We start from the raw sequence: 47,352 nt of genomic DNA on the forward strand, positions 1-47,352 counted from the left end.
TAAGGATCTACAGATTTTGTGCAACCCTTTTCGACATTTTCTTTCAATTTATTTTAAATAAAAGCGTATTCGTTCATAAAACCATCAAAAACGGCTCATTTTGGTTGTTAAACAACCAAAAGCACATAAAGACAAACCCATTAATCCAATAAATTAGGCATAACCACAGGAACCGAGCACACGATTTTCATCTCTTGGGAATCGATCGCCACTTGATAGGCAATCACTTCTACCCCTTTCTCTACTACTTCAACAAAAGCCTGCGCATACTTTTTATCTATATGAGCCGCTGGAGTCACTGAATTTATTCCAGTATGGCTCACGCAAAAAAACATTACTGCTCGATGACCCTCTTCGACCATTTTTGCTAACTCATACAGATGCTTGCGTCCTCGATCTGTCACCGCATCAGGAAAGTATCCCAATCCGTCTTCTTCTAATAAGGTGACGTTTTTTACTTCCACATAGCACTTATGACCATCATGGCCTGTGAGCAACCAATCAATACGACTTTTCTCGCCATACTTCACTTCTGCTTTCTGTTCTGCATACCCAACAAGCTCAGTCACAACACCATTAGCAATAGCTTCGCCTACCAATTTATTTGGGTAACCTGTATTGATACAAGCCAAATACTGCTCATCGACTTCCACCAGCTCCCACGTATAAGCCAGCTTACGCTTTGGGTTATCACTTTTAGAAAGCCAAACGCGTGCATGCTCTTGTTGGCAGCGCTTCATGGATCCTGTATTTGGGCAATGCGCCACCACAACTTCACCATTCGGCAATTCAATGTCAGACAAAAAACGCTTATAGCGCTTTATCAATCTTCCTTCTATTAAAGGGGTTGGAAACTTCACAACAGAACTCCAGAATTTCTTATGAGAATCACCAAAATCTACCCCAACCGCTCTCATATAAAGATAGGTGGCTTGGTCTACGATTATTATAGCTCATACACCCTCATTTATAGTTGTCAGCCGCTGCTATCGCCTTTATATCCACCTTACTTCATCTATCAATCGACGACAGATCCGTATAACATATAAGAATAGCAACAGCCTAATTCCCACTGCTCCCAACATAAAATTTTAGGATCCTTTTTTAAATCAACACTGATCATGAGCCAATAAAAAAAACCGCTTCAAATGAAGCGGGTTTCTAGTACTATGTTCAGCACTTTGTTTCGCCTTTTCTTCACAGCGACGCTTAAGCTGCAATTAGGTACTTCTCTCTCCAGCTCTTCGGTCGTTACTGAACAACTTTGCCCAACGAAGTTTTCCACAAATATCAAACCGTTAGTGTTACCTAAAGCTTCCTACATCTTTTCTGAACTATTGCCGTCAAAGGTCATAGTTTCTGTTTAAGATGTCCAACATAGCTCAATAACCGTACCACCTTGATCACTGATATAGCAGCGAGCACTGCCATTGTGGGCGTTCGCAATCGCACTTACTACCGCTAGTCCTAAGCCACTACCGTTTTGACTATTATCCTTAGCTCTTCGAAAAGCGGTGAAAACATGTGGTATCAATTCTAACGGAACACCTGGCCCAGAATCGGCTACAGACAAATAACAAACCTCATCTTTAAGTGTAAACGTGATGATTATTTCCCCAGGAAGAGCATACTTACTGGCATTTTCTAATATCGCCAACAAAGCCTGACGAATTCGAGTAGGATCACAAATAACAGGGCGTGTCGTTAAATTTAGCACCACATGCTGACCTGCCTCTTTGAGCATATTAGCCGATAAATCTGTAAGCAGTTTAATTTCATCCGATAACTGTGTTTCTTCTAAGTTAATCCTTAACTCGCCACGGTTCATTAAGCTAATAACACGAAGATCTTCGATTAAACGCGACAACCCTTCCACTTGAACCAAAAGCCTAACAAATTGGGCTTTATCCGGCGAAAACACCCCTTCTGCCAAACCTTGTAATCGTCCCCGTAAAATGGTGACTGGGGTTCTTAGTTCGTGAGCAATGGCCGCGTTCCAGAAAGCCTGCTCTTCAGTCATACGCTGCAGTTTTTCTGCTAACAAATTTAGGTCATCAACCAATAGAGCAGCTTCACCAAGGGAGCGATCTCCGACATGGGCGCGATAATTGAGATCCCCTTCAGCAATTCTTCGAATACCTTCGGCAACGGAATTTAATGGCTCCAATATGCGCTGGGATAACCTAATAGCGACATTTACAGCCAATAAAATAACAATCACTAGGGTTAATAAAATCCACAACCACTCGGGTCCTGTTGGGGCGAAGTTTTCCTCATTTGGAAGGACGTTAGGCCAGTATTCTTCCCATAGATAATAAAAAACAAACGACCCTATGGTGACTAATAAAGCGGATCCAATGGCTATTTTTATCATTGAAAAAGCAATTTGACGACTCAAACCACTTAATTTCATGAGTCACCTTTCAAGCGGTAACCAACACCACGAACTCCAGCGGGCACCCCATGAATCCCAAAGGCATCGAGTTTTTTACGAATCTTACTAATATGACTATCCACTGTGCGCTCTAGCGCATCCCCTTCTGGTAGGCAAGAAACCAATAGCTCCTCTCGGGTAAACACGCGTTTCGGTGAACGAATGAAATGGGTTAAGAGCTTAAATTCGGTTAATGTCAACGCAAGTGTATGCGCTGCGCCATTAACATAAACGGTTATGTCATGGCTTTCCAAATTCACTTCAAAGGGATCTGCACGCAATGTCTTACTCTTGGTAGAGGAGTTAACCTCTAAAGTACGTCGTAAAACAGCTTGCACTCTCGCCACCACTTCCGCTGGATTAAAGGGCTTCACAACATAATCATCTGCCCCAATTCGGAGGGCCATCAATTTATCCAAATCTTGATCCATCGCCGTAAGCATAATGACGGGGGTGTTACTGTTTTGTCGTAACTGCGACAGCACTTCCCAACCATCCTTTTTCGGCATCTGGATATCCAGCAAAATCAGATCTGGCTGAATAGAAGCATGAAGTTCAAGCGCCTGTTGTCCATCACCTGCATGAAGGACACGCATGTTATTACGCGTCAGATAAGCCGATAAAATATCAACTATTTCCAACTCATCCTCCACGATCAGAACCAATGCTTGGCGATGATCAAGGCCTTCTTGATCAGACTTAGGCATACCCTTGTGATTTTCAGACAACAAATGCCCCTCCATCAAACCTCCACATTCACTCAGCGGAACCTCCACACACAAATATTAAACTCACGAATAATTGTGATTACTTAAACGCTTTTACGTTCATTTCCCCAAAGGATAACGCAGTGAAAAAGATAAATACATGTGTATGTAGTGGCTTACATATCTTGATAATTAGCTTGTTGGTCGGTTGCCATCCGTCGAATCAAGAAGGCAACAATGAGATCGAATCAAAAATACCCTCGCCCTTAGTGTCAACAATTAAAGTAGTGCCAACACCGCTTGAGATATACGAAACGCTTCCAGGCCGAGTCATGGCCGTCCGTACGGCTGAAATTCGGCCACAGGTAACGGGGATCGTACAACAAAGGCTATTCAAACAAGGGACAGAAGTAAAAGCAGGTCAATCACTGTTTCAGATCAATCCAGCCCCTTTTGTAGCAGAAGCCGATACAGCCAAAGCTAACTTATTGAGAGCACAGGTTACATTCAAATTAGCGGAAGACAAAGTAACGCGCCTAAAACCACTGCTAGCCGTTGATGCCATCAGTCGTCAGGATTATGACGATGCCGTGTTACTCCGTGACCAAGCGGGGGCAGATATTGCTGTTGCAAAAGCAACCCTAGCACGTCGTCAGCTTGATGTGACCTTTGCCAACGTGACAGCCCCCATATCAGGCCGCATTGAGCAAGCTTTAGTAAGTGAAGGGACATTAGTCAGTAGCACAGATACAAGCCCCATGGCTCGTATCCAGCAGATTGATCAAGTATTTGTGGATATTCGTCGCCCCGCCACCTCGTTTCAAGCAACACGTGAAGCCTTAGCCGCAAACTCGGCGGATGAATCGAATGCATCGGGTGCAACAATCGAAATCTTGCACAGTAATGGCCAGCCCTATCCTGTTAAAGGCCAAGCTTTATTTTCCGGCATTAATATTGATGTAAGCACGGGCGATGTTTTGCTACGCGTACTGGTTGATAACCCTCAACGCCTGCTGTTACCAGGTATGTTCATCAGAGCAAAAGTCCTGCATTCAAGTTACCAAAATGCGCTGATGGTTCCACAGCAAGCCATTATGCATCTGGCGGGTGTACCTCATGTTTGGCGTATTGATGAGAAAAACTTTGCTCATTTTCAGCCGATAACACTGGGCGAACTCACCCAGGGGCAATATCACATACAAGATGGGATAGAAGCCGGAGATATCATCGTCGTAGAAGGAATGGATAGGCTTCAGGACGGAATGCTCGTCAATCAACACCCATGGAAAGAGCTCGACGCTCCTTCCGCACCTGTGACCCACTGATTAAGATTATTAGAGAGTCTAAAATTTATGTCCCAATTTTTTATACAGCGTCCAGTGTTTGCTTGGGTTATTGCGCTTTTCATTATTTTGTTTGGCTGTATTGCGATTCCGAAGTTGCCAATATCTCGCTACCCTTCTATTGCGCCTCCTACCGTGAATATTATGGCGACCTACCCAGGTGCCAGCCCACAAGCAATGAATGATGGTGTGCTTAGTCTGCTGGAAGGAGAGCTCTCCAGCGTCAAAAACTTGCTGTATTTCGAGTCCTCTGCCGACAGCTCTGGCTCAGCCTCAATCACGGTCACATTTAAGCCAGGAACAAACCCTGATTTAGCACAAATTGACGTACAAAACCAAATGAAAGCGGTGGAGTCTCGCCTACCAAAGACAGTACGCCAAGATGGCTTAACCATAGAGTCGGCTACCTCCAACTTTCTTATGATTGTGGGCTTAAAATCCGACAACAACCGCTATGATGAAATCGCCCTAAACGACTACTTAGCTCGTAATCTGGTAAAAGAATTACGCCTTATAGAGGGTGTCGGACGCGTCCAGTCTTTTGGAGCAGAAAAAGCGCTGCGCATTTGGGTAGACCCGAGCAAGCTCTATTCGTTAGGCTTAACCATGAATGACATTAGCCAAGCGGTGACGGAGCAAAATACACAAATCACTCCTGGAAGCATCGGCACAGCACCAACAGTAAAGGGCCAACGAGTCACTCTTCCCCTAACGGCACAAGGCCAGTTAACCAACATACAGGATTTTGCCGATATTATTCTGCGCGCTAACAGTAACGGCTCGAAAGTCTTACTCAGAGATGTTGCCAAGGTCGAGATAGGCTCTCAGTCCTACGGTTTTTTGAATCGAGAAAATGGCAAAACCGCAACCGCAGCGGCCATACAACTCACACCGGGAGCAAATGCGGTCAAAACAGCCGAAGCGGTAGAGAAACGTTTGGCGGAGCTGAGTCAAACGTTACCAGTAGGCATGTCCTATTCGATCCCATTTAACACCGCTCCTTTCGTGAAGGTTTCCATCAATAAGGTGATCACCACGCTCCTCGAAGCCATGGTGTTAGTCTTTTTGGTCATGTATCTGTTTTTGCAGAGTATTCGCTATACCTTAATTCCCGCCATTGTGGCCCCCATCGCTTTGCTGGGCACCTTCACAGTCATGCTGTTAACAGGCTTCTCTATCAACGTGTTAACCATGTTTGGTATGGTGTTAGCCATCGGCATCATTGTCGACGATGCCATTGTGGTGGTGGAAAATGTGGAACGCATAATGGCCGAAGAAGGCTTATCACCGAAAGAAGCGACCAACAAAGCCATGAAAGAAATCACGGGAGCCATTATCGGCATCACACTGGTGCTCACCGCAGTATTCATCCCCATGGCGTTTGCTAGTGACTCGGTGGGAGCGATCTATAAACAGTTCACCCTATCTATGGCCGTATCTATTCTGTTCTCCGCCTTTTTGGCTCTGACACTCACGCCTGCCTTATGCGCGACTTTACTCAAACCAGTCAAAGCTCATCATCAGCAAACACGTTTTGCCCAGTGGTTTAACCGCAGTTTTAGTCGCATGAATAACCGCTATGAGACACAAGTTGGTAACTTGGTGAGTCGTAAAGGCTTCATGATGCTGATCTTTGTGGTCTTATGCACCATTTTGATCCTTATCTACCGACAGCTACCATCTTCTTTCTTACCAGAAGAAGACCAAGGCTACTTTATGACCAGCATCCAACTACCGGCCGACGCCACCACAGAGCGTACATTAGCCGTGGTGAAAAAGTTTGAAGAACATGCACTCAGTCGCCCTGCAATTGAATCAACAATGACAGTCATTGGATTTGGTTTTTCCGGCTCAGGAACGAATGCCGCACAAAGTTTTACCATGTTAAAAGACTGGGATCTTCGCTCCGGCACCTCAACACAAAATGAGCTACAACTCGCGGAACAAGCCATGGCTGATGTTAAAGAAGGCTCTGTCATGCAGATGTTACCGCCGTCTATTGAAGAATTAGGCACCAACTCTGACATCAGCTTTTTCTTACAAGACCGCGCTAACCAAGGTTACGAGCAGTTAAAAAATGCTGAGTCCCGAATGATAGATCTTGCTCAAAAGAGCGCATTGTTAAAGGATTTTTATACCGATGGCTTACCAGCCGGAACCAGCATTCACTTGGAGATTGATCGTCAGAAAGCCGAGGTGTCAGGAGTGTCGTTTACTAATATTAGTGAAACCTTGTCTTCAGCAGCAGGCTCGACCTACATTAATGACTTTCCAAATCAAGGCAAAATGCAACAAGTCATTATGCAAACGGAGCCCTCAGCGAGAATGCAAATTGATGACATTCTGAGTCTGCACGTACGCAACAGTAGTGGTGGCATGGTGCCACTATCCGAGTTGGTCACACCGTCTTGGTCAGAGTCCATCCCGCAATTGCTTCGTTTTCAAGGCTATCCAGCCATCCGCATTGCAGGTAGCGCCGCGACAGGCGTATCAAGCGGTCAAGCCATGGCAGAGATAGAGCAACTCGCTAAGCAATTACCACAAGGCTATGCCATTGCTTGGACAGGACAGGCATTGCAAGAACGCCAATCAGCCCAACAAGCTCCCATGCTGATGGCGCTATCTATGTTGGTGGTGTTCTTAGTGCTAGCGGCACTGTACGAGAGCTGGTCGATTCCTTTGTCCGTCATGCTCGTCGTGCCATTAGGATTGCTTGGTGCTGTGATGGCGATTGTTTTACGAGATATGCCTAACGATGTGTTCTTCAAAGTGGGCATGATCACCGTCATTGGTCTGTCTGCAAAAAATGCGATCCTAATTGTGGAATACGCCAAGCAATTACGCGAGCAAGGTTTCAGCTTGACGGAATCTGCGATTAAAGCGGCTAAATTACGTCTGCGTCCCATCTTAATGACTTCCCTTGCCTTTACTCTAGGGGTTTTGCCTTTGATGCTTGCAAGCGGTGCCAGTGCAGAAACACAACGCGCTATCGGTACAGGTGTATTTGGTGGCATGGTTAGCGCCACCCTGCTTGCTATTTATTTTGTACCAGCTTTCTTCGTATTCGTAATGAGCATTCAAGAGCGTTTAGCATCTTGGACAAACTCAAATAAGACACCTCCAACAGACTTTAAAGGTTAATACTATGCGTTCTCTTGTTATTGTGATGACGGTATTGCTGGCGGGATGCTCTTTAACCCCAGAGTTAACCAAGCCAGCCGCGCCAATACCAGAAAACTTTGCCAACCAAAATAGTGTTGGCACACCTTCATCCTACAATATTACCGATCTAGGATGGCGTGACATGTTCCGTGATAAGCGCTTACAGGCGCTTATCGAATTGGCATTAGCCAACAACCGAGATTTACGTATTGCCACGTTAAATGTGGAAGCTGTCAAAGCCCAATACGGCATAGCACGAGCGGAACGGTTGCCCAATATTGGCGTTACATTGGATAGTACCAAACAGCGTTCAGTCACCACGGACGGCGGTGAGAATAAATCCCAAAGGCAAAAACAGAGTAGTCTCAGCCTTGGTATCAGCGCCTTCGAAATCGATTTATTCGGACGCGCTCACTCCATGTCAAAGGCGGCTTTTGCCCGCTACTTAGCAAGTGGCTATGGGCATCAAGCTGCACAAATGTCGTTGATCAGCTCCATCAGTGAAGCCTACTTCGCGGAGCAAATCGCCTATGAGCAACTAACATTGGCAGAAAACACCCTCACGGATTGGCAGCAGTCACTCAAGATAACCTTGCAATTACGCAAAGCGAACCAAGGCAGCGAACTGGATGTGGCTCAAGCGGAGGGACAAGTAGCAAGCGCTGAAGCGACTCTCATCGCCAATCAAAGGAGCTTATCCCAGGCAAAGAACTTACTACGCCTACTAGTAGGAGCTGACATTCCCACAAACCTACCGGCATCAGACTTATTCTCTGATCAAGCAGTAACCAACTCGTTGTCACCGGGTCTGCCCTCCGACTTGCTGTTACATCGTCCCGATATTTTGCAAGCAGAGCAAAACTTGATTGCCGCAAACGAAGACATTGGTGTAGCACGAGCCGCATATTTCCCGCGTATCTCACTGACCAGCTCCATCGGCTATGCCAGCCAAGATATGAAAAAGTTAATTAGCTCGGATAGTGCCACTTGGTCATTTACACCGCAAATTAGCCTCCCCTTGTTTCAAGGTGGGAAGCTCGACGCCGAGCTGGCCCTAGCGAAAGTGCGCAAATCAACAACGATTGCCGAATATGAAAAAGCCATTCAGACAGCGTTTAAAGAAGTAGCTGACGGACTGGTTGGTAGCGAAACGTATCAGCAACAAACGACAGCACAAAAAAAAGTCGTCTCTGCCGCAGAACGCAGAGCCAGACTATCCAACTTACGTTATCAAGCAGGCATAGAAAGACGCTTGGAATTGTTAGATGCCCAGCGACAACTGTATGTAGCCAAACAAACCTTATTAGACCTTAAACAGCAAGAATTGAATAACGCCGTTTTCTTATACAAAGCCTTAGGCGGTAGATTGGAACTATGAATAAGACAAAAATACATTTATTACCCGTAAGTCGAGACGAGCTCAGAACCTTTAAAACCGAGCTACAAGAAACCTTTACCGCTGCGTTGGTCGATCAATTTAGTCAGTTTGGCAGTGAACTCATTCCCTCTGACGACGATATAAACGAATCTTTTAACGCCCACGGTGCAGTAATACGACACATTTTTTACGGACAAGAAAAGGTAGGAGGCGTAGTACTGAAGATTAATGAAGACACCCAGCACAACAGCTTGGATCTATTCTTTATCTACCCCAAACACCATGACAAAGGCTTCGGTCTAGCGACCTGGAAAACCATTGAAGCGACTTATCCTGGCACTAAGATATGGAGCACAATTACGCCCTATTTCGAGAAGCGAAACATTCACTTCTATGTCAATAAGTGTGGTTTTCAGATTGTAGAATTCTTCAACAAGAACCACTTAGAAAAGAATGAAAAAGCCCGTAGCAGCGCCCCCCATGATACCAGTGACTCGAGTGAAGAAGAGTTTTTCAAATTTGAGAAGGTCATGGTACAAAAAGCATAGCGAACCTTATTGATAACACTAGAAAGCTTACTGATCGAATCCAGTAAGCTTTCATTAAAACTTGAGAAAATATTACTATATGGTTTTCTAGGACTGCGGTCTTTATCAATTGTCCTAGCTCTAAAATTCAATTCAGCATGAATAACCCCATCACGACAACAAGTTCAAATTGTTTCAGGAAGTGTAATGGTCAAGTAAAACTGACCACCGCTTTGGTTTATCCAGCCTTCTTAGCCGCCGAGGGAGCCACTTCAAAGTTGGCATTTTTTATATTCCTTAAACAATCTGAAGTGACGGAAGAAACAACATAAAAGCCATTTAATATCAGCAATATAGATTACTGCCTTCGCAGGAATGACGGTTTTCACCTATTTTCCCCAGCCAATAAAAAAACCCACATCAAATGAAGCGGGTTTTAGGTATTTCTGTTTATTCAGTTAAGGTGTACTTAGCGGAATTATTCCCACTCGATAGTAGCAGGTGGCTTAGACGATACGTCGTACGTCACGCGGGAGATGTGTTCGATTTCGTTGATGATACGACCAGACACTTTCTCTAGCAGTTCGTATGGTAGGTGCGCCCAACGAGCCGTCATGAAGTCGATGGTTTCAACAGCACGAAGTGCTACCACGTATTCGTAACGGCGGCCATCGCCTACTACGCCAACAGATTTCACTGGAAGGAATACCGCGAACGCTTGGCTTGTTTTTTCGTACCAGCCCGCGTTACGTAGCTCTTCGATAAAGATAACGCCCGCACGACGAAGGATGTCGGCACGCAAACTTATGACCAAAAGACAGCTGCGATTACGGCTGTATTCAGTCCTCGACGAAACTCCGCTGCCCACGTAGGTAGTCGATGAATGCTGTGCTGAGCCCTTCCTGTCGTAAGTACTCTGGCGAAACCGGCAATGCGGGTGAGGTATAGCGAGCCTCCTTCCTTATGCATTCGGGAAGGTCATGGACAAGTATACCCGCCTTGCCAATTGCCACGTAATCTGCACCCTCGGACAGAGCCCATTCTCCGCGCGCTGCAGTCATGATTCCACCGGCAACCCCGAGCGCACAGTCACCTCGAGGCAGATCAGCAAACAGCGACATAAGGGTTCTGCCCTTATATGCTTTTTCTTCAGGCTCCTTAGTGATATCCCACAAAGACAGGTCGAGGTAGTCCATACCTCCGTCCGCGAAGAGCCGAGACGCGAGGTCGACCATTTCAGATAGGACCAGCCCGAAGCGCTCGGTCGATATGCGGATGCCAATCTGAAAATCTGGTCGGCAGGCAGCGCGAATGCGATGCAGAATCTCGAAGAGGAAGCGGGCTCGGTTCTCGGGGGAGCCGCCCCAACGGTCGCTACGTCGGTTCAACTCGGGCGACAGGAACTGAGCAATGAGGTAACCGTGCCCGCCGTGGATTTGTACGCCATCAAACCCGGCCCGCTCGGCGCGTCGAGCAGCGGCGACGAACTCTGCGATAATGTTTTCAATTTCGGCCTCGCTCAGCGCCCTTGCACCGGTTTCGGAATGGGCAGAGGGGCCAGCTAGCTCACTTCCGTCTGAAAGTGATCGGATGCCTCCGTGCTGGAGCTGCAAAGACGAAACCGCACCCTGTGCTCGCAACCCCGCAGCAAGGCGTTCAAGGCCGGGCAGATGGCGGTCATCGAAACAGCCCAGCTGACCCAAGAAAGCCTTGCCCGCGGACGAAACGTGGCTGGCACAGGTTGTCACTAGGCCGAAACCACCCTCTGCGCGCATCGTGAGCCAGCGGTATTCATCGTCGGACAGCGTTCCGTCCTCGCTGCTTTGGGTATTGGTCAACGGGGCGAGAACAAAACGGTTCTTTATCTTCGGGCCGCGCGGCAAGCTGAGCGGGGCGAACAGGTTAGAGTGTGATTTGGTATCAATGGTCATGAAAGTGTCCTTCTATTTAGTATGTTAGTCAGCTGTTCGCTTGGAAGCGCGCCGCGGCAGAACCAGAGTGATGGCGAGAGCGATGAGAAAGAGGCCTGCCGAGACCCCGAACGCAGCGCGATAGCCTTCTATAGATTGCAGGCTAGTATCTGCGCTTGCTGTCGTGGCCATTAGGAAGACTGAGTTGAGCAGCGCCGGTCCTATAGAGCCGCCAACCAGCTGTGCTACGTTGACGAAAGCCGATGCCACACCGGATTCTTCTCTCACACCGTTCAGTGCCGAGCTGGATGCGGGCACGAAGTAGACGCCGAGGCCAAAGATCATGATACATAAGGTCGTGGCGCGGTTCCGATCCGAGGTCGATGCATCTGTCATTTCAAGGATCTCCGGTTTGCTTAGCTCAGCCGCTGCAGGAAGAGAACGTTGTCAGTCACTGTTGCGGTTTGTCCTTCCGGCCCTGTAGCCGTTCGGGCAATGGAACAGAGGCAATGGTGCGCCCATTCCTCGGGGGCGAGCTGCATCGTCGTGAACGTTTCGTGTGCCGAGGGAAAACGGGTATTCTCGGGGAACCAAGACCAGGGCGCACGCGAAGCGTGCTCTACTATCAGAATATGCCCCCCGGGAGCCACGGCCCTGGCAGCTCGTCCCAAAACATCGCCTCGCGGCCATTCCTGAGGCGAATGTAGGAAGCTGGCGGTGACCAGATCGAAGCTCCCCTCCGGAAAAGATAGGGCGAGATTATGCTCCTCGAACCGAATGTGCTCCATGAGGCCAGCCGCTTCGGCGTTGCGGGAGGCGATTCCAAGCGCGACCGACGAGACATCGACCGCCGTCACGTGCCAACCCTTCTGAGCCAGCCAGACAGCATCGTCGCCTCTGGCGCATCCAAGCTCCAGCGCCCTGCCGGGACGAAGCGGTCCCGCGAACTGAGACAGTGCCAGACCGGGCATGCCTGACGAGGTCTGCGAGCCCTTAGCATAAAGGTCGTTCCAAATAGATTCAGCCTGCATTCTGCTCTCTCATTCAGATAGTTTCGATAAATTTGGGATCAAAAATCAGTGACCGGTGCGAAGACATTGCATACCGACTACGAGGGGCTGGAAGCCGAAAGACCTACAAAGTTCGTCCCAATAATGATGGCATCGTAGTTCACAACCAATGGCCCCTTAAAAGCCATAATGTAATATCAAATGTTACTTGAAAGAGCGGCACACTTCAATACATGTAACTTTAAATGTTTCAAAAATAAATTGGTATGTTACTTAAGCGGTGATAGGGTGCTCGTAGCTAATATGAAGGATCTCACTCCATGCCTCGCGGCCTGCGTATGCTTGCTTTCTGGCGCTGTTCTCTAAGGTAAAGATAGAAGACCTGGCGCAAGGCTTCGAGAGTCAGTTGGCGAAAAAACGGCAAGACGTTCGCGATACATGTGACGCCGCAAAACAGCATATTTGAAGCCGCTAGACGGTACCAAATGATGTGGCCATTACATTAGATAATAAAAAGCCCGCTAGAAAGCGGGCTTTAGAGTGTTTCTATTTATTCAGTTAAGGCGTACCTAGCTGAATCATTCCCACTCGATAGTAGCAGGTGGCTTAGACGATACGTCGTAAGTCACGCGAGAGATGTGTTCGATCTCATTGATGATTCGACCAGACACTTTTTCTAAAAGTTCGTATGGTAGGTGAGCCCAACGAGCTGTCATGAAGTCGATGGTTTCAACAGCACGAAGTGCTACCACGTATTCGTAACGACGACCATCGCCTACTACACCAACAGATTTAACTGGAAGGAATACCGCGAAAGCTTGGCTTGTTTTGTCGTACCAACCTGAGCGACGCAATTCTTCGATGAAGATAGCGTCCGCACGACGTAGGATGTCAGCGTATTCTTTTTTCACTTCACCAAGGATACGAACACCTAGACCTGGTCCTGGGAACGGGTGACGGTAAACCATGTCATAAGGAAGACCTAGTTCAAGACCTAGCTTACGCACTTCGTCTTTGAACAGTTCACGAAGCGGTTCAACCAAGGCCATCTTCATATCGTCAGGCAAACCACCCACGTTATGGTGAGACTTGATAACATGTGCCTTACCTGTTTTAGAGGCAGCAGACTCAATCACGTCAGGGTAAATAGTGCCCTGCGCAAGGAAATCAATGCCATCCAATTTAGATGACTCTTCGTCAAAAATCTCAATAAAGGTATTACCAATGATCTTACGTTTTTTCTCTGGATCCGCTTCACCAGCGAGTTTACCAAGGAACAAATCTTCTGCGTCAACACGGATGACTTTAACACCCATGTTGTCGGCGAACATTTTCATCACTTGATCGCCTTCGTTCAAACGAAGCAAACCATTGTCTACGAACACACAAGTCAATTGGTCGCCAATGGCTTTATGAAGCAATGCCGCCACAACAGAAGAGTCCACACCACCAGAAAGGGCTAAGAGCACTTTTTTGTCGCCCACTTGCTCTTGCATGCGTTCAATCGCATCTTGTGCGATGTTGGCAGGGGTCCACAAAGTATCACAGCCACAAATATCGACGATAAAACGAGATAAGATACGGCCACCTTGTAACGTATGGGTTACTTCTGGGTGAAATTGAACACCATAAAACTTCTTCGCTTCGTTCGCCATCGCCGCAATCGGGCAGCTATCCGTTGATGCCATCAGAGTAAAGTCTTGTGGCATGGTAATCACTTTATCACCATGACTCATCCAAACATCAAGTAACGCAACACCATTGTTTGCGATATGATCTTGAATGCCATCAAACAAGGCAGGACCTTCATGCTTACGGATTTGCGCGTAACCAAACTCACGAATTTCTGAGCCTTGGACTTTTCCGCCCAATTGCTCAGCCATGGTTTGCATACCATAACAAATACCAAATACCGGCACGCCCATTGTAAACACTACTTCTGGTGCACGTGGAGAACCGGGTTCTGGAACGGATTCAGGACCACCAGCTAAGATGATACCTTTTGGATCGAAGTCGATAACGTCTTGATCTTCCATGTCAAAAGCACGAACTTCACAGTACACACCGATTTCACGAACACGACGCGCAATCAGCTGGGTGTACTGCGAACCGAAATCAAGAATAAGAATTTTATGAGCGTGGATATCTTGCGACATTGTTAGCCATTCCTTTCACTCTACCAAACAGAAGCAAATGCTTTACGGCAGACGTAATTAATAAATAATTGGAGCAATAAATAAAGATGGGGCGTGTTGTACGCCCCATCTCAGTGTCAAATTATCTCGCGATTAACCCACGTGATAATTTGGCGCTTCTTTTGTAATCGTCACATCATGAACATGACTTTCACGAATACCAGCGCCTGTAATTTTTGAGAACTGCGCTTTGGTACGCATTGTCTCAATATCTGGTGAGCCAGTGTAACCCATTGAAGAGCGAACGCCTCCCATCAACTGATGAACGACAGCGGCCATGGGGCCTTTCGATGGAACACGACCTTCAATACCTTCCGGCACAAGCTTTTCAACACTGCTTGAATCTTGGAAGTAACGGTCACTTGAACCCTGAGATTGAGACATCGCGCCAAGCGAGCCCATGCCACGGTACGCCTTAAAAGAACGACCTTGGAACAAAACAACCTCACCTGGAGCCTCGTCCGTACCAGCAAGAATACCACCAACCATGATAACGCTGGCGCCTGCTGCAATGGCTTTACTAATGTCGCCAGAAAAACGCACACCGCCATCGGCGATAACAGGAATACCACGTGGGTTCATCACCTCAGCCACATTCGCTACCGCGCTGATTTGCGGAACACCAACACCTGTAACAATACGCGTTGTACAGATAGAACCAGGGCCGATACCAACTTTTACGCCATCCGCACCCGCATCAGCAAGGGCGATTGCCGCTTCAGCGGTCGCGATGTTGCCACCGATCACTTGAATATGAGGGAAGTTTTCTTTTACCCAACGAACACGGTCGATTACACCTTTAGAATGACCGTGCGCCGTATCAACCACAATGATATCAACACCCGCGTCAGACAAGGCTTTTACGCGATCTGCAGTATCTGCGCCAGTGCCCACAGCAGCACCCACACGCAAACGACCTTGATCATCTTTACAAGCGTTCGGGAAGGTAGTGGCTTTGTTGAAATCCGTTACCGTCACCATGCCGCGTAATTCAAACTGTTCATTCACAATCAACACTTTCTCAATGCGATTTTCATGCAACAGCTTACGGATAGAACCAGAAGATGCCCCTTCCAGCGCCGTCACTAAGCGATCTTTTGGTGTCATAATATCAGAGACTTTTTTGTCAAAGTCTTTAACAAAGCGCACATCACGGCTTGTTACGATACCAACTAGGTCAGTACCTTGAACAACTGGTACACTTGAGATGCTGTTCGCTGCTGTCAATTCCATTAGCTCTTTAACGCTCGCTTCTGGATTGATGGTAACAAGATCACGGACGATGCCACTTTCGAATTTTTTCACACGACGCACTTCACGAGCTTGCTCTTCAATGGTCAAGTTTTTGTGCACAATGCCTATGCCACCTTCTTGAGCCAGAGCAATCGCCATGCGATGTTCAGTAACGGTGTCCATCGCCGAAGAAATAAGCGGAATATTCAACTCAATGTCTTTAGTGATTTTCGTTTTGAGGCTAACATCCTTAGGAAGAACTTCGGAATAGCCGGGGATAAGCAATACGTCGTCAAACGTTAAAGCTTCTTGCACGATTCGTAACATAATGGGGAGTTTCCAATGCCAACAAGGGTGTTAAGATGGCAAGTAATTCTACTCCAATAGTTCCACTCGGTAAATCAAAACCACGAGAGATTGATGAAAAATTTTACAACTTCGACGTCACAAGAAACGGCTTTTACCGTCTCACAGCTAAATAGACAGATACAACAGTTACTTGAGGCAAGCTTGCCGTGGATTCTTGTCGAAGGAGAAATTTCCAATCTCGCCAAACCCAGCTCGGGTCATTGGTACTTTTCTCTGAAAGATGACAAAGCACAAATTCGCTGCGCTATGTTCAAAGGCAAAAATGCTGCCGTACGTTTCAAGCCGAAGGATGGCGACATGGTTCGCTTACGTGCTCGCGTCACTTTTTATGGCCCAAGAGGCGACTGCCAGCTCAGCGTCGAAGGCATGGAGTCCGCAGGTGAAGGCGCATTACAACAAGCGTTTGAGCGATTAAAAAACAGCTTACAAGCCGAAGGCCTGTTCGCACCTGAACACAAAAAACCACTGCCCACCAAGCCTGAGCGTGTTGCCATCATCACGTCACCGGTTGGCGCTGCGGTTCGCGATATGATTATTGCCTTTCGTCGACGCTTCCCATTAACCGAACTGACGATTCTACCCTCTTTGGTACAGGGCCAAGATGCGGCAAAAAACATCCTAAGACAATTGCAACGAGCGGATGGTAGCGGGCACTTTGACGCGATTATCCTCGGTCGCGGTGGCGGTTCATTGGAAGATTTATGGAGTTTTAACGACGAAATGCTGGCACGGGCAATTTTTGCGGCTCAAACCCCTATTGTATCTGCCGTAGGCCATGAAACCGACTTTACCATTGCCGACTTTGTCGCCGATGTTCGTGCCGCCACGCCCACCGCCGCCGCGGAGCTTTTAAGCCCAGACCGCACTCAATTAATTAGACAGATCGAGCAACAAGAGAAACAACTGGTTCGACGCATGTCACGCATTCTCGAACAAAGCCAACAACAGCTCGACTTCATGACCAAGCGTATTCGTCACCCCAAAGAACGCATCGAGCAACAGCAAAATCAACTGGAGCAACTCAAACGTCGTTTGCAGCAGAGCATGCAACGCAAAGTATTGGAGCAACAAACACAAACCGCCAATCTGTCTCATCGACTGGAAAGAAACAGCCCGACTCGCCGTATCGATCAGAGCAGACAAAAGCTCAAAGACATCGACGCTCGACTTGCTCGCGCACTGAATAGCACGCTGGCCAACAAGCAAACCGCCTTTGCGCGCATCATTGACAAGCTCAACCTCGTCAGCCCATTGAATACCCTAGCAAGAGGCTACGCCATTGCCTCCAAGGACGACCAAGTGATTCGTTCAGTTAACGAGGTAGAAAAAGGCGACTTAATAAAGATCAGAGTTCAAGATGGGGAAATTAACTGCACAGTTAAAACCACTAAAGCGATTAGTTAATCGGTTACCTCAAAAGATACGAAACACGCTTGCTCCACGCACAAGTACGTAAAGTCGCTCGCAGTGTTTTTTATTTCTTTTGCCCTTCCCAAATTTAACACCACCAAGAATGTTGCGTACATATATAAGTACAAGTACAATAATTAGTACTTACTTTAAGGAGTACTTTATGGATACGTTAAGTTATTCAGCATTCAGAACGAACCTTGCTAGTACACTCGACAAGGTAAACGACGATCACAAGCCCGTGATCATCACTCGGCAAGGCGGAAAACCCGCAGTATTGATAAGCTTAGAAGACTTTCAAGCGTATGAAGAAACCGCTTACCTGATGGCAAGCCCCAAGAATGCATCACGTTTAAATGACGCTATTGCAGAGGTGGAAGCCGGTAAAACACAGGTAAGAGGATTGATTGAGGAATGATTTTATCTTGGGCTGAGAACGCATGGAGCGACTATTTATACTGGCAACAGAAAGATAAAAAAACACTGAAACGAATTAACACACTTATCAAAGACATAACCCGCCAACCCTTTGAAGGACTAGGCGACCCAGAACCGTTAAAGTATAACTGGTCAGGCTATTGGTCTAGACGAATAGATAGAGAACATCGATTGGTTTATAGCATTGAAGGCAACACTCTTTACATTGTTCAATGTCGCTATCATTACTGAGTGACAGCCAACATGAGAAGGTACCATTTACAGGATTGAAGCAGTGAAATTATACAAATACACAACACTTGATGCTGCAGTTAAAATCATTGAAGGTAAATCAATTCACTTTGCTCGAATGTCTGATTTTAACGACCCATTTGAGGGACCATTTCCAGAAGCACCAGAAGGATTAGAGAATTCCGAAAAATCGTTTCACTCTTAGAACCTTAGACAAGACATAGATGAAAATTTTGTCATTTTGTCGTTAACACGAACTCCATTAAATCTACTTATGTGGTCCCATTATGGTAACGCCCATTCTGGCTGTGTTGTTGAAATAGACACAGAAAAAGCTGGAAAACACTGATTTATTCCAATAATAAAATACCCTACAACTCATAACGCTCAATTTTTTTAATCAGCCCCTGTCGTGAAATACCCAGTTGTTTGGCGGCTTGAGTGCGGTTGCCTTGGTTTTTTTCTAGGGCTTGGGTAATCAGTCGAATTTCAAGGTCACGAACTTGTTCGTCTAATGAGGCGTCGCTCGTTGGTACGTCTGCCATAGAGTGACGAACAGGTTCGCCACTGGGATATAACAGCTGGATATCGTCCATGGTAATTTGCCCTTGTGAACAAATCGACGCAACGCTTTCTAGGGTGTTTTTCAACTCTCGAACGTTTCCTGGCCATGATTGATCGCGAAACCATTGCACGGCTTCTGGGCTAAGTTGTAGTTGTTTCGTTTGCTGACGTTGTAAACGCTGTAAAAATGCCTGTAACAATACAGGGACATCCTCTAAGCGCTGTGCAAGTGCTTGGGTTTCAATGTTGACCCCCTTTATTCGGTAATACAGATCTTCTCGAAAACTACCTTCTCGGACTTTTTCAAGCAAATCGGCATTGGTCGCGGAAATCACACGGATATCGATGTATTTCTGCTCCCGTCCACCCACAGGAAAGAAGGTGCCTTCTTGCAGCACTCGCAGCAACTTGACCTGCATCGCCAGCGGCATTTCACCAATTTCATCCAAGAACAAGGTACCACCATCCGCCAAACTCAATAAACCGACTTTGTCTTTTTCTGCTCCTGTGAACGCGCCTTTCACATAACCAAACAACTCGCTTTCCAATAATTCCGCTGGAATCGCACCGCAATGCACAGAAACAAACGGCTTGCCAACGCGATGACTCAAATCATGCAAGGTACGAGAAATGACTTCTTTGCCCGTCCCCGATGGCCCCGTAACCAAGACGCGCACATCCGTCGGGGCAATTCTCTCCATCAGCGCCCTCACCTTTTGCGAACTAACCGAATGACCAATGTAGGCCGACGCCCCTTGAGCGGATCCACTCACTTGTTTTAACTGAGTTAATTCACGTTCTAAGGTGGTTTTGGTGATGGCTCGACGCACCACTACCGCCAACATATCAGGGTCAATCGGCTTGGCAATAAAATCCCAAGCCCCCAACTCAATGGCTTTAAGCGCCAAGTCTCGATCTGCATGGCCCGTAATAATAATCACCGGACGACCAGCAAAATCGTCCATGGCATCCAAGGTGACCTGCGGATCAAAATGCGGTGGCATAGACAAATCCAGTAACACCAAATCGGCATCAAACGACACCAAAGTGCTTCGCGCTTCGTCTAAACTACCGGCGGTTTTCACATGATAATCTTGCTTCGCCAACCAACGGCTCGCCAGTTCACGGAACGCGGGCTCGTCATCGACCAGTAATATTGTATTTTGTGTCATGGAATGCTCTGTTTGAAATATCTGCGCCCGAAAAGTGACGGGGTAAAATAAGCTCGAAAGTGACCGGCCAGGTTGAATCAGTACGGTGTCTAATCTTCCCACCGTGAGCATCAACAATGCGACGCACGATCGCCAAACCAAGACCACTGCCACCCGCTCGCTTGGTCACAAAGGGTTGAAATAAAACCTCGCCTTGTAGGCTCGGATCAATGGTTGGCCCGTTATTATGCACTTGAATAATGATCTGCTGCTCCCGCTCCTCGGCTTGAATAGATAACTTGCCCTCTGGCCTATTACGCAAAAAAGACACGGCATTATCAATAAGGTTAATAAATACCTGCTGCAGTCGTTGCGGGTCGGCATCTAGTTCAATCGTTTCATCAATTTCCAACTCAAATACCACACCTTCGGACGGAGCTTGTGCCAGCACACTGGCGACTAAAGATCGCAACGGCGTGGTGGCAATTTGCAATGACAAGCCACCGGAATACACCAACATATCACTCACTAAACGATCCGCGCGCTTAAGCTGAGTTTGAATATGCTGTCGTGTCTCAGCTGGCGCGTCATAAGCCGCCATGGCAATAATATTCAACGGGTTGCGCAGCTCATGTGCCATGGCCGCAGACAAACTGCCCAGTTCCACCAAGTGCTTTTCATCCATGCGTTTTCGCTCGGCCACGGCCAACGCTAACGACCGTTCAAGCAAACCGCAACTGGTCGAAAACAAGGAGGCAAACACTTCCGCCGTCAAACGCATTCCTGGGCTAGCATCTTCCCAGCCGATCAAAACAAAGTGCCAATCCGTGTCTGATCGAGAGACTCGTATCGCTAAAGCGTCATTTTGTTCTTGAACAGGATAAGCGGCACTTTGCAGATGAATCGCCACATTACGCCTTATCTGCAGGGAAAGTAAACGCTCACCAATGGCAATTAATTGCGGCCAGTCTGGGGCGTCTTTTAGTTGTGTTGACCAAGTATCCAACACGGCTTCATTCAAAGATGCACCGGGATAAATCAGCCGAGAAATTAAGCGACTCAGGGGTTGATAGATCAGTGCCGCCACCACCAAAATCAACAAGGAATACAGCCACAACTGCCAACTGGGCACACTCGCTAACGCCTGTAAACCAAGGCGTCCAGACACCACACTAATCACCGCGATGACACAGAGAATCACCAGCATCATAGCGACCCAAAGCAAGGCTCGGTTGGCAAAGGCGTTGACTGACAAAATCTGATAACGCACCACGGCGTAAACCAGCAGCAATAAATAGGTTGGTAGCAATAACATAGGGTAAGGAAACCAGCTAATACCAAAAGAAGGAAAAACAAAACTGGTCGCCAACAACAAGCCCCACGCTCCCACGCCAAACATGGCGAGAATCGAGCGTTTCTTGTTGCCAGAATGTCGATACCAACCAAATAGTAAAACCCCATGAGCCAGCATGCCGATCAACACGGTATAAGCGAGATTCCAAGCCCCCGCTTCGGTAAACACAAAAAACGAACGCGTATCAAGCGTACTGATCGCATCACCGGCCCCTATCCACCAGCTCTGTAATACTACAGCAAGGCTGGTTAGGTAAAACCAAGGCACCGCTTGATATAAGCGCTCAAGCATCGGCTCTTTGACTGAGCCCGCGTTCACAAAACGAATCGCAAAATGTAAGAAGAAGGTCGGCATCAGTGGATTGGCAAGAATGATGTGAATGCCAATTTGCTCGTAACCTTGGAACAAAGCCACATGCCCAAAACACCAAATCGCCATCATAATAGCAAAGCCAGCCAAGGCCTGAAGATCGCTTTGCTTACGCGCTCGCCACAGTAACCAAGCTGCGACCAATACACCGCACACACTGGTCACCAGCATGGCCACTTCAAACATCAAGGAAAGCGTCAAATTCGTAAACCTCGTTTACACCAAAAAGTGAGAAAATCGTAAACCTTTTTTACACTGCAAGCAAAGCAATATAATTTATCCTTTAAAATCATAAGGATAAAAATTATTAATAATTGGCCTACCCTTTGCTCTACTCTCCACCATCACGCAAGAAACTCTTGATCTATATCAAACGAACATCAAATTATAGGAGCAACATTATGGATACTGGCTTTTTAATGACCGAGATCATCGCCCTTTTTAGCATTGTAGGCTTAGCACTGCTACCTCTGGCTTTACAGCAAATGCGTACTCAACGCATTAAGAACAATTCCTAAGTCCATCATTTTTTAAACGGGAGTTGCCATGGACCTCGACGTCGCTATCTTATCTCGCATACAGTTTGCTTTTACTGTGAGCTTTCATATCATTTTCCCCAGCATCACCATTGGTCTGGCGACGTTAATTGCCATCTGGGAAGGTATGTGGCTGAAAACGCACAACCCTTATTATTTACAGCTGGCCAAATTTTGGATCAAGCCCTTTGCGATTACTTTTGGCATGGGGGTGGTGTCTGGCATCGTTTTATCCTATGAATTTGGCACCAACTTCTCCAAGTTTTCGGAGATGACAGGGGCTGTTCTTGGTCCTCTCATGGCTTATGAAGTCCTCACGGCTTTTTTCTTAGAAGCCGGCTTCCTCGGAGTCATGCTATTTGGTTGGCAACGCGTCGGCCGTAAACTGCATTTCTTTTCTACTCTTGTTGTTATGATAGGTACTTGGATTTCCGCATTTTGGATCATTGTGGCCAACTCGTGGATGCAAACGCCCACTGGCCACAAAATCGTAGATGGCAAATTTGAAGTCGAAAGCTGGATGGCGGTGATTTTCAATCCATCTATGCCATACCGTTTCACTCATATGGTGGTGGCGTCATTCATTACCGCGACCTTTGTGGTCGCAGGAATCTGTGCTTACTACTTGCTGAAAAAGAAAAATATACCGTTTGCGAAAAAAGGCCTGTCTATGTGCATGTGGTTTGCCTTGGTACTGACACCGCTACAAGCCTGGATTGGCGATATGCACGGTTTAAACGTCAAAGAACATCAACCCACTAAATTAGCAGCGATGGAAGGTATTTGGCCTGCACAGGAAGAAAATGTTCCGCTTCTCCTGTTTGCGATGCCAAACATGCAAACCGAGTCGAACGATTATGAACTCGGTATTCCAAACTTGGGTAGCTTGATCCTGACTCACTCTTGGGATGGCGCTGTGCAAGGCTTGAAAGCCGTACCTCCAGAAGACAGACCCAACGTGCCGTTAGTGTTTTGGTCTTTCCGTGTCATGGTGGGTATTGGCTTTGGCATGATGGGTATCGCTGCGCTCGCGCTATTATTACGCCGTAAGGGCCGTTTATATGAAAACAAAGCGTTTTTGTCTCTCGTGACATTCTTTACACCTATGGGCGTCATTGCGGTACTGGCAGGTTGGTACGTGGTCGAAATTGGTCGTCAACCTTGGATTGTCTATAACTTAGTGAGAACGTCTGAGATCGTATCGCCACTGCCTGCAGAACGCGTACTCTTTACCTTGACCATGTTTGTCATCATTTACAGTTTGTTAATTGGCGTTTATCTCTACTTCATGGGCAAGCTGATTAAGAAAGGCCCTCCGTCTATGGCAATACTCGAGCAGCAACTGATTGGTATGAAGGCGCCGGGCTATGCCTTGGCTTGGGTAAAATCACTCACCCCACATGAACAACCAACAAGAGCTCAATCAACAACCGTTCAATCAACAATAGAGCAAGGAGATAAATGATGGATTTAGCACTTTTTTACTTCCTTGTCTTAGGCTTTGCTATCTTTATGTACGTGTTACTCGATGGTTTCGATCTAGGGATTGGTATTCTCTACCCTTGGTTTGACCAAGAAGGCGAGCGAGATCATTTAATGCGCTCTATTTCACACGTGTGGGATGGCAACGAAACCTGGCTAGTGTTTGGTGGCGTGGTGTTGTTCGCTGCGTTTCCCGCCGCTTACGCAGGTATTGCTTCGACCTTTTATTTGCCCATCATGATCATGCTATTTGCGTTGATCTTTCGTGGTGTGGCGTTCGAATACCGGTTTAAATCCGATACCTCTCGACCTTATTGGGATTTTGCCTTTAGTGCGGGTTCTGCCATCGCGGCGTTTTGTCAAGGCATGTTACTCGGCTCCATCGTTCAAGGCGTACCAGTCGGTGTCGATAGCTTATCCAGCCTACATTGGTTAACGCCTTTTTCTATCCTAACAGGCTTTTCTGTTATGGCAGGTTATGCGCTATTAGCCGCTTGTTATTTGTTTATGAAAAGTCGTGGACGTATTCAAGCGCACGCAGCCAAGTTAGGCAAACGACTCTTGCTGATCACCATTTTAGCCATGGTAATGGTAAGTTTATGGACAGTGGCAAGCCAAGTAGACATTCGTCAACGTTGGTTTTCTGGCTTGAATTTTTTGTGGCTATCGCCCTTACCAATAATCACCTTGGTGGTCGCGGTTTTAGCTTGGAGAGATTTAAACAGCCATTCGTCTGGCGTCATTCGTCATGAAGGTCGACCTTTTTGGTACGCCGCAACGCTCTTCTTGCTGGGCTTTGCCGGTCTTGTGGTTGGTTTGTTTCCCTATCTCATTCCAAGACAGCTCACCTTTATGGAAGCCGCCTCACCAGACAGCAGCTTGCTTTTCTTACTGCCGGGTATATGCATCTTCGTGCCCTTGATTTGTACCTATACTTTATGGGGCTATCGCGTCTTCGCAGGCAAGGTGGAAGATTATCAGGAGGGTTACTAATGTCATTGAAAAGCCTCAAAGACAAAGCCGCTAGACTCAAAACATGGCAATGGTTTTTACTTCTCTATGGCATTGGCTTTATCGCCATATTAACAACATCCTATGGCATTAAACTGCTTATGACAGGTTTGCCTTAACGATTTTGTGCAGCAAAAAAAACCGCACTTTAACGCTTTAAAGTGCGGTTTTTTTGCATTGAACAATCAGTAACTGCGGTAATAAATAATTTACGCTTTCGCGGTTTTCAACGTATCTGCCTTCGCCCCTAAACGCGCTTTGACCAGCAACACGGCAAATACCAGCACACCTAATACACGTGCACTGACCACAAATAAAGACGTATCCGTTGCCGCGGCAGGCCAAGCAATTAACACAGCGGCAACCACATACAATAAACGAGTCAGCCAGGATAAAGGCTCACGTAACCAACCAGAAAAGCCAATGCTCATGGACGCTGTCGCCAAAGTCGCAAAAGTAATCGCGGCAATCACACTGGTTGTTGTACCAATCAGCAACACACCCGGCATGGTCACAAACAAAAATGGCACGAGCAGTTTTACAAACCCCAAACGCATAGACTCCACCGAGGTTTCATTCGCATCAGCACCAGAGATCGTGGCCGCCGCATAGGCTGCCAAGGCGACAGGAGGCGTTATGGCCGACACCAATCCGAAGTAGAAAATAAACATATGTGCCGATAACGCTTCCATACCAAGCTGTGTCATGGCAGGAGCCACCAATACAGCCAACAAAAGGTACGCAGCGGATGTCGGTAAGCCCATTCCCAAAACAAAAGACGCCAGTGCTGTGAGCAATAGTACCGCCCACAGATTGCCGTCGCCCAGTTCAATAATCAAACCCGACAGCATCAGGCCCATGCCAGTGAGATTCAAAACCCCAATGATCACACCCGCCGCGGCAACCGCTGCCACAATTGGCAAAGTAGCAGACAAGGTTTCTTTGCACGCTGAAATAAGGTCGAACACATTGATGCGCGTTTCTTTCTTCCAAGGACAAACCACTAAACCAGCCAAAATGCCCATTACCGCGGCTTGAGTTGGCGATTTGCCAGAGATCATCAAACCAATCAACACCACCAATGGCAGCAAAAGATAACTCTTTGTTTTCAAGGTGTTGAGCAATAACTGTAAGCCTGCATCAGTGTCTCTTGCTAAATTTAGACGTCCTGCTTCAAGGCGCACAGCAATCATCAAGGCAAAAATATACAAGAGCGCTGGCACCAACGCCGCCAATGCGACTTCAGCGTAAGGAATGCCAATCATTTCCGCCATTAAAAACGCAGCGGCCCCCATTACTGGCGGCATAATTTGCCCCGCAGATGATGCCGCCGCCTCAATGGCGCCAGCCAGTTTCGCACTGTAACCGACCCGTTTCATCAATGGGATTGTAAAGGTTCCTGTGGTCACCACGTTCGCAACCGCACTGCCATTAAGGGAGCCGAGCAATGCACTCGACAAAGCCGCCGATAGGCCAGGGCCGCCTTGCACTCGCCCTGTAACGCCTCGCGCAATATCAACAAATACCTCACCTGTGCCTATCTTGGTTAAGATGGCACCAAACAAGCCGAAGAGAAAAATATACTCAACGGCAACGCCCATCGGCACACCGAAAACACCTTCGGTAGAAAGCATTAAAGTAGACGTTAGACGGCTAAGATCGTAACCACTGTGTCCATATTTGCCAGGTATAACATCCCCAAAATACGCATACAAAAACGCCAACGCCATTAATATAACGAGAGCCCTACCTACTGCGATACGGACGAAGACAAACACCACTAAAATTAACGCAATAAAGATACCTCGGTCTTGCTCAACCGACATGGCACCTCGCATGACAATATCAATGTAGTTATGCCATAAATAAGGACCGGGAATGGCGGCCAACAGAGCCAACGTATAAAACACTCCCCGGCTCAGGACATTGTTGTATCTCAGTGCATAAAGCAGCATAGCGGCCGCGGCGACAAATGAAAAAAACAACGACCTCAACAGTAATGCGGTAATGCCACCATAATAAGCACCGTAAAGCACAAGACCGGCGATTCCAGCGGCGACCACACTGAACAACAAAGAAACAATTAGACGCTCCTTGCCGCCCACAAATTTTGATTCAAGGAGCAAGCTTTGAGGGCCATTGCTGGAATCTAAGTTCAACATAATGACTCTCCTAGTTGCCGCTTACTTCGTCATAATATTTTTTCGCACCTGGATGCAAAGCAATAGGCGTGTGTTTAGCCGTTTCTAATGAAATCGATTTCGCTTGAGGATGAATCTGCCCTAGTTCTTCGAGATGCGAAAAAATCGTTTGAGTGATGTTGTACACCTTGCTCTGATCTTCTTTGCCACTCGTAAACAAAATAGCAGGGTCATTAATCATCATCACTTGTGCAGTCTGATCTGGGTAGGTTCCAGCTGGTAAAGAGTAAGCTTGGTAGAAAGGGTATTTCTGGATCAAACTATCCAATTTATTAACCTCGACGGATAACAAGGTCATGTCCGTTTGAGAATCAAGATCAATCAAAGATGAGGTCGGCGCACCCGCTAACACTACCGCGGCATCGACTTGGCCGTTCACTAATGCTTTTACCCCCTCAGTGTAAGAAAGGAATCGTGGCGTAACGTCTTCAAACACACCGTACTCTTGCAACAATCGTGTCGCTAATACCGCTGCATTACTGCCTGGAGGCCCCATACTGACACGTTTGCCTTTTAACGCTTCAAATGAATCCACTCCGGTTCCAGAGATGGTCGCAACTTGCAGTACCGCCGGATACAAATAAGCAATACCAGCCACATCCAAGGGTCCACTCACTTTAAATGGGCCTTCGCCATTTTTAGCTTCAAACAGTGTTGAGGAAGAGGAAAGCCCCATTGTCATCTGGCCCGCGGCAACACGATGATTGTTCTCTACAGACGCCCCTGTCACTTCAGCCCTTGCTGTCGTGTTGTCCATGTGTTTGTTAAGAGTCTCAGAAATGCCTGCGCCAATCACATAAAACAGGCCACCGGTTCCGCCAGTACCAATGGATACTCGCTCTGCCGCTTGCACAGGACTGTTTACTAAAGTCGCACAGAAAGCGCTCGCTATAAGCAGTTTTTTAAACATAGTATTCTCCAATTTATTTTTGTTTTGGGACTATTTTTCAAAGTACATAGAGCACTCTAGCGAGGAAACCTTTCATGAACCTTTCATGGTGGGTGAATAACCGATAAAAGTTATGGCAATGACACGGATGAAGCATTATGCGGAACAGGCTGCATGGCATTGTCCCATTCTTGGTAAATCAGCTGTTTTTTAGCATCATCCGTTTGAATAAGCAGTTCAAGCCCAAGTGGAATCGGTCGGAAAATACCGTGCGGCAACTTACTGAGTTCCTCTCGACTATAAGGGCCTATCGCCTTGGTACTGATTGGTGTGATAGCGGATTGATTCGCCAATATATGCTGTCCCTCTGGAGACAGTAAAAGATCAATAAAACGCTTTGCCAATGTTGGCTGTCGTGCGTCACGGGGAATAAAGGCGGTACGCATAATAATCGATGTATAGTCCGTTGGCATGATGGTTTTAATCCACGGGTATTGCTGACTCCATTGATAGGCATAAGCACCGACAAGATTATAAGCAATAAAAATCTGCCCTTTTAATAAAGCCGTCAGCATCGCTGACGTATCCGTATAAAGTCGAGCCTGATGAGTGCCAAAGGCTTCCAGTAGCCGTCCATAACTACGAGACTGCTGTCCATCATAAGCCCAAGCTAAATAGCCCAAGCCCGATTGTTGAATATCAAATAGTCCTATTTTATCGTCTAACAAATGATTCTTACTGCGGATCAAATTCAATAACTGCTCACGACTCTGAGGCAAGGCTTCTCCCGCTAAAATATCCGTATTGATCGCCGTCACGATAGGCTCGTAAGTAAAACCAAACAGCTCATTTCTCCAATGTGAATCCTTGGGGACATTGCTCAGCTCAGGGGAATCATAAGCCAATGCATAGCCATCATTGGCCAATTTAAACTGCAGATCCATCGCAGGACTCAGCATGACATCAGGACGTGAATTTGGCCGAGAAAGAAACTGCTCGTAAAGATAGCGTGTATTGGCTTCTGTGTAGTGGATGGTGACCTCTGGGTATCTGTCTTGATAAGCCTTAAATAAAGGGGCGATAGCCTGATGATTTATCGCGCCATACACAGACAAGACAGCCCCTTGCGATTTGGTATGGGAATTCACACTGGGAAAAATGGATTGCGTACTTTGAGGTGTATCAAGCGCCAACACCATGCGGCTCACCAACCACAAAACAAGCCCCAATACGACCTTAGTGCTCATAAGAAAGTCCTTTTCGTTGCGGAAAAATCACTTCTACAATCAATCCTGTTGGTTGGTTGTCTTTTAAATGAAATCTAGCATCATGATGTTCAGCTACCTCTTTTGCAATCGATAGACCAATACCAGAACCAGAGGTAAAGTTATCTGGACTGCGATAGAAGTACTCAAATATATGTTCTTTGTCCTGATCTGGCACGCCAACACCTTGATCACGAATTTGCAATACGATGGGCGTATCGGGCAATTCCTTCCTCAGCATTAACGCCACTTCAACCATCCCGCCCTTCGGGCTGTATTTAATGGCATTCTCGATGATATTTTGCAGCATTTGCTTAAGGGCAAACTCATCACCGTTAATCGTAACTTGAATATCCCCCACATAGGCAATTTCAACTTGTCGCTCTAAAGCCCACACCACCAGCTCGCGGCAGGTGTCTTTGATTACATGATCTAACAACACCGGACTAAAAGGATGGCTTTGATAACGATGCGTTAGTGTCGCGCGATTCAGCAGTTGATTGACCGTGTTGGTTAATAGATTACTGCTTTCTAAAATATGCTGTAATTGCTTTTGACGTAACACGTCATCGGTTTCATCTATGGCATTTTGCGCCTGTGAATTCAGACCAGCCAAGGGTGTTCGTATCTGATGAGCGGCTTCTGCCGTGAAGCGTTTTAAACGGCTTAGGGTATTATCCAATTGCGCCATAAAGTAGTTAATGCTCTTTAATAATGGCGCGATTTCACTGGGTACATTGGCTTCTAAGGGGGATAATTCTTGAGGTGAACGTTCTGTAATGGCTTGTTTAATCACTTGTAATGGCTGTAACACACGCCAGATCACAAAGAGCAATAAGAACAAAGTGATGAAGAAAAACAAGGTCACAAACTGCAATGCCATTTGACTGATTTCCGTCGCGGCAGCACGTCGTGCGTCCAATGTCTGCCCAACAATAATAAAGACATCATTGACACTATCCGCTTCTAACAAACGTTTTCCCAAGGCAACAAAACGAACTCTTTCACCTCGATAGATAGCTTCATAATAAATAGGAATGAATTTTTCTTTTTCGTTGGACTGCTGTAGCAACTGGGTAAAGGGAATATCAGGAAGGTCTTTATAACCGGTCAGTACCTGATATTGCCCATTCATCATGGCATAAAATGCCCGATCAGACGTTGATAACGCCAAAGTTTCAAACGCCGAAACAGGCAAATCAATAAACACTTGCGAGTCCAACATAGTGATGTTTTCAGCCATCTGCAAAGCAGAGCCATACAAAAGCCGATCGTACGATTCTTTTGCAGCACGATTCGCGTAGAGATGTGCACTCCAAAGCGCCACCGCGTTGATGACAATCAATACCGTCGCAACCATCAGAATCAATTGCCGACGAATAGACGTCGTCGCTTTAGCCATGATGCTTTTCCAGCAAATACCCTAAACCACGAATAGTTCGAATATTAATATCGCTGTCTTGTAGAGATTTTCGTAGGCGTGCAACATAGATCTCAATCACACTGGCGTTTGGGTGCTCATTAAAATTATAGATATGCTCAATCAACGCCTCTTTACTCAAGACCCGCCCTGTATGACTGATAAAGACTTCTAACAAACGAAACTCTCGCTGTTTTAGATCGACAATACGACCATCAACGGTCACCGAGCAAGCTTGAAGATCCAAGCAAACATTGCCATATTCTATGGTATTTTGTGCTTGGCCTTGACTACGACGTAACAAGGCTCGGCATCGTGCTTCTAACTCGCCAAAGTCCACTGGTTTGGTCATATAGTCGTCTGCCCCCAAATCCAATAACGCTATGCGATCTTTTATTTCATTTCGTGCAGTTAAAACAATTACGGGGGTATTCGATTGTTTTTTACGTAAGGTCTGTAGAATTTGATCGCCCGTCATATCAGGCAAGTTCAGGTCCAATAACATGAGATCGTACTCTTGCAACGACAACATTTGATTGGCTTGTGATCCGGTTTGAGCAAGATCGAGGCCGTGCCCCATACGACTGATTCTTTGGCTGATGGCTTCACCTAAAATACGGTCGTCTTCCACAACTAAAATTCGCATAATACTGAGACTCAATGTGTCTTCTTTATTGTTGTTAAAAAACTTTCTACCCTAGAATAATTTATATTAGCGTGCAAAAGAATGACTTATCTTTTCTATTAATACACTAAATGGAAAACGAATACTGTGTGCGTTTTCTTCAATAGCGTTTCGCGATCTGTGTCCTTGATTCTTTTGCTATCTGTCCATGGGCAAAGGCCGCTAAAACACGTAAAGTGGTTAGCCTATTTTCGCCTCATTACTGTACGGTTAAGGACTCACCATGATTCGCAAAGATATGTTTTTGGCGCTGATTATCATCGTTGCATGGGGCTTTAACTTTATTGTCATGCGTTGGGGCTTGGATGAATTAACCCCCATGATGTTGGGCGGGTTGCGTTTCCTTGTTATCGGCCTCATTGGGTGTTTCTTTTTCTCTCGGCCGAATACGCCGCTGTTGTGGTGTATTGGTTACGCTTTATCATTGAACTTCGGTCAGTTTGCTTTCTTATTCAGTGCCATGTCGTTTGGCATGCCGGCGGGGCTTGCGTCTTTGGTGTTGCAATCTCAAGCGATCTTTACCCTGTTATTCGCCATTTTATTGTTGAAAGAAACCGTGCGACCTTACCAAGTACTCGCTATCGGCATTGCCATTGGTGGTTTGGCCGTGATTGGATTAGACAATGAAGACACCACCATGACAGCATTAGGGTTTGGGTTAACGTTAGCCGCTGGCTCAAGCTGGGCGTTGGGGAATATTTTCACTAAGATCATCAGTAAAAAAGGCTACGATGCCAACCTAAATCTGATCGTTTGGTCAAGCTTGGTGCCACCTGTGCCCTTCTTTTTGTGTGCTTATTTTATTGATGGCGGAGACGTCATGTGGAGCAATATCGTCAATTTGAACCTAAAAACCCTCGCCACATTAGCTTACCTATCACTCTTTGCGACCTTAGCTGGCTACGGTTTATGGAGCTATTTGCTGTCTCGCTATCCAGCTGCAACGGTCGCGCCGCTCACGTTGGGCGTGCCTGTGGTTGGATTAACCTCAGCGGAAATATTTCTATCTGAAACGGTCAGTAGTATGCAATGGGTAGGTATTTTCATTGTACTGCTGGGGTTGATACTGAACACATTTGGTGGCCGCTGGCTAAAGAAAATCAGCCAGCAGCCCGTTTAGAACAGTAGAAACTTAGCTAATCTTTTTTCTCTTGTTGTGCGTCTATCTTATCGGCAAGGCGCGCAACCTGAGCTTGTAACTCAGAAATTTGCGTTACCAAAGCGTGATGGTTACTCTCTTGATTCTCATGCTCTTCTTCCGCGGTTTCCCGTGTCATCACGTCCAGCACCACACCCACCATCATGTTTAAAAACACAAATGCGGTTAAGAAAATAAAGATAATGTAAAAAATCCAGCTAAATGGATAAACCGCCATCGTCTCGTACATAACGTCCGTCCAATCTTCGAACGTTGCAACACGAAACAATGTCAGCATGGAAATAGCAATGTCACCCCAAAGCGTTTCATTCACATGGTGAAAAAAGATCGACCCCACCGCCGCAAAAATGTAAAAGATGATAAACATCAACAGAGCAATGTAGCCCATTTTGGGAATAGCTTTGAGCAAGGCGTTAATCAAAAAGCGCAGATCTGGAATGATCGATACTAAGCGCAATACTCGAAACACGCGTAACAAACGTGCGACAAGAATCATTTCTGTATCGGAAATAGGCACCAGACTGCCCAACACAATCACGGTATCAAATACGTTCCAAGGATCTTTGAAAAAGCGACGCTTATCGTCACAAGCGATAAAGCGCAAGGAAAGCTCAACCAAAAAGAACACAGTAATGAAGTTATCTAAATAATTGATGGCGGTATCAATGCCATAAGGCAAAGAATAAGTTTTTGCGCCCACTGTTAAGGCCGCCACCACTATGATGCTGATAATAAAACCTTGGAACCATGCGCTGCGTTCAACACGCTTCATCACAGAAAACCAACTTCCAGAACGACTCGTTTCCATGCGTTTCTACACCTAATATGCAAAAGTCTTGACAATAAATACCTGAATCAAAGACAGGCGTCGCCATATTAAGTTCATATCAGCCGGAATAAAAGCAGAAGCGAATAAAGAGCACAAAACACACGTGTTAAGTACGTTTTACTCTTACCACCTTCATGATTTCCACTGGAATTCCCGCCACCATTTCTTGAGTTGGGTAATAGGTTAGGTTAACGCGAGCACCACGCAAGGTACGATATTTGCCTTGGCGCTTAAAGCGAAAAGGCACATCGTAGCCTTCGATCATTAGGGTGTGAAGCACCCAGTCTTCTTGGGGCCGTTGCGCGTGAGATTTCACTTTCAGTGCTTCGGAATGAATCAGTTTATCGTTATTTTTTAACAAAGACTCAGGATCGGATTTCACAAGAGACTTCCTTTCTTAAAGATGAAAGCCTCCTAGTATGACACAAATATCGGTAATCTAGAAAAATTGATTATTTTTCGCTCAAATCTATGGCGCTGAACCTTGCTCTTCCCCTTTGTTTGGCAAGGCATCGTGTGCAACAAATTGGCTCATTGCCAAAGCAGATTCTCTGTTTTCAAAGCGCACGACCGCTTTTTGCAAAATCAAACTATTTGGGTAAGTCACTACGTCACCAGACAAACGATGAATAATCACATGAAAGGACGATATTTCTGTGATTTGCCCCAAAATTTCATCGTCTTTGTCAACGACTTTCACCCAATCCCCCACTCGGTAGGGAAAGCCAAAGAAAATAATCAAGCTAGCGGTAATATTGCTTAAAATAGACCACTGAGCAAACAAGGCAACACCGACCACAGCAAACACAGACGAAAAAAAGATCGCCAGTTGGCCATAACCAATGCCAAGCACCAAACAAACCAGCAACACAAAAATCGCGGTAAAGCCAAGATTTAACATTTTCGACACATAAGTGATGCGAACTTCATTGGCGTATTTTTTCTGGCCCAGCAAGGTGACGCTGGACTTTAAAATCCGAGAAACAATGACATAAGCCACCACTAACAAAGCAATTAAGCCAATTTGTACCATCATGCTTCCTCTCCTAACAGGGGACTATAAAACATAAAACAATACGCAAGGGACAATCCCCACACTCATTAGATTACTAATCAACACAATCGACGCCACTTTATGAGGTTCTTGTTGATAAAGTTCAGCAACCATATAATTCAAAATGGCCGGTGGTAAACAAGCAAATATCAGTAAGTAAGCAAAGTTTTCCGCCGACATACCAACAAGATAATACCAAAGAACGGCGATAATCAGACCGCTCAATGGACATAGAAAACCACTGAGCACCCCTAATTTCCACTCGCTGAAATCCACATTCGTCATTCGAACACCAAGAGCAAACAGCATTAAGGGAATGGCTATTTGCCCCATCATATCCACAGAAACTTTAATAGCAGGTATGACGGTCCATCCTTGTAGACTCCAAATCAAACCCAATATCGTCGCGATGATCATTGGCATTTTCAATACATTGAGAAGGTTGGATTTGGGATTAAGCAAATACATACCGACCGTAAAATGCAGTACGTTTTCCGTGAGAAATAACACCACAGCAATCGGTAAAGCCGACTCGCCAAAGGCTAAAACAATCAGGGGAATACCCAAATTGCCGCTGTTATTAAACATCATCGGAGGCACTAAGGTTTTAGGTGAAATTTTTAACCATCGACACAGAGGCCAAACAAGTAATCCTGACCCTAACACGACCGCCGTCGCCGCAAGAATCAAATCGACATATTGAGCAATATGAAACTCTTTCGACGCCATCACGGAAAAGATCAAGGCAGGACAAAAAACACTAATATTAAGGCGATTCGCCACCGTCATATCGGTGGGCCGAACACGCGCATAAAAAAATGCCACCAGCACGATACTGGCCAAAGGAAAAACCGTATTAAAGATTTGCGAGAATAGCGTTGATGTGTCCATTAATGGCCTCTTTCACGAAGGCCGATAGCTTAACCCTCTTGTGCAAAAAGACCAAGTTTCGATGCCAATTTAAAGGTTAGATGCGTTTTTTTCGACTAACACCGAAGGGATCAAAATAAAGCGCTGAGTAACCTCCTTGCCTTTTAACAAATCCATACCAATTTCAATGGCTTTTTCCGCCATGGGTATAGGGCGCTGGACAGCGGTTGCAATCCACGGATTATCTGCTTGTCTAATAATATCCACAGCAAATGGGGCGCCATCGATAGAGGCTAACAAGAACTCACTGCGATTTGCCTGCTGAGCCGCACGCAAGGCACCAAATGCGGTCGGATCATTGATGGTAAAAACCGCATCAATGTGCGGATACTCTTCCATTAGATAAGTCATGGCTTCCATCCCACCTTCCACACTGCCCGTACCATTCATTCGATCACTGAGCAGCGTAATATTAGGGTATTTGTTCAAAGCCGATTTGCAGCCAGCCACCCTTTCAATGACAGAAGAAACCAACACACCATTGATGATGACAAAATTACCCTGATAACCGATTTTTTCAGCCAGCTTTTCGCAAGCAATAACCCCAGCCTGAACATTGTCTGTGGTAATGGTCGCATCAGCTCCTTGGGCATTAACATCCACGGCGATCACTTTAATGCCTGCTCGCTGAGCCTTTGCCACAACCGCAGCCACTTTGTATTCGTCCGCTGCTGTCAATAAAATCAAATCGACTTTTTGTTCGATAAAATCATTAATCTGGCCGATTTGTCTTTGCCAATCATAAGCATCTGAACGGATGAGCATTTTGACAGGTTCCCCCGCCAACTCCTCGGCTTTCAGCGTCGCAGTATCCACCAACTGAACAAAATAAGGGTTACCTAGATCCGCCACGCTGATACCAATGGATTTAAGCGGCTGAGGTTCAGAAGAACGGGAAGACAAGGGCGAAAATAAAGCAAAGATGATAAGAACAGCCGTTACGCTTGATATAAAACGATGCGTCTGCCAAAACGGTCGTGTTTTAAGACACGATGTGCTTGCTTTTACTAGACTCATTTTACTTCCCCAAGATTAAGACATGCCCATGATGACATACCCGTAACCCAGTACATCAAATAAAGCATAAAAAGCCGCTATTTTGCCTCATCACAGGGAAGAAACAAAATAACGGCTGCCTTTTTTCTTATGCGGCTTCGTTTGACGTTTTCACATCCATCGCACCCGTCATGATGGCAACCGCATCCGACATGCTATGGGATTGAGGCGTCACTATCGCGGCTCGCTTACCCAAACGATGAATATGAATACGATCCGCCACTTCGAATACGTGCGGCATATTGTGACTGATCAAAATAATCGGCAATCCGCGATCGCGCACTTCTTTGATTAAGTTCAATACACGACGCGACTCTTTCACACCAAGTGCTGCCGTTGGCTCATCCATGATCACCACTTTGCTGCCAAATAAGGCGGAACGTGCCACCGCGACACCTTGACGTTGTCCACCAGACAGGGATTCAACCGCTTGACTGATGTTTTGTATTGTCATCAAACCTAACTCTGTCATTTTAGCTTGAGCACGACGTTCCATTTCTTTTTTATCAAGCATACGAAACACAGAGCCCAAAATACCAGGCTTACGCAATTCTCGACCCAGATACAAGTTATCGGCAATGTTTAATGCGGGAGATACCGCTAAGTTTTGATACACGGTTTCAATGCCTAACGCACGAGCCTCCATTGGTGAAGCAAAGTGGACCGGCTTACCATCCAATAAAATCTCGCCTTCGTCTGGAATCAGCGCACCAGATAGCGCTTTAATAAGAGACGATTTACCTGCCCCGTTGTCTCCGATGACGGCTAAGATCTCACCGGGATATAACTCAAAGTCAGCATGATCAATCGCCGTTACGCTACCATAGCGTTTGACCAAGTTCTTGGTTTGCAACACAGGGGTTTTATCGTAATGCGCTGTCATTATGCTGTTCCTCTACGAATCCACTGATCAATGGCCACCGCCGAAATAATCAATATGCCTACGGTAAACTCTTGCCACAACACATCCACGCCAGCAAGCGCCAAACCATTTCGAAATACACCGACGACCAAAGCGCCTATCAAGGTACCGTAAATAGAGCCTCGACCACCAAATAAACTACAACCACCAATAACCACCGCAGTAATACTGTCTAGATTGGTCATGGTACCCGCTTGTGGGCTCACTGAACCGATTCGACCAATCAAGACCCACGCACCGATAGCGCACACCACACCAGCCAACACGTAGACAGACATCAAAATACGATTCGTACGAATACCCGCTAGTTTGGCTGCCTCTGGATCATCCCCCGTGGCATAAACATGACGTCCCCACGCAGTCCAGTTCAAGGCGTACCAAATAAGAAAGAAAATCCCCAACATCAACAGGGATCCGTAAGTCAGCCTCGCCCCAAAGAAATCAATAGTTTGACCCGTCCATTGCAACAAGGGCGCAATATTGCTGATATCCTGCGAACGAATGGTTTCACTTTTTGAGTACCAAAGGTTCAACGCAAAAAACACGTTCCAAGAACCCAAGGTCGCAATAAAAGGAGGGATTTTTAAGCGCGTTATCAATAAACCATTGATGAAACCCGCCAAGGCCCCAACACCGATACCGATCAAAATAGACAAACTTGGATCAATGCCATGATTCACCGCCATCCGTCCCATGACAACGGAGGTCAGTACCATGATGGCGCCAACGGACAGATCAATGCCCGCGGTTAAAATAATCAAGGTCTGCGCCACACCAATCACACCGATAATCGTCACTTGCTGCAATATCAAAGACAAGTTAAATGGGTGCAAGAAACGATCGCCGACAATGACGCTAAAACTAATAACAGCCAACAACAGCACGATCAAAGGTGCCGCAATGGGGTAATGGTGAAGAAACTTTTTAAAACGCTGTATTGGGGTTTCGTTACGCTCAAATTGCGCAACATACGTACTTGCTTGATCCGCGACTTTATCGTGATCAAGCACCGCCGTAGACGGTTTAGTGTCAGTAGAACTCATAGATTACTCCAGACAAGAAAAGGGCCGTTAGCCCAACTGCTCGGCTAACGGCAAATCAGGGCACCTTCTCGCCCATCTATCACAAAAGATTGACTAGCCCCAGCACATACTCAAGCCTGTTTGAGACGTCACAGACTGCACACCTTTTACCGGTTCGTCGGTGATCAGCTGAACACCCGTGTCGAAGAAATCAAGGCCATTAGACGCGGAAGGACGAGAGCCGGATTTCGCAAACTCTACGATCGCTGTGACGCCTTCAGAAGCCATTTGGAGAGGGAATTGCATTGAAGTAGCGCCAATCACGCCATCTTTAATATTACGAACACCTGGACAACCGCCATCTACCGATACAATCAAAACATCTTTTTCAAGACCGAATGATTTCAAGGCTTCATAAGCGCCTGCTGCTGCAGGTTCGTTAATGGTGTAAACCAAATTCACACCCGGATCTTTTTGCAGTAGGTTTTCCATCGCACGACGGCCACCTTCTTCCGATCCTTGTGTAACGTCATTGCCTACAATTCGAGAATCCGTTTCATCGCCCATGCGATTTGGATCTTTAATATCGATACCAAAGCCCTTTAAGAAACCTTGGTCGCGAGCAACGTCTACCGTAATTTGGCTAGTGCTTAGATCAAGCAAGGCGATTTTCGCATCTTTGGCTTTATCACCCATTTTTTCTTTTGCCCACATACCAATCATTTCGCCAGCTTTAAAGTTATCTGTCGCAAAAGTCATGTCTGCTGCACTGGCAGGGCTTAGAGGTGTGTCTAACGCAATCACCAATAAACCGGCATCGCGTGCTTTTTGAATAGTCGGAACGATACCTGCAGTATCACTTGGGGTGATAAGAATGCCTTTGGCACCTGCGGCAATAAGGTTTTCAACTGCTTGAACTTGCGTTTCATTGTCACCGTCATAACGGCCAGCGAAGGTACGTAACTCAACACCCAACTCATCTGCCTTTTGTTGAGCACCTTCTTTCATTTTTACGAAGAAGGGGTTGGTATTGGTTTTAGTGATAAGACCGATAATTGGGGTTTCCGCCATCGCTACTGTAGAAAGAGTGCCAGCAGCAACAAGACAAGCCAATTTTTTATAAGGAATGAATTTCATTGTTTTATAACTCCAGTTTTTTGTTTTTATTATTGGCAGTAATGCCATTAAAACAGATCCAGCCCCGACTCTGTTTCTAATAAAATACTATGAAGATAAAAAACTAATGGATAATTTCATTATTTAATCTTTTTTTGTAATATTTGTAACAATCTAATATTTAATCTGAAATATTCTACTTAACTCCTTGATAGTAAAAGGTTTTGAAATAAATAAATCATCGTCTTTTAATTGATATTTTTGTTTTAATTCGTCTTTTGGCAAACCAGACATCAGTAAGATCGGCCCAGTAAAATTACGCGACTGTAGACGAATATTATGCGCCAATTCCACACCGCTCATCGCGCCTGATAAATTCACATCGGATACAATCGCATCAGGTACCATGGCTTTACTAAGTCCATTCATTACGGCTTCTGCGCATTCAAAACTCTGTACCATAAAGCCCATTTTTTCCAATTGCTCACGCATGACACGACACACCTCTTCATCGTCCTCTACCAACCAAACAAGACTGTGCTCGGGTAATAAAATGACCTCTTGCTGAGGGTCTGTATCAGGCGACACTAGGTCAATAGGGGATAATTGCTGAGGTAAAAAGAGGCAAACTCGCGTCCATTTGCCTTTCTCTGAAGTGACCTTTATCTCACCACCACTTTGTTTCACGAAACCATAAATCATGCTGAGTCCCAAACCACTCCCTTTACCTACAGGCTTAGTGGTAAAAAAAGGCTCGAAGATTCGCCCAATAACATCTTCAGAAATCCCTTCTCCAGAATCTTCAACACGAATACGAATGGCCGGCACATCACTGTCAGGCAGGGTGCAAAGTTTGGTAGAAAACGCCAAACAGCCACCATCAGGCATGGCGCTGGCGCTGTTTAAAGACAGATTTAACAAGGCATTTTCCAACTGCGAAGGGTCAATAAGACTCACCACCCCAGGACATTGCAAATCACTTTCGACGACAATATGCGACCCCACGCTGTACTCCACCAAATCCAACATGCCTTCGATTAAATCATCAATGGCAATGGGCACAGGAAACAGTTGTTGACGACGGCTAAAAGCTAATAGTCGCTGCACAAGATTACTGCTTTTTTCGGATACAACCAGCGCACGCTCTATATATCGTGCTTGATCTGACGTCTGTGGACGAGAGTCAGATAACATTTGCAAATTGCCCATGATCGCCGCAAGAAGATTATTGAAGTCATGCGCCACACCCCCCGTTAACTGCCCCAACATCTCCATTTTTTGCGCTTGGCGTAACTGACTCTCCACGCTCTTGCGTTCGGTTAAATCGGTATATAGGGTAACAAATCCCCCCTCAGGCATAGGCTTAGAGCGAAACTCAATGATCTTGCCAGAGTCAAAATGACGCTCAAAACTTTGAAAACGTAAGTGACGAGAGACGTTTACCTCTTCCATATGGACTTGTTGGTTTTCCAAATTCAGATTTTTATGCTGACCTCGATTGATCAAGGTTTGTACTTCATCAATCGACATACCAACACTTAAATCATCGTCCAACAAATCAAATAACTTCTGATAACCTGAATTCCAAGCCACCAAGGTGCCTTTCGCAGAAAAAACACTTAAACCATCGTTCATATTATCAAAAATGGTTTCAAGCAAACGTTTTTGCTCAGATAACTCCGCTGTCACCTCTAGTCGTCTTAACGCATCACGACGAAACACCTCGAACGTATCCGCTAACGTACCTATTTCATCGTTTCGCCGTATTCCCGTATGTTTGGAATCAACACGACCTAAGGAAAGTTGCTCCATGTCATTGGTAACCACGCCTAAGTCTTTGGTCATACGTTGGCTATACCAATACAGACGCGTCAATCCCAGTAACAAAAATACAGAAATGCCGATAATCCAATTCTGTCCTCTGTCTACAAACGAAGACACGTCTTGTCGCTGACGACTTACTTTCTTTTGCAGCCCACCAACAAAATCACTGACCTGCTTACTGAGCTGTTCCGATTTCGCGCGAATCGAAATCAATAAATAATTTTTGCGTTCTTGAATTTGGTTTAAGCGTCGATGCGCCATTAGAAGGTCATCAGCAATACTCGCTATTTGCTCATTTTGCTCCGATAGTTTTAAGGTGCTCAGTATACTTTCAGGGACAAGGCTCGGTGATTCCAATAGCTGCAGTAACCACACCAATCCCTGCTGACTGTTTACTTGGGCAGAGTTCTCTTCATGAAGTGGCAATTGACGAATGCGAAACTGTTGCGCCAAACTGTCTTCACGCAAATACAACTCTTCGCGCACCAAAGCGACAAGTTCTTCAAGGGTCGTTTGCAGGTCATCCAGTCGTTCATCAATATCACGCTGGAAAACCGAATCCGTCAAACTGTCTGCCACACCTCGCAATTCAAGAATGCGACGATGAATGCGTTCAGATTCGGTCTGTAATTGGAAAGGACGCCCAGAGCCCGCGGTATAAGGAGCAATAGCGGCCAACTGGGCGACGCCTTCTGCCAGCGTTAAAGACGTACTTATTTCCGGTAAAGTTTCCGACTCAAACTCGGATAAAGACGCTTCGCTGACGCGCATGGATTGCCAACCAATACCCACCATAAAGAACGCCACCACGCTGATGGCAAAAATAGACAAAGACGCTTTTTGACGAATACTGGTAAAACGCATTTACTGAATCCGCACAGGACCTTGGAAAAAATATCCAAGTCCACGTTGAGTCTTAATAAATTCGGGCGTTTTTGGGTTCTTCTCTATTTTTCGGCGCAAACGAAGAATCAATACATCCACCGTTCGATCAAACACCTCCGTGTCTAATCCTCGACTTTGCTCTATTAATTGTTCACGAGAAAAAATACGATCCGGGTGACGTGCCAAGACTTCTAGTAACGAAAATTCTCCCAACGTTAAGGTAACCAATTTTCCGTCTGGGTCGTGTAAAAGACGTGCGGTTAAATCCAAAGCCCAATGGCCAAACCTTAAACACTCGTGATCCTCATTGATGGTACTGCCAGATATAGGCGATACTTGATAAGAACGACGCAATAAAGCATGTATTCGCGCGGTGAGTTCTCGCAGATTAAACGGCTTCATCATGTAATCATCCGCCGCTAGCTCTAGCCCCAAAATGCGATCGGTTTCATCACCCTTTCCCGTTAGCATCATAATTGGCATAACAAAGCGCTCACGAATATCACGGGCAAGATTCAAACCATCCTCTTCCCTAAGATATAAATCCATCAACACCAAGTCCACAGGTTCCGCATCCAAATGAAGCCACATCTGACGGCCATTCTCTGCTTCTAATACCCGATAACCTTTTTGTGATAGCGCGTCGCACAGTAACTGACGAATATCGAGATCATCATCCACTACCAGTAAGGTCTTTTTATTTTGCTCTGTCATTGTTGGGGATCCATTTATCCTTGCTAATCAAACTAAAAAAACCGTTATAACCATACTATTAGAGACCTTTTAACAAAGGATTGGCAAGCATAGTTGTCGTATACTGTCTCTCTTCATATCATGGTAAAGTTATTACTAAATGAACAAAAGAGAAAGCTTCCTGTGCTGCAGAAGAAACACATACTACTCGCTTTTTTAGCCCCCCCAAAACGCATTGCTACGAACCAAAATGAAACCGTATTGGCCACTTTGGTTGCCGCAGGCGTTCCGATCAAACAGGCATGCACCAACGGAGTGTGCGGTGTTTGTCTAACGCCATTACTGTCCGGCGAAATAGATTACGCCACTCGACATCCTTATGGGTTAAACGAAAAAGAAAAGCAAAATGGCTATTTCCTGCCCTGTATTGCCACTTGTAAAACCGATATCGCCATCGACAGGCCTAAAGTCAGACTGCGTTAATCATCTAAAAACGCTATCATGGGCACAGCGAATTAATGAGTCCTATTATGTCTAGCGAACTGCCCATTTACCAACTGATTCCTCAATTAAAACACCAACTCGAATATCATCACGAAGCGATTCTAGAAGCCGCTCCCGGTGCAGGTAAAACCACGGTGGTGCCAATTGCTCTAATGGATGAGGCTTGGCTTAAAGGGCGTAAAATTATCATGCTAGAACCAAGGCGTTTAGCGGCGAAAGCCGCGGCCAAACGACTTGCTGGCACCTTACAAGAACCTCTTGGCCAGCGCATTGGCTATCGTATCCGCCACGAAAGTAAAGAAAGCACACAGACACAAGTCTTGGTAGTCACCGAAGGTGTATTAACCCGCATGCTGCATGACGACCCGAGTTTGGAAGACATTGCCTTGGTTATTTTCGACGAATTCCACGAACGCAATTTGCATTCGGATTTGGCCTTTGCCTTATGTTTACAAGCAAGAGAACTGTATCGCGACGAAGACCCGCTTAAGCTCTTGGTGATGTCCGCCACACTGGACACAGAGACACTTGAAGCACGGCTTGGTTGCCCAACACTGACCAGCCAAGGACGAAGCTTTCCAATCACTACCCACTACAGCAATAAAACCCTTAAAAGCTTTCAAGTCACCGATGAAGTGGTTCGCCTCGCTTGCCAAGCTTTTCATGAAGAAACAGGCAGTCTATTGGTATTCTTGCCTGGTCAAAAAGAAATTCATCAGGCCGCTAGCCAATTACAACAGCGTTTAGGTCATGAGCCACATTTACGCATTTTGCCCTTATATGGCGAGCTCAGTTTAAAAGAACAAGAAGCGGTCATTGAGCCTACGACAGCCCCCCTGCGTAAGATTGTACTTGCTACCGCCATAGCTCAAACCAGCTTAACCATTGAAGGGATTCGAGTGGTGATAGACAGCGGTTTAAGCCGAGAAGCGAGATTTGATGCCAACACAGCGACCACACGATTACATACGCGTCGCGCAACACAAGCGGAAACCATTCAACGCATGGGACGAGCTGGACGTACCGAAACGGGTGTTTGTTACCGTTGGTGGAGCGAAGCACAACAACATCAGCTTGCTCCGCAGGCCCAGCCGCAAATAGAAATCAGCGACCTCAGTAGCTTGGTGATGGATTTAGCCAAATGGGGGGTGCAAGATCGCTTAGAATTAGCTTGGGTGACGCCGCCTTCAAACAGTCATTGGCAACAGGCGATCGATTTACTGACCAACCTACAAGCACTAGAGCAAAATAAAACATCACAACCGTCTTTAGTATTGAGCCAACTCGGTGAACAAATGAGTCAGCTTGGCATCGAACCTAGATTGGCTCGATTGCTGTTGGATGGTAAGCAAAACAATCAAGGCGATTTAGCCTGTGCCATCTGCACGATTCTGTCGGAAGGCGATCCGCTTTCAAATCATCACAGCGATTTGTCGGATAGACTCAGTTGGTTAACCGGTCATCATCAGGCACAGAGCAAACGTCCAAAGCAGCACTATTTAAACGCTCAGCTACAATGGCAAAAACGCAGTCAGCAGATCAGCCCGCTACCTGCATCTACCCGTAATTCATACAATATGGCCTTTTTATTAGTTCGAGCCTTTGCTGATCGTATTGCTCAACGAGTTGGTCAAGACCACGACAAAGCGCGCTACAAGTTGTCTAATGGACGAATGGCGAGCCTATCACCACTCGATCCTTGTGCGCAAAGTGAATGGCTTGTCGCACTGGACATCGGTGGGCATCATGGGCAAGAAGAGGATCGTATTTTCCTCGCTCATCCCATTACGCTTTCCATGTTGACTCAGGATTTTACGGATTTACTCATCACGAAGAAGCATCTTGCTTGGTCAAAAAAAGACGCGCGATTAATAAGCGAGTCACAGCGCTGGATCGGCAAACTTTGTCTCGACAAACAAACGCTAACGCAGCCCTCACAAGCAGACATCAGCCAAGCCGCTTGTCACTATATTCGTCAAGAAGGTCTCTCTGTTCTACCTTGGAACGACACCAGTCAGCAACTACGAGCGCGCCTGCAATTCGCGTTCAATTATGATAAACAGCATCACTGGCCAGATTGCTCTGATAACGCTCTACTCAAAAATGTAGAGGAATGGCTCGGTCCGTATCTTGGCAAAGTGACGAATCAACAAGCTATGAATAAGTTGGTATTAAACGATATTTTGTTAAGTCGATTAGATTGGAACCAACAGCAATTGCTTAATCAAAAAGTCCCCGCTCGTATCATAGTGCCGTCAGGGTCGAGCCATGCCATTGATTACTGCGAGCAGCAGCCAACCCTTAGAGTCAAACTGCAAGAAATGTTTGGCTATACAAGCAGCCCAACCGTACTGAATCAAATCATCCGTATCGAACTGCTTTCACCAGGGCAAAGACCACTTGCAGTGACACAGGATTTGGCTTTCTTTTGGCGCGAGGCGTACCCAGAAGTACGTAAAGAAATGCGGGGAAGATACCCAAAGCATCCTTGGCCAGAAGATCCTTTGAACGCTCAAGCCACGGCGAAAACGAATCGAGCATTAAGATCGTCTTAGTGACGAAAGCCTTCCTAACTGTGTCAGCGCTTGTTCAGTAAGGCGCTGACTAAAGGGCGTATTCTTAGGGTGTGTCGGTGACCAGCCCATGATAAAACGATGAAAATCCGCCCAAGCGATAGAGAATAAATCTTGCCACTCTTCAATGACATCTTGTGCAAAAGACTGTGACTCTCCTTGCGCCATTAACACTCGTCCCAGTTCTGAGAAATAATACTCCAATAGGTAATCTATATTGTCAGCCAGTTCAGACTCAGACAAAGCACTCCCCAAAAGATACGCTAAATCCTGCACTCCTACACCGCCGCCAACATATTGAAAATCCACGGCAGCCACCTGAGTATCGAGCGGCGAAAAGCAAAAATTCGCCACCTTTGCATCCCCATGAACGATGGTTTTAAAGCAAGCCTGATCAAGACAAATCGCTAAAGCCGCAGCAGACGATTTTAAATCGCCGTCATTCATCGCAGACCATTCTTCTTGACGTGTATCAAGGTGCCAATACGTCCCTTTTTGCCAGAGGCCTGTGGGCCAATCTGCAGAAGGTGTTGAATGAATAAAACCTGCATGAAATGCCGCCAACCAATCAATACAAGCAAGTAAATGATCACGATTTTGAGTATTATATCGACTTGAGTAACCCGCTAGATCAAGGTCTTCTAATATAGTTAAACGCTGGCCAGTATGCTCATCATAAAAATCACCGTAACACCGCGCAATCCGAGCCAATTCATGGCAACGAGATGCCCAATGTCGATACCAATTTTGTTCCACTTCATAAGAACGTACTTTGCGTAAATGAGCATGATTCGACTGCCATCCCCTAGGGTGAGCAACGTCTAGTGGCGCTGAACAATGCTTCACAACAACGGCTGCCAATTCAGCACTTCCTACTAATGAATAACGCACTAACTCACCGTAGCCACTCCACAGAGATTGAATCACCGCTTCACGCTTCACCATATGCGCTTTGCATTGGCGTTTAATAAATACTTCTGGGGTCATAAATTTTTTCGTATGAGTTATTGAGACAAAATTAAACCAATTTGAACGAATAACACAGAATTTAAAAAGAGGTATTACAGAATGAGGAAAGGACTTTAGAAAAGGAATTTTCCGCTGCATCCTTGCAGCAATAGCCTACCTTGGAAGGAGACAGAGCCTTCATCCTGAAGGCTTTAGGCAAATCCCTTGCCCTCTGTCTGTTAATAACCTTATCGTCGTAAGCCGTCACATGCAAGTATAAATCGAAAAAAATCCATTTTTTATAAAAAATCTGCTTATGAGCCAAACGGTAGACCCGCCTCCTGGCCGTCAAAAGAGCTTTCCTTGGACCTACCGGACCTGAACTAAGATGTAGGTCGGCCTTCAAAGCATTCAGCCTTTGCAACCCCTTTGACGCGCTAAAGCACGACAAAAACCAATCATGTGTAGGTCGGCCTTCAGGCCGTCAAAAAGCAATTCGGCCTTTGCAAACCCTCTGACGCGCTAAAGCACGACAAAAACCAATCACGTGTAGGCCAGCCTTC

At 46.1% G+C, this 47,352-nt stretch carries 39 protein-coding genes and 1 pseudogene; 14 read left to right on the forward strand and 26 right to left on the reverse strand.

Annotation, left to right across the window (positions count from 1 at the left end; all coding sequences use genetic code 11):
* Nucleotides 1-140: 140 nt before the first annotated feature.
* From sfsA to DKT73_RS18520, 3 genes are all read right to left on the reverse strand, one after another.
* Nucleotides 141-860, reverse strand: a complete 720-nt coding sequence (gene sfsA / locus DKT73_RS18510; protein WP_198666666.1) for a DNA/RNA nuclease SfsA — start codon at nucleotides 858-860, stop codon at nucleotides 141-143.
* 503 nt (nucleotides 861-1,363) lie between these two features.
* Nucleotides 1,364-2,413 (reverse strand): ATP-binding protein, encoded by a 1,050-nt coding sequence (locus DKT73_RS18515; protein WP_111640004.1) that lies wholly within the window; start codon nucleotides 2,411-2,413, stop codon nucleotides 1,364-1,366.
* Nucleotides 2,410-3,177 carry a response regulator gene (locus DKT73_RS18520; protein WP_232827927.1) on the reverse strand — a complete coding sequence of 256 codons (768 nt, stop codon included), beginning with the start codon at nucleotides 3,175-3,177 and terminating at the stop codon, nucleotides 2,410-2,412. Before DKT73_RS18520 ends, DKT73_RS18515 begins: the two co-directional genes overlap by 4 nt.
* Before the next feature lie 149 nt (nucleotides 3,178-3,326).
* Between DKT73_RS18520 and DKT73_RS18525 the strand changes: the two genes are divergently transcribed.
* The 4 genes from DKT73_RS18525 to DKT73_RS18540 are packed head-to-tail and all read left to right on the forward strand — an operon-like array spanning nucleotide 3,327 to nucleotide 9,572.
* A complete protein-coding gene (locus DKT73_RS18525; RefSeq protein WP_111640040.1) occupies nucleotides 3,327-4,466 on the forward strand; it encodes an efflux RND transporter periplasmic adaptor subunit in 1,140 nt (379 codons plus the stop codon).
* A gap of 27 nt (nucleotides 4,467-4,493) precedes the next feature.
* Nucleotides 4,494-7,625 (forward strand): multidrug efflux RND transporter permease subunit, encoded by a 3,132-nt coding sequence (locus tag DKT73_RS18530; RefSeq protein ID WP_111640005.1) that lies wholly within the window; start codon nucleotides 4,494-4,496, stop codon nucleotides 7,623-7,625.
* A 4-nt stretch (nucleotides 7,626-7,629) separates the two neighbouring features.
* Nucleotides 7,630-9,024, forward strand: a complete 1,395-nt coding sequence (locus DKT73_RS18535; protein WP_111640006.1) for an efflux transporter outer membrane subunit — start codon at nucleotides 7,630-7,632, stop codon at nucleotides 9,022-9,024.
* Nucleotides 9,021-9,572, forward strand: coding sequence for a GNAT family N-acetyltransferase (locus tag DKT73_RS18540; protein WP_111640007.1), 552 nt, complete (start codon nucleotides 9,021-9,023; stop codon nucleotides 9,570-9,572). Before DKT73_RS18535 ends, DKT73_RS18540 begins: the two co-directional genes overlap by 4 nt.
* A 457-nt stretch (nucleotides 9,573-10,029) precedes the next feature.
* On the opposite strand, the pseudogene DKT73_RS18545 reads toward DKT73_RS18540, so the two are convergent.
* The 5 genes and pseudogenes from DKT73_RS18545 to guaB form a co-directional block, all read right to left on the reverse strand.
* Nucleotides 10,030-10,347, reverse strand: a pseudogene (locus DKT73_RS18545) (GMP synthase (glutamine-hydrolyzing)); the annotation flags it as partial.
* A gap of 43 nt (nucleotides 10,348-10,390) precedes the next feature.
* The gene (locus DKT73_RS18550) at nucleotides 10,391-11,482 is read right to left on the reverse strand and encodes an NADH:flavin oxidoreductase (protein WP_111640008.1); all 1,092 of its coding nucleotides are present in this window, start codon (nucleotides 11,480-11,482) and stop codon (nucleotides 10,391-10,393) included.
* Nucleotides 11,483-11,877: 395 nt separating this feature from the next.
* Nucleotides 11,878-12,492, reverse strand: coding sequence for a class I SAM-dependent methyltransferase (locus tag DKT73_RS18560; RefSeq protein WP_111640010.1), 615 nt, complete (start codon nucleotides 12,490-12,492; stop codon nucleotides 11,878-11,880).
* A gap of 557 nt (nucleotides 12,493-13,049) precedes the next feature.
* Complete coding sequence (guaA, locus tag DKT73_RS18565) at nucleotides 13,050-14,627, reverse strand: glutamine-hydrolyzing GMP synthase (RefSeq protein ID WP_111640011.1); 1,578 nt, start codon at nucleotides 14,625-14,627, stop codon at nucleotides 13,050-13,052.
* A 132-nt stretch (nucleotides 14,628-14,759) separates the two neighbouring features.
* Nucleotides 14,760-16,226: an IMP dehydrogenase gene (gene guaB / locus DKT73_RS18570; protein WP_111640012.1), complete on the reverse strand. Its 1,467-nt coding sequence runs from the start codon at nucleotides 16,224-16,226 to the stop codon at nucleotides 14,760-14,762.
* A gap of 93 nt (nucleotides 16,227-16,319) precedes the next feature.
* Between guaB and xseA the strand changes: the two genes are divergently transcribed.
* The 4 genes from xseA (at nucleotide 16,320) to DKT73_RS20105 (ending at nucleotide 18,552) form a co-directional block, all read left to right on the forward strand.
* The gene (gene xseA, locus DKT73_RS18575) at nucleotides 16,320-17,672 is read left to right on the forward strand and encodes an exodeoxyribonuclease VII large subunit (protein ID WP_111640013.1); all 1,353 of its coding nucleotides are present in this window, start codon (nucleotides 16,320-16,322) and stop codon (nucleotides 17,670-17,672) included.
* A 169-nt stretch (nucleotides 17,673-17,841) separates the two neighbouring features.
* The gene (locus DKT73_RS18580) at nucleotides 17,842-18,096 is read left to right on the forward strand and encodes a type II toxin-antitoxin system Phd/YefM family antitoxin (RefSeq protein WP_111640014.1); all 255 of its coding nucleotides are present in this window, start codon (nucleotides 17,842-17,844) and stop codon (nucleotides 18,094-18,096) included.
* Nucleotides 18,093-18,347, forward strand: coding sequence for a Txe/YoeB family addiction module toxin (locus DKT73_RS18585; RefSeq protein ID WP_111640015.1), 255 nt, complete (start codon nucleotides 18,093-18,095; stop codon nucleotides 18,345-18,347). The genes DKT73_RS18580 and DKT73_RS18585 overlap by 4 nt, the downstream gene beginning before the upstream one ends.
* A gap of 43 nt (nucleotides 18,348-18,390) precedes the next feature.
* A complete protein-coding gene (locus DKT73_RS20105) occupies nucleotides 18,391-18,552 on the forward strand; it encodes a hypothetical protein (protein ID WP_157959213.1) in 162 nt (53 codons plus the stop codon).
* A 166-nt stretch (nucleotides 18,553-18,718) separates the two neighbouring features.
* Here the strand turns inward: DKT73_RS20105 and DKT73_RS18595 are convergent, their stop codons facing one another.
* Both DKT73_RS18595 and DKT73_RS18600 read right to left on the reverse strand, forming a co-directional pair.
* A complete protein-coding gene (locus DKT73_RS18595) occupies nucleotides 18,719-20,083 on the reverse strand; it encodes a sigma-54-dependent transcriptional regulator (protein ID WP_111640017.1) in 1,365 nt (454 codons plus the stop codon).
* Nucleotides 20,052-21,986 (reverse strand): ATP-binding protein, encoded by a 1,935-nt coding sequence (locus DKT73_RS18600; RefSeq protein ID WP_232827928.1) that lies wholly within the window; start codon nucleotides 21,984-21,986, stop codon nucleotides 20,052-20,054. The genes DKT73_RS18595 and DKT73_RS18600 overlap by 32 nt, the downstream gene beginning before the upstream one ends.
* A gap of 345 nt (nucleotides 21,987-22,331) precedes the next feature.
* Between DKT73_RS18600 and DKT73_RS18605 the strand changes: the two genes are divergently transcribed.
* The 3 genes from DKT73_RS18605 to DKT73_RS20110 are packed head-to-tail and all read left to right on the forward strand — an operon-like array spanning nucleotide 22,332 to nucleotide 24,933.
* Nucleotides 22,332-23,786 (forward strand): cytochrome ubiquinol oxidase subunit I, encoded by a 1,455-nt coding sequence (locus DKT73_RS18605; protein WP_111640019.1) that lies wholly within the window; start codon nucleotides 22,332-22,334, stop codon nucleotides 23,784-23,786.
* Nucleotides 23,786-24,796 (forward strand): cytochrome d ubiquinol oxidase subunit II, encoded by a 1,011-nt coding sequence (gene cydB / locus DKT73_RS18610; RefSeq protein WP_111640020.1) that lies wholly within the window; start codon nucleotides 23,786-23,788, stop codon nucleotides 24,794-24,796. Before DKT73_RS18605 ends, cydB begins: the two co-directional genes overlap by 1 nt.
* Nucleotides 24,796-24,933 (forward strand): hypothetical protein, encoded by a 138-nt coding sequence (locus DKT73_RS20110; protein ID WP_157959214.1) that lies wholly within the window; start codon nucleotides 24,796-24,798, stop codon nucleotides 24,931-24,933. Before cydB ends, DKT73_RS20110 begins: the two co-directional genes overlap by 1 nt.
* Nucleotides 24,934-25,023: 90 nt before the next feature.
* On the opposite strand, the gene DKT73_RS18615 is transcribed toward DKT73_RS20110, so the two are convergent.
* From DKT73_RS18615 to DKT73_RS18635, 5 genes are all read right to left on the reverse strand, one after another.
* The gene (locus DKT73_RS18615) at nucleotides 25,024-26,976 is read right to left on the reverse strand and encodes a TRAP transporter permease (RefSeq protein ID WP_111640021.1); all 1,953 of its coding nucleotides are present in this window, start codon (nucleotides 26,974-26,976) and stop codon (nucleotides 25,024-25,026) included.
* 10 nt (nucleotides 26,977-26,986) lie between these two features.
* Nucleotides 26,987-27,925, reverse strand: a complete 939-nt coding sequence (locus tag DKT73_RS18620; protein ID WP_111640022.1) for a TAXI family TRAP transporter solute-binding subunit — start codon at nucleotides 27,923-27,925, stop codon at nucleotides 26,987-26,989.
* Between the two features lie 110 nt (nucleotides 27,926-28,035).
* A complete protein-coding gene (locus DKT73_RS18625) occupies nucleotides 28,036-29,151 on the reverse strand; it encodes an ABC transporter substrate-binding protein (protein ID WP_111640023.1) in 1,116 nt (371 codons plus the stop codon).
* Entirely contained in the window at nucleotides 29,141-30,571 is a 1,431-nt protein-coding gene (locus DKT73_RS18630; protein ID WP_111640024.1) for a sensor histidine kinase, read from the reverse strand. Before DKT73_RS18630 ends, DKT73_RS18625 begins: the two co-directional genes overlap by 11 nt.
* Nucleotides 30,564-31,235 carry a response regulator transcription factor gene (locus DKT73_RS18635; protein WP_111640025.1) on the reverse strand — a complete coding sequence of 224 codons (672 nt, stop codon included), beginning with the start codon at nucleotides 31,233-31,235 and terminating at the stop codon, nucleotides 30,564-30,566. Before DKT73_RS18635 ends, DKT73_RS18630 begins: the two co-directional genes overlap by 8 nt.
* A gap of 262 nt (nucleotides 31,236-31,497) precedes the next feature.
* Between DKT73_RS18635 and DKT73_RS18640 the strand changes: the two genes are divergently transcribed.
* A complete protein-coding gene (locus DKT73_RS18640) occupies nucleotides 31,498-32,394 on the forward strand; it encodes an EamA family transporter (protein ID WP_111640026.1) in 897 nt (298 codons plus the stop codon).
* Nucleotides 32,395-32,410: 16 nt separating this feature from the next.
* Here the strand turns inward: DKT73_RS18640 and DKT73_RS18645 are convergent, their stop codons facing one another.
* From DKT73_RS18645 to DKT73_RS18690, 10 genes are all read right to left on the reverse strand, one after another.
* Nucleotides 32,411-33,241: an ion transporter gene (locus tag DKT73_RS18645; protein ID WP_111640027.1), complete on the reverse strand. Its 831-nt coding sequence runs from the start codon at nucleotides 33,239-33,241 to the stop codon at nucleotides 32,411-32,413.
* A 127-nt stretch (nucleotides 33,242-33,368) separates the two neighbouring features.
* Nucleotides 33,369-33,644, reverse strand: coding sequence for a hypothetical protein (locus tag DKT73_RS18650; RefSeq protein WP_111608926.1), 276 nt, complete (start codon nucleotides 33,642-33,644; stop codon nucleotides 33,369-33,371).
* Nucleotides 33,645-33,731: 87 nt separating this feature from the next.
* Nucleotides 33,732-34,298 (reverse strand): mechanosensitive ion channel family protein, encoded by a 567-nt coding sequence (locus tag DKT73_RS18655; protein WP_111640028.1) that lies wholly within the window; start codon nucleotides 34,296-34,298, stop codon nucleotides 33,732-33,734.
* 21 nt (nucleotides 34,299-34,319) lie between these two features.
* Complete coding sequence (locus tag DKT73_RS18660; RefSeq protein ID WP_111640029.1) at nucleotides 34,320-35,207, reverse strand: AEC family transporter; 888 nt, start codon at nucleotides 35,205-35,207, stop codon at nucleotides 34,320-34,322.
* 69 nt (nucleotides 35,208-35,276) lie between these two features.
* The gene (locus DKT73_RS18665; protein ID WP_111640030.1) at nucleotides 35,277-36,263 is read right to left on the reverse strand and encodes a substrate-binding domain-containing protein; all 987 of its coding nucleotides are present in this window, start codon (nucleotides 36,261-36,263) and stop codon (nucleotides 35,277-35,279) included.
* 127 nt (nucleotides 36,264-36,390) lie between these two features.
* Nucleotides 36,391-37,185, reverse strand: a complete 795-nt coding sequence (locus DKT73_RS18670) for an ATP-binding cassette domain-containing protein (protein WP_111640031.1) — start codon at nucleotides 37,183-37,185, stop codon at nucleotides 36,391-36,393.
* Complete coding sequence (locus tag DKT73_RS18675; protein ID WP_111640032.1) at nucleotides 37,185-38,267, reverse strand: ABC transporter permease; 1,083 nt, start codon at nucleotides 38,265-38,267, stop codon at nucleotides 37,185-37,187. The genes DKT73_RS18670 and DKT73_RS18675 overlap by 1 nt, the downstream gene beginning before the upstream one ends.
* 93 nt (nucleotides 38,268-38,360) lie before the next feature.
* Nucleotides 38,361-39,383, reverse strand: coding sequence for a sugar ABC transporter substrate-binding protein (locus DKT73_RS18680; RefSeq protein ID WP_111640033.1), 1,023 nt, complete (start codon nucleotides 39,381-39,383; stop codon nucleotides 38,361-38,363).
* Between the two features lie 153 nt (nucleotides 39,384-39,536).
* Nucleotides 39,537-42,050, reverse strand: coding sequence for a PAS-domain containing protein (locus tag DKT73_RS18685; RefSeq protein ID WP_111640034.1), 2,514 nt, complete (start codon nucleotides 42,048-42,050; stop codon nucleotides 39,537-39,539).
* Entirely contained in the window at nucleotides 42,051-42,785 is a 735-nt protein-coding gene (locus DKT73_RS18690) for a response regulator (protein ID WP_111640035.1), read from the reverse strand. It abuts the gene before it with no gap.
* A gap of 162 nt (nucleotides 42,786-42,947) precedes the next feature.
* Here DKT73_RS18690 and DKT73_RS18695 point away from each other — a divergent pair, with 162 nt between their 5' ends.
* The gene (locus DKT73_RS18695; RefSeq protein ID WP_232827930.1) at nucleotides 42,948-43,247 is read left to right on the forward strand and encodes a 2Fe-2S iron-sulfur cluster-binding protein; all 300 of its coding nucleotides are present in this window, start codon (nucleotides 42,948-42,950) and stop codon (nucleotides 43,245-43,247) included.
* A gap of 47 nt (nucleotides 43,248-43,294) precedes the next feature.
* Complete coding sequence (gene hrpB, locus DKT73_RS18700; RefSeq protein ID WP_111640037.1) at nucleotides 43,295-45,823, forward strand: ATP-dependent helicase HrpB; 2,529 nt, start codon at nucleotides 43,295-43,297, stop codon at nucleotides 45,821-45,823.
* On the opposite strand, the gene DKT73_RS18705 is transcribed toward hrpB, so the two are convergent.
* The gene (locus DKT73_RS18705; protein WP_111640038.1) at nucleotides 45,809-46,828 is read right to left on the reverse strand and encodes a phosphotransferase; all 1,020 of its coding nucleotides are present in this window, start codon (nucleotides 46,826-46,828) and stop codon (nucleotides 45,809-45,811) included. The two genes, hrpB and DKT73_RS18705, sit on opposite strands and share 15 nt — an antisense overlap.
* Nucleotides 46,829-47,352 lie beyond the last annotated feature (524 nt).

The sequence above is a fragment of the Marinomonas shanghaiensis genome (assembly GCF_003259175.1).
Taxonomy (GTDB): Bacteria; Pseudomonadota; Gammaproteobacteria; order Pseudomonadales; family Marinomonadaceae; genus Marinomonas; species Marinomonas shanghaiensis.

Coding starts and splice junctions, on each gene's coding strand:
- DKT73_RS18660 (WP_111640029.1), bottom strand. CDS start 35,207: ATGGACACATCAACGCTATTCTCGCAAATCTTTAATACGGTTTTTCCT.
- DKT73_RS18535 (WP_111640006.1), top strand. CDS start 7,630: ATGCGTTCTCTTGTTATTGTGATGACGGTATTGCTGGCGGGATGCTCT.
- DKT73_RS18670 (WP_111640031.1), bottom strand. CDS start 37,185: ATGACAGCGCATTACGATAAAACCCCTGTGTTGCAAACCAAGAACTTG.
- DKT73_RS18595 (WP_111640017.1), bottom strand. CDS start 20,083: ATGACACAAAATACAATATTACTGGTCGATGACGAGCCCGCGTTCCGT.
- DKT73_RS20110 (WP_157959214.1), top strand. CDS start 24,796: ATGTCATTGAAAAGCCTCAAAGACAAAGCCGCTAGACTCAAAACATGG.
- DKT73_RS18515 (WP_111640004.1), bottom strand. CDS start 2,413: ATGAAATTAAGTGGTTTGAGTCGTCAAATTGCTTTTTCAATGATAAAA.
- DKT73_RS18530 (WP_111640005.1), top strand. CDS start 4,494: ATGTCCCAATTTTTTATACAGCGTCCAGTGTTTGCTTGGGTTATTGCG.
- DKT73_RS18640 (WP_111640026.1), top strand. CDS start 31,498: ATGATTCGCAAAGATATGTTTTTGGCGCTGATTATCATCGTTGCATGG.
- DKT73_RS18560 (WP_111640010.1), bottom strand. CDS start 12,492: ATGCAGGCTGAATCTATTTGGAACGACCTTTATGCTAAGGGCTCGCAG.
- DKT73_RS18540 (WP_111640007.1), top strand. CDS start 9,021: ATGAATAAGACAAAAATACATTTATTACCCGTAAGTCGAGACGAGCTC.
- DKT73_RS18655 (WP_111640028.1), bottom strand. CDS start 34,298: ATGATGGTACAAATTGGCTTAATTGCTTTGTTAGTGGTGGCTTATGTC.
- DKT73_RS18615 (WP_111640021.1), bottom strand. CDS start 26,976: ATGTTGAACTTAGATTCCAGCAATGGCCCTCAAAGCTTGCTCCTTGAA.
- DKT73_RS18625 (WP_111640023.1), bottom strand. CDS start 29,151: ATGAGCACTAAGGTCGTATTGGGGCTTGTTTTGTGGTTGGTGAGCCGC.
- guaB (WP_111640012.1), bottom strand. CDS start 16,226: ATGTTACGAATCGTGCAAGAAGCTTTAACGTTTGACGACGTATTGCTT.
- DKT73_RS18680 (WP_111640033.1), bottom strand. CDS start 39,383: ATGAAATTCATTCCTTATAAAAAATTGGCTTGTCTTGTTGCTGCTGGC.
- DKT73_RS18520 (WP_232827927.1), bottom strand. CDS start 3,177: ATGGAGGGGCATTTGTTGTCTGAAAATCACAAGGGTATGCCTAAGTCT.
- DKT73_RS18665 (WP_111640030.1), bottom strand. CDS start 36,263: ATGAGTCTAGTAAAAGCAAGCACATCGTGTCTTAAAACACGACCGTTT.
- DKT73_RS18580 (WP_111640014.1), top strand. CDS start 17,842: ATGGATACGTTAAGTTATTCAGCATTCAGAACGAACCTTGCTAGTACA.
- cydB (WP_111640020.1), top strand. CDS start 23,786: ATGGATTTAGCACTTTTTTACTTCCTTGTCTTAGGCTTTGCTATCTTT.
- DKT73_RS18550 (WP_111640008.1), bottom strand. CDS start 11,482: ATGACCATTGATACCAAATCACACTCTAACCTGTTCGCCCCGCTCAGC.
- DKT73_RS18690 (WP_111640035.1), bottom strand. CDS start 42,785: ATGACAGAGCAAAATAAAAAGACCTTACTGGTAGTGGATGATGATCTC.
- DKT73_RS18630 (WP_111640024.1), bottom strand. CDS start 30,571: ATGGCTAAAGCGACGACGTCTATTCGTCGGCAATTGATTCTGATGGTT.
- DKT73_RS18620 (WP_111640022.1), bottom strand. CDS start 27,925: ATGTTTAAAAAACTGCTTATAGCGAGCGCTTTCTGTGCGACTTTAGTA.
- DKT73_RS18635 (WP_111640025.1), bottom strand. CDS start 31,235: ATGCGAATTTTAGTTGTGGAAGACGACCGTATTTTAGGTGAAGCCATC.
- DKT73_RS18705 (WP_111640038.1), bottom strand. CDS start 46,828: ATGACCCCAGAAGTATTTATTAAACGCCAATGCAAAGCGCATATGGTG.
- DKT73_RS18675 (WP_111640032.1), bottom strand. CDS start 38,267: ATGAGTTCTACTGACACTAAACCGTCTACGGCGGTGCTTGATCACGAT.
- DKT73_RS18605 (WP_111640019.1), top strand. CDS start 22,332: ATGGACCTCGACGTCGCTATCTTATCTCGCATACAGTTTGCTTTTACT.
- DKT73_RS18685 (WP_111640034.1), bottom strand. CDS start 42,050: ATGCGTTTTACCAGTATTCGTCAAAAAGCGTCTTTGTCTATTTTTGCC.
- hrpB (WP_111640037.1), top strand. CDS start 43,295: ATGTCTAGCGAACTGCCCATTTACCAACTGATTCCTCAATTAAAACAC.
- DKT73_RS18585 (WP_111640015.1), top strand. CDS start 18,093: ATGATTTTATCTTGGGCTGAGAACGCATGGAGCGACTATTTATACTGG.
- guaA (WP_111640011.1), bottom strand. CDS start 14,627: ATGTCGCAAGATATCCACGCTCATAAAATTCTTATTCTTGATTTCGGT.
- xseA (WP_111640013.1), top strand. CDS start 16,320: ATGAAAAATTTTACAACTTCGACGTCACAAGAAACGGCTTTTACCGTC.
- DKT73_RS18645 (WP_111640027.1), bottom strand. CDS start 33,241: ATGGAAACGAGTCGTTCTGGAAGTTGGTTTTCTGTGATGAAGCGTGTT.